General features: G+C 66.5%; 54 protein-coding genes, 1 tRNA gene and 1 pseudogene (1 of these 56 running past the window's edge). 21 read left to right on the top strand and 35 right to left on the bottom strand.

The features are described from left to right. From ACE3T8_RS01470 to rpe, 6 genes are all read right to left on the bottom strand, one after another. Positions 1-347, bottom strand: partial view of an aminodeoxychorismate/anthranilate synthase component II gene (locus ACE3T8_RS01470; RefSeq protein WP_374606211.1) — the 5' portion only. It extends 232 nt beyond the left edge of the window; the window shows 347 of its 579 coding nt (coding positions 1-347); its start codon is at positions 345-347; its stop codon lies beyond the left edge, outside the window. A gap of 1 nt (position 348) precedes the next feature. Next, positions 349-1,161, bottom strand: a complete 813-nt coding sequence (locus ACE3T8_RS01465) for an AbiJ-NTD4 domain-containing protein (RefSeq protein WP_374606209.1) — start codon at positions 1,159-1,161, stop codon at positions 349-351. After that, on the bottom strand, positions 1,161-2,651 hold the full coding sequence (gene trpE / locus ACE3T8_RS01460; protein WP_374606207.1) for an anthranilate synthase component I: 1,491 nt from the start codon (positions 2,649-2,651) through the stop codon (positions 1,161-1,163). The genes ACE3T8_RS01465 and trpE overlap by 1 nt, the downstream gene beginning before the upstream one ends. Positions 2,652-2,753: 102 nt before the next feature. Beyond that, the gene (gene yegS / locus ACE3T8_RS01455; protein ID WP_374606205.1) at positions 2,754-3,710 is read right to left on the bottom strand and encodes a lipid kinase YegS; all 957 of its coding nucleotides are present in this window, start codon (positions 3,708-3,710) and stop codon (positions 2,754-2,756) included. A 172-nt stretch (positions 3,711-3,882) separates the two neighbouring features. Beyond that, a complete protein-coding gene (locus tag ACE3T8_RS01450; protein WP_374606459.1) occupies positions 3,883-5,031 on the bottom strand; it encodes a lactonase family protein in 1,149 nt (382 codons plus the stop codon). A gap of 35 nt (positions 5,032-5,066) precedes the next feature. Beyond that, the gene (gene rpe, locus ACE3T8_RS01445; protein WP_374606203.1) at positions 5,067-5,750 is read right to left on the bottom strand and encodes a ribulose-phosphate 3-epimerase; all 684 of its coding nucleotides are present in this window, start codon (positions 5,748-5,750) and stop codon (positions 5,067-5,069) included. A 153-nt stretch (positions 5,751-5,903) separates the two neighbouring features. Here rpe and ACE3T8_RS01440 point away from each other — a divergent pair, with 153 nt between their 5' ends. After that, on the top strand, positions 5,904-6,743 hold the full coding sequence (locus tag ACE3T8_RS01440) for an outer membrane protein (protein ID WP_374606201.1): 840 nt from the start codon (positions 5,904-5,906) through the stop codon (positions 6,741-6,743). Between the two features lie 55 nt (positions 6,744-6,798). Here the strand turns inward: ACE3T8_RS01440 and ACE3T8_RS01435 are convergent, their stop codons facing one another. Continuing rightward, on the bottom strand, positions 6,799-7,128 hold the full coding sequence (locus tag ACE3T8_RS01435) for a DnaJ family molecular chaperone (RefSeq protein WP_374606200.1): 330 nt from the start codon (positions 7,126-7,128) through the stop codon (positions 6,799-6,801). A 135-nt stretch (positions 7,129-7,263) separates the two neighbouring features. Here ACE3T8_RS01435 and ACE3T8_RS01430 point away from each other — a divergent pair, with 135 nt between their 5' ends. From ACE3T8_RS01430 to ACE3T8_RS01420, 3 genes are all read left to right on the top strand, one after another. After that, the gene (locus ACE3T8_RS01430) at positions 7,264-8,160 is read left to right on the top strand and encodes a phosphoribosylaminoimidazolesuccinocarboxamide synthase (RefSeq protein WP_374606199.1); all 897 of its coding nucleotides are present in this window, start codon (positions 7,264-7,266) and stop codon (positions 8,158-8,160) included. Positions 8,161-8,301: 141 nt separating this feature from the next. Beyond that, positions 8,302-8,802, top strand: coding sequence for a DUF962 domain-containing protein (locus ACE3T8_RS01425; RefSeq protein WP_374606198.1), 501 nt, complete (start codon positions 8,302-8,304; stop codon positions 8,800-8,802). 18 nt (positions 8,803-8,820) lie between these two features. Next, on the top strand, positions 8,821-9,723 hold the full coding sequence (locus tag ACE3T8_RS01420) for a DMT family transporter (RefSeq protein ID WP_374606196.1): 903 nt from the start codon (positions 8,821-8,823) through the stop codon (positions 9,721-9,723). Positions 9,724-9,835: 112 nt separating this feature from the next. Here the strand turns inward: ACE3T8_RS01420 and ACE3T8_RS01415 are convergent, their stop codons facing one another. The 6 genes from ACE3T8_RS01415 to hppD all read right to left on the bottom strand — a co-directional run bounded on the left by ACE3T8_RS01415 (position 9,836) and on the right by hppD (position 15,575). After that, positions 9,836-10,708, bottom strand: a complete 873-nt coding sequence (locus tag ACE3T8_RS01415; protein WP_374606195.1) for an SDR family oxidoreductase — start codon at positions 10,706-10,708, stop codon at positions 9,836-9,838. Further along, positions 10,705-11,925, bottom strand: coding sequence for a Na+/H+ antiporter NhaA (gene nhaA / locus ACE3T8_RS01410; RefSeq protein ID WP_374606193.1), 1,221 nt, complete (start codon positions 11,923-11,925; stop codon positions 10,705-10,707). Before nhaA ends, ACE3T8_RS01415 begins: the two co-directional genes overlap by 4 nt. Positions 11,926-11,978: 53 nt before the next feature. Beyond that, entirely contained in the window at positions 11,979-12,632 is a 654-nt protein-coding gene (locus ACE3T8_RS01405) for a hypothetical protein (RefSeq protein ID WP_374606192.1), read from the bottom strand. 77 nt (positions 12,633-12,709) lie between these two features. Further along, positions 12,710-14,014, bottom strand: a complete 1,305-nt coding sequence (hmgA, locus tag ACE3T8_RS01400; protein ID WP_374606190.1) for a homogentisate 1,2-dioxygenase — start codon at positions 14,012-14,014, stop codon at positions 12,710-12,712. Next, on the bottom strand, positions 14,011-14,418 hold the full coding sequence (locus tag ACE3T8_RS01395; protein WP_374606188.1) for an endonuclease domain-containing protein: 408 nt from the start codon (positions 14,416-14,418) through the stop codon (positions 14,011-14,013). The genes hmgA and ACE3T8_RS01395 overlap by 4 nt, the downstream gene beginning before the upstream one ends. 59 nt (positions 14,419-14,477) lie before the next feature. Further along, positions 14,478-15,575 carry a 4-hydroxyphenylpyruvate dioxygenase gene (hppD, locus tag ACE3T8_RS01390; protein WP_374606186.1) on the bottom strand — a complete coding sequence of 366 codons (1,098 nt, stop codon included), beginning with the start codon at positions 15,573-15,575 and terminating at the stop codon, positions 14,478-14,480. 71 nt (positions 15,576-15,646) lie between these two features. Here hppD and ACE3T8_RS01385 point away from each other — a divergent pair, with 71 nt between their 5' ends. Next, positions 15,647-16,174 (top strand): MarR family winged helix-turn-helix transcriptional regulator, encoded by a 528-nt coding sequence (locus ACE3T8_RS01385; protein WP_374606185.1) that lies wholly within the window; start codon positions 15,647-15,649, stop codon positions 16,172-16,174. Between the two features lie 69 nt (positions 16,175-16,243). Here ACE3T8_RS01385 and ACE3T8_RS01380 read toward each other — a convergent pair whose 3' ends face one another. Together ACE3T8_RS01380 and ACE3T8_RS01375 are read right to left on the bottom strand one after the other, a co-directional pair. Then, positions 16,244-17,758: a peptide MFS transporter gene (locus ACE3T8_RS01380; RefSeq protein WP_374606183.1), complete on the bottom strand. Its 1,515-nt coding sequence runs from the start codon at positions 17,756-17,758 to the stop codon at positions 16,244-16,246. Positions 17,759-17,896: 138 nt separating this feature from the next. Then, positions 17,897-18,787 (bottom strand): tryptophan 2,3-dioxygenase, encoded by an 891-nt coding sequence (locus tag ACE3T8_RS01375; RefSeq protein ID WP_374606182.1) that lies wholly within the window; start codon positions 18,785-18,787, stop codon positions 17,897-17,899. A 110-nt stretch (positions 18,788-18,897) separates the two neighbouring features. Here ACE3T8_RS01375 and ACE3T8_RS01370 point away from each other — a divergent pair, with 110 nt between their 5' ends. The 5 genes from ACE3T8_RS01370 (at position 18,898) to ACE3T8_RS01350 (ending at position 26,501) form a co-directional block, all read left to right on the top strand. Further along, the gene (locus ACE3T8_RS01370; RefSeq protein ID WP_374606180.1) at positions 18,898-22,347 is read left to right on the top strand and encodes a lamin tail domain-containing protein; all 3,450 of its coding nucleotides are present in this window, start codon (positions 18,898-18,900) and stop codon (positions 22,345-22,347) included. A gap of 146 nt (positions 22,348-22,493) precedes the next feature. Then, entirely contained in the window at positions 22,494-23,567 is a 1,074-nt protein-coding gene (gene pdhA, locus ACE3T8_RS01365; protein WP_374606457.1) for a pyruvate dehydrogenase (acetyl-transferring) E1 component subunit alpha, read from the top strand. Further along, positions 23,564-24,550: an alpha-ketoacid dehydrogenase subunit beta gene (locus ACE3T8_RS01360; RefSeq protein WP_374606178.1), complete on the top strand. Its 987-nt coding sequence runs from the start codon at positions 23,564-23,566 to the stop codon at positions 24,548-24,550. The genes pdhA and ACE3T8_RS01360 overlap by 4 nt, the downstream gene beginning before the upstream one ends. A 112-nt stretch (positions 24,551-24,662) precedes the next feature. Next, positions 24,663-26,021, top strand: coding sequence for a dihydrolipoamide acetyltransferase family protein (locus ACE3T8_RS01355; RefSeq protein WP_374606177.1), 1,359 nt, complete (start codon positions 24,663-24,665; stop codon positions 26,019-26,021). A gap of 93 nt (positions 26,022-26,114) precedes the next feature. Further along, on the top strand, positions 26,115-26,501 hold the full coding sequence (locus tag ACE3T8_RS01350) for a VOC family protein (protein ID WP_374606175.1): 387 nt from the start codon (positions 26,115-26,117) through the stop codon (positions 26,499-26,501). Positions 26,502-26,616: 115 nt separating this feature from the next. Here the strand turns inward: ACE3T8_RS01350 and ACE3T8_RS01345 are convergent, their stop codons facing one another. Further along, positions 26,617-26,931: a hypothetical protein gene (locus tag ACE3T8_RS01345; protein WP_374606174.1), complete on the bottom strand. Its 315-nt coding sequence runs from the start codon at positions 26,929-26,931 to the stop codon at positions 26,617-26,619. Then, a pseudogene (locus ACE3T8_RS01340) lies at positions 26,928-28,271 on the bottom strand (tryptophan--tRNA ligase); the annotation flags it as partial. The pseudogene ACE3T8_RS01340 and the gene ACE3T8_RS01345, both read right to left, overlap by 4 nt. 149 nt (positions 28,272-28,420) lie before the next feature. Here ACE3T8_RS01340 and ACE3T8_RS01335 point away from each other — a divergent pair. Next, positions 28,421-29,224, top strand: coding sequence for a hypothetical protein (locus ACE3T8_RS01335; protein WP_374606172.1), 804 nt, complete (start codon positions 28,421-28,423; stop codon positions 29,222-29,224). An 84-nt stretch (positions 29,225-29,308) separates the two neighbouring features. On the opposite strand, the gene ACE3T8_RS01330 is transcribed toward ACE3T8_RS01335, so the two are convergent. From ACE3T8_RS01330 to ACE3T8_RS01290, 9 genes are all read right to left on the bottom strand, one after another. After that, the gene (locus tag ACE3T8_RS01330) at positions 29,309-29,413 is read right to left on the bottom strand and encodes an entericidin A/B family lipoprotein (RefSeq protein ID WP_374606456.1); all 105 of its coding nucleotides are present in this window, start codon (positions 29,411-29,413) and stop codon (positions 29,309-29,311) included. A gap of 189 nt (positions 29,414-29,602) precedes the next feature. After that, entirely contained in the window at positions 29,603-29,755 is a 153-nt protein-coding gene (locus ACE3T8_RS01325) for an entericidin A/B family lipoprotein (RefSeq protein WP_187553846.1), read from the bottom strand. 147 nt (positions 29,756-29,902) lie between these two features. Next, positions 29,903-30,826: an arginase gene (gene rocF / locus ACE3T8_RS01320; protein ID WP_374606170.1), complete on the bottom strand. Its 924-nt coding sequence runs from the start codon at positions 30,824-30,826 to the stop codon at positions 29,903-29,905. A 64-nt stretch (positions 30,827-30,890) separates the two neighbouring features. After that, positions 30,891-30,966: transfer RNA gene (locus ACE3T8_RS01315), tRNA-Thr, on the bottom strand. Between the two features lie 45 nt (positions 30,967-31,011). Beyond that, positions 31,012-31,713 (bottom strand): hypothetical protein, encoded by a 702-nt coding sequence (locus tag ACE3T8_RS01310; RefSeq protein ID WP_374606169.1) that lies wholly within the window; start codon positions 31,711-31,713, stop codon positions 31,012-31,014. A 9-nt stretch (positions 31,714-31,722) separates the two neighbouring features. Continuing rightward, a complete protein-coding gene (locus ACE3T8_RS01305; protein ID WP_374606167.1) occupies positions 31,723-32,442 on the bottom strand; it encodes a type III pantothenate kinase in 720 nt (239 codons plus the stop codon). Next, positions 32,439-33,434 carry a bifunctional biotin--[acetyl-CoA-carboxylase] ligase/biotin operon repressor BirA gene (gene birA, locus ACE3T8_RS01300; RefSeq protein WP_374606165.1) on the bottom strand — a complete coding sequence of 332 codons (996 nt, stop codon included), beginning with the start codon at positions 33,432-33,434 and terminating at the stop codon, positions 32,439-32,441. The genes ACE3T8_RS01305 and birA overlap by 4 nt, the downstream gene beginning before the upstream one ends. Before the next feature lie 3 nt (positions 33,435-33,437). Then, positions 33,438-34,088 (bottom strand): glycerol-3-phosphate 1-O-acyltransferase PlsY, encoded by a 651-nt coding sequence (plsY, locus tag ACE3T8_RS01295; protein WP_374606163.1) that lies wholly within the window; start codon positions 34,086-34,088, stop codon positions 33,438-33,440. A gap of 28 nt (positions 34,089-34,116) precedes the next feature. After that, positions 34,117-35,934, bottom strand: coding sequence for a DegV family protein (locus ACE3T8_RS01290; protein ID WP_374606161.1), 1,818 nt, complete (start codon positions 35,932-35,934; stop codon positions 34,117-34,119). Between the two features lie 136 nt (positions 35,935-36,070). Here ACE3T8_RS01290 and ACE3T8_RS01285 point away from each other — a divergent pair, with 136 nt between their 5' ends. Further along, positions 36,071-36,355: a hypothetical protein gene (locus ACE3T8_RS01285; protein ID WP_374606160.1), complete on the top strand. Its 285-nt coding sequence runs from the start codon at positions 36,071-36,073 to the stop codon at positions 36,353-36,355. Between the two features lie 29 nt (positions 36,356-36,384). Continuing rightward, positions 36,385-37,134, top strand: coding sequence for a zinc-dependent peptidase (locus ACE3T8_RS01280; RefSeq protein WP_374606159.1), 750 nt, complete (start codon positions 36,385-36,387; stop codon positions 37,132-37,134). A gap of 207 nt (positions 37,135-37,341) precedes the next feature. Here the strand turns inward: ACE3T8_RS01280 and ACE3T8_RS01275 are convergent, their stop codons facing one another. From ACE3T8_RS01275 to dusA, 5 genes are all read right to left on the bottom strand, one after another. After that, positions 37,342-38,745, bottom strand: coding sequence for a sensor histidine kinase (locus tag ACE3T8_RS01275; protein WP_374606454.1), 1,404 nt, complete (start codon positions 38,743-38,745; stop codon positions 37,342-37,344). A 76-nt stretch (positions 38,746-38,821) separates the two neighbouring features. After that, positions 38,822-39,505, bottom strand: a complete 684-nt coding sequence (locus ACE3T8_RS01270) for a response regulator transcription factor (RefSeq protein WP_374606157.1) — start codon at positions 39,503-39,505, stop codon at positions 38,822-38,824. 67 nt (positions 39,506-39,572) lie between these two features. Continuing rightward, positions 39,573-39,986, bottom strand: a complete 414-nt coding sequence (locus ACE3T8_RS01265) for a PepSY domain-containing protein (protein ID WP_374606155.1) — start codon at positions 39,984-39,986, stop codon at positions 39,573-39,575. Positions 39,987-40,120: 134 nt separating this feature from the next. Further along, positions 40,121-41,044, bottom strand: coding sequence for an arginine deiminase-related protein (locus tag ACE3T8_RS01260; protein ID WP_374606154.1), 924 nt, complete (start codon positions 41,042-41,044; stop codon positions 40,121-40,123). Continuing rightward, positions 41,044-42,066, bottom strand: coding sequence for a tRNA dihydrouridine(20/20a) synthase DusA (gene dusA / locus ACE3T8_RS01255; protein ID WP_374606152.1), 1,023 nt, complete (start codon positions 42,064-42,066; stop codon positions 41,044-41,046). Before dusA ends, ACE3T8_RS01260 begins: the two co-directional genes overlap by 1 nt. Before the next feature lie 92 nt (positions 42,067-42,158). On the opposite strand from dusA, the gene acnD reads away from it, so the two are divergent. From acnD to prpF, 8 genes are all read left to right on the top strand, one after another. Continuing rightward, positions 42,159-44,783, top strand: coding sequence for a Fe/S-dependent 2-methylisocitrate dehydratase AcnD (gene acnD, locus ACE3T8_RS01250; RefSeq protein ID WP_374606150.1), 2,625 nt, complete (start codon positions 42,159-42,161; stop codon positions 44,781-44,783). A gap of 170 nt (positions 44,784-44,953) precedes the next feature. Then, a complete protein-coding gene (locus ACE3T8_RS01245; protein WP_374606149.1) occupies positions 44,954-45,643 on the top strand; it encodes a nucleotidyltransferase domain-containing protein in 690 nt (229 codons plus the stop codon). Continuing rightward, positions 45,640-46,353, top strand: a complete 714-nt coding sequence (locus ACE3T8_RS01240) for a hypothetical protein (RefSeq protein WP_374606148.1) — start codon at positions 45,640-45,642, stop codon at positions 46,351-46,353. The genes ACE3T8_RS01245 and ACE3T8_RS01240 overlap by 4 nt, the downstream gene beginning before the upstream one ends. After that, complete coding sequence (locus ACE3T8_RS01235) at positions 46,350-47,891, top strand: Eco57I restriction-modification methylase domain-containing protein (RefSeq protein WP_374606147.1); 1,542 nt, start codon at positions 46,350-46,352, stop codon at positions 47,889-47,891. The genes ACE3T8_RS01240 and ACE3T8_RS01235 overlap by 4 nt, the downstream gene beginning before the upstream one ends. Next, a complete protein-coding gene (locus ACE3T8_RS01230; protein WP_374606146.1) occupies positions 47,888-50,395 on the top strand; it encodes a DEAD/DEAH box helicase family protein in 2,508 nt (835 codons plus the stop codon). Before ACE3T8_RS01235 ends, ACE3T8_RS01230 begins: the two co-directional genes overlap by 4 nt. Then, entirely contained in the window at positions 50,392-50,550 is a 159-nt protein-coding gene (locus ACE3T8_RS01225; protein WP_374606145.1) for a hypothetical protein, read from the top strand. The genes ACE3T8_RS01230 and ACE3T8_RS01225 overlap by 4 nt, the downstream gene beginning before the upstream one ends. A 3-nt stretch (positions 50,551-50,553) precedes the next feature. Continuing rightward, positions 50,554-51,426 carry an Abi family protein gene (locus ACE3T8_RS01220; RefSeq protein WP_374606143.1) on the top strand — a complete coding sequence of 291 codons (873 nt, stop codon included), beginning with the start codon at positions 50,554-50,556 and terminating at the stop codon, positions 51,424-51,426. Positions 51,427-51,485: 59 nt separating this feature from the next. Beyond that, a complete protein-coding gene (gene prpF, locus ACE3T8_RS01215; RefSeq protein ID WP_374606141.1) occupies positions 51,486-52,682 on the top strand; it encodes a 2-methylaconitate cis-trans isomerase PrpF in 1,197 nt (398 codons plus the stop codon). Here the strand turns inward: prpF and ACE3T8_RS01210 are convergent. Genes ACE3T8_RS01210 through ACE3T8_RS01195 form a run of 4 tightly spaced genes read right to left on the bottom strand, consistent with a single transcriptional unit; the run spans position 52,679 to position 55,102 of the window. Continuing rightward, positions 52,679-53,581, bottom strand: coding sequence for an SDR family NAD(P)-dependent oxidoreductase (locus ACE3T8_RS01210; RefSeq protein ID WP_374606139.1), 903 nt, complete (start codon positions 53,579-53,581; stop codon positions 52,679-52,681). The genes prpF and ACE3T8_RS01210 overlap by 4 nt on opposite strands. Continuing rightward, a complete protein-coding gene (locus ACE3T8_RS01205; RefSeq protein ID WP_374606138.1) occupies positions 53,578-53,988 on the bottom strand; it encodes a GFA family protein in 411 nt (136 codons plus the stop codon). Before ACE3T8_RS01205 ends, ACE3T8_RS01210 begins: the two co-directional genes overlap by 4 nt. Before the next feature lie 34 nt (positions 53,989-54,022). Then, positions 54,023-54,460 (bottom strand): copper resistance protein NlpE N-terminal domain-containing protein, encoded by a 438-nt coding sequence (locus ACE3T8_RS01200; protein ID WP_374606137.1) that lies wholly within the window; start codon positions 54,458-54,460, stop codon positions 54,023-54,025. A gap of 33 nt (positions 54,461-54,493) precedes the next feature. Next, the gene (locus tag ACE3T8_RS01195) at positions 54,494-55,102 is read right to left on the bottom strand and encodes an HAD family hydrolase (protein ID WP_374606135.1); all 609 of its coding nucleotides are present in this window, start codon (positions 55,100-55,102) and stop codon (positions 54,494-54,496) included. Positions 55,103-55,280: the final 178 nt, after the last annotated feature.

Below are 55,280 nucleotides of genomic sequence, written 5' to 3'. Positions count from 1 at the left end.
GCGAAGACGCCCTTGCCCTGATGCCGGATCGGCGAGGTCTTGCCGTGCATGATCCGCCCGGCGCGGATCACGTCGCCGCCGTAGACCTGGCCCATGCTCTGGTGGCCCAGGCAGACGCCGAGGATCGGCGTGGTCGCGCCCAGGCGCTCGATCACCGCCATCGACACACCCGCCTCGTTCGGCGTGCACGGCCCCGGCGAAATGACGATGCGTTGCGGCGCGAGTTGTTCGATCTGGTCCACCGTCAGCGCGTCGTTGCGCTCCACCCGCACCTCGGCGCCAAGCGCCTGCAAGTACTGCACGAGGTTGTAGGTGAAGCTGTCGTAGTTGTCGATCATAAGGAGCATGTCAAGCCGCCTGCACTTTCAAAAGATTTATAAAAGCGCTGCACACAATCAAGAAATACCGCGCATCAGCTTGACTGAGATTGTGCTCACTCATTAACGCGTGACGGATACCGTCCGCGTCACTGGTGTATCCATACATTTTGGAGAAGGCTTCTTTCAGCGCTGGATGCAGCTTTCCATTTCGCTCGAGAATTTTTAACGCGTCACCCAACGTTGCCTTGGAGTCACCGGTCACTACGTTCGCCATCGCCTCGACACCGGAAATGGACTCCTTGATCGAATTTCGATAGTCCGGATTTTTTCTGTCCGTCAACAAGGAAAGAGCCGTCCGCAGATGCTCTTTTACCGGCGCATGTGCATCCTCAATTGCCAAGGCAACCTCTCGCACCTCGCCTGGATCGGAAATCGGCGATAGATGCCCGTCAATCAATCGATATCCAGAGTTTTCTCTGGCTAGAGTTGTTTCAATCGAGCGACGTATCTCACGATCATTCGGATAACAACGAAGCACGAACTCGACGAAATCGTAAACGTCGTTCCATACACACTCAAAGAAGTGCTTTCGAATCTGGTCCCATACCCTGGTGTAACTCATCCCGAAACCAGTGTTGGTTATCGGCCTGCTGTCTACGGGCAACTTGAAGTGATAACGCCAGAGAACCTCCGTGAAGTCCGAATCGTTAAACCGATCCTTCACGAACAAGTCTCTGTCTAATGCATTCCAGAGACCAGTCCTCAAATCGTCATTCATGCTTTCCAGCTGAACGAGATCACTAACCGGTTTAATTCCCATTCTTTGGCTAAATGTCGGCATCACAACCCCCTCGCCGCTTCCGCCACCGCGCGGAACAGCGCGCGACCCTTGTTCATCGTTTCGTCCCACTCGGCCTGCGGATCGGAATCGAAGACGATGCCGGCACCCGCCTGCACATGCAGCCTGCCGTCCTGGATCACCGCGGTGCGGATGGCGATGGCGGTGTCGGCATCGCCATGCCAGCCGATGTAGCCGACCGCGCCGGAGTAGATGTTGCGCTTGACCGGCTCCAGCTCGCGGATGATCTGCAACGCGCGGATCTTCGGCGCGCCGCTGACGGTGCCCGCGGGGAACGTGGCGCGCAGTACGTCCATGTAGGACAGGCCCTTCTTCAGGCGGCCGGTGACTTCGCTGACGATGTGCATGACGTGGCTGTAGCGCTCGATCACGAACTGTTCGCCCACTTCTACGGTGCCCGGTTCGGACACGCGGCCGGCATCGTTGCGACCGAGGTCGATCAGCATCAGGTGCTCGGCGCGTTCCTTCGGATCAGCCAGCAGTTCGGCTTCCAGCGCGGTGTCTTCCTCGTGCGTCCTGCCGCGCGGGCGGGTGCCGGCGATCGGGCGCACGGTGACGTCGCCGCCCTGCAAACGCACCAGAATCTCCGGCGATGAGCCCACGACCTGGGTCGCGCCGGTGTCGAGGAAATACATGTACGGGGAAGGATTCATCGCCCGCAGCGCGCGGTACACGTCGACCGGGCGCGCGCGGAACGGCACGCTCAGGCGCTGGCTGAGCACGACCTGGAACGCATCGCCGGACGCGATGTACTCCTTGCTGCGATGCACGGCTTCGAGGAAGCCTTCGCGGGTGAAGCCGCTGACGAAATCGGCCTCGTCCAGCGCGCTGCCGTGCAGGGTTTCCGGATACGGCGCGCCGCCGTGGCGCAGGCGGTGGCTGAGCGCGTCGAGCCGGCGGTTCGCGCGCGCCCAGGCCTGCGGTTCGCGCGGGTCGGCATGCACGATCAGGTACAGCCGGCCCTTGAGGTTGTCGAACACCGCCAGCTCGTCGCTGAGCATCAGCAGGATGTCCGGCGTACCGAGTTCGTCGGGCTTGGTGTTGCCACGCAGCTTCGGCTCGATGTACTCGATGCACTCGAAGCCGAACCAGCCGACCAGCCCACCGGTGAACCCGGGCAGGCCATCGAGCTTCGGCACCTTGTGCGCGGCCCGCAGCCGTTCGACTTCGGCCAGCGGATCGGCGACCTCGCGTGTTTCCACGACATCGCCATGCTCGCGGACTTCCAGCGTGTGGCCGCGGAATTCGTACACGCGCCGCGCCGGCAACCCGATGATCGAGTAGCGGCCGAAGCGCTCGCCGCCTTCGACCGATTCGAACAGGTAGGTATGCGGGCCGTCGGCCAGCTTCAGGTAGACGGACAGCGGGGTGTCGAGGTCGGAAAGGACCTCGCGCACCACGGGCACGAGGGTGAACCCGTCAGCGGCCGTCTGTTGGAAGGCGTGTTCGGCGAACTGGGCAGAGGTGATCAAGCGGGGCGTCCTTCAGGGGCATGCGGGCAGGCAGACAGAATGTCTGGGCGGCGGAAACTCGCCACCATCGCCAACCATGCTCGAAAGACGGGGTCGCCCGGTTCATGGCGCAACTTTAGCCGCATTCCCGCGCAGCGGGCAATCGGCCGGCAGGTGCATGCGCAAACGCTTTGGCATGCACTCGATCCGGAAGGTCATGGCCTCGACCGGCTCGCCGTCGAGGTTGAGGGTCAACGGCTGCGCGGACTCGATCTCGACCCACGCCAGGGCGCGGCGCAGTGCCACGCGATCCAGTGCGGCCTCCTTGCCCTCCGCCATCGCGGTGCCGAATGTGGCCAGCAGCTCGCCTTCCAGCGGCGGCACGATGGTCAGGTCGAGCAGGCCGTCATCGACCAAAGCATCGGGGCAAAGCGCCTGCCCGCCGCCGGCCTGGCGACCATTGCCGATGCCCAGCGCAATGAAGTCGCCTTCCCAGCGGAAGTCGGGGCCCAGTACCCGCGCCTGCAGCGGCTCGATGCGACCCAGCCTGGACAAACCGGTCACCACGTAGGCCAGGCCACCCAACCATTTCTTCAGGCCTTCGTGGGTCTCGGTGGTGACCTGGGTGCCGAAACCGCCACTGGCCAGGTTCGCCGCCCAGTGGGTCTCGCCATTGGCATCGAGCTTCAGCAGGTCGATCGGTGTCGCAGGCGCCTGCAGGAGCAGGCGCAGTGCGGCCTCCGGCGCGTCGGGGATGCCGGCCGCCCGGGCGAAGTCGTTGGCGGTGCCCAGCGGCAACAGGCCGAGGGTGGGCAGCGCGTCGGCGGATTCATCGCGATGCGCCAGCGTGGTCGCGACTTCGCTCAACGTGCCATCACCACCGCCGGCGACGATAGTGTCGATGCCGTCGGCGATCGCCTCGGCCACCTCGCGCTCGGCATCGCCACCTTCCCAGGTGACCCGCACGTCGAGTCGCACACCGGCCTTGCGCAGGGCACCGACGGCCTCGCGCACGGCATCGTCGCCAGCGGATTTGCCGTTGAGGATCAATCGCCAGCGGGGTGTGGTGGAGGTCGTCATCCGCACAGGCTAGCCGCAACGCGTTAAGACCGCGCGGATGTCACACGGGCGTCACGATGGATCCGGAACATGGGAGTCCATCGCAGGGATGACGGACGGGCAGGACGCCCCACTCTTCCAGACCGGTGCCGCTCCCCTCCCCATGGCGGCATCGGTTTTTTTTGTCCGCCGCTCAGTGCGGGCGCAGGAACTGCAGGTACGACGGCCTCGGCAAGGCCAGGGTCTGCACGGTCTCGCCCAGCAGGCCGCTGTCGGGATCGCGTCGCAGCACGGCGATCGCGTTGGCGCCCTGGATCGCCAGCAACAGGAAGCGCCCGTCCGGCGAGATCGCGAATTCGCGGGTGCTGGCGGCTTCGGTCGGACGACGTTGCAGCAGCGACAACGCGCCGTCGTCGCCCACCGAAAACACGACGATGTGATGGTCGTCTCCGCGATTCACCGCGTACAGGAAGCGGCCATCCGCGGAGAGATGGATCGCGCCCGCGCCATGCGCACCGGTGAAACCGACGGGCGCGAGATCGACGATGCGACGCAGGCGCGCCGCACCGTCATCGAAGTCGAGCTCCACGACCTGGCCGGTCATTTCCAGGGTGACATAGGCATGCCGGCCATCGGCGGAAAACGCCACGTGGCGCGGCCCGCTGCCGGCCGGGAATTGCACGTGCGCGGGCTTCGCCGCATGCAGCGGGCGCTCGGCGTCCTGACCGGGTGCATAGCGATAAACGTAGACGCGATCGCCACCCAGGTCCGCCACCAGCACATGACGGCCATCCGGTGACACCGTGGCCGCATGCACATGGCTGGACGCCTGTCGTGCCGGATCCGCGTTGCTCGCCTGGTAGCTCTGCACTTGCGTGGCATTGCCCAGCTTGCCCTGCGCATCCACCGGCAACACCGTGAGCAGGCCGCCCGGCTGCGCATCGCCCGAATAGTTGGCGACGAACAGATGCCGCGCATCCGCCGAGAGCGACGCATGGGTCGGATGGTCCGACAGGCTCGTGACGCGCTCCTGTTCCTCCAGCACGTGCGTGGACGACAGCGAGAAGCGGGTAACCCGGCCCACCGGATCCGCGTTGCCCGGGCCGTTCTCGTTCACCGCATACACGTTGCGCTGGTCGGGTGCGACGACCAGCCAGGACGGGTTGTGGACCCGCAGCGCCTGCTTCGGCTGCGCCGCGATGCGACCCGTTCCGGCATCGAACGCGTACAGGTACAGGCCCGCCGAATCGCCGTCGGTGTACGAACCCACCAGCAGGTCAAGCGATTGCGATTGCGCACGCGGCATGCCGGGCAGGCCGATAGCGCAGGCCAGCGCGAACATCGACAACAGGCGCGATGGACGTCCCGGCCGCCCGCTCAACGCACGGCCGCCACGGCATCGCGCATGCGTGCGATGCTGTCCGCGTAGGCCTCGCGTGTGCGCGGCTCGCGGAAGATCGCGCTGCCGGCGACGAAGGCATCGGCGCCCGCCGCGGCGATCGCACCGATGTTGTCCGCCTTCACCCCGCCATCGATCTCCAACCGGATCGGCTTGCCGGTGGCGTCGATCATCGCCCGCACCTTGCGCAGCTTGTCCAGCGTGGACGGGATGAACGCCTGCCCGCCGAAGCCCGGATTCACCGACATCAGCAGCACCAGGTCGAGTTCGTCCAGCACGTAGTCCAGCACTTCGGTCGGCGTGCCCGGATTCAACACCAACCCGGCCTGGCAGCCCTGCGCCTTGATCAGCTGGATCGTGCGATGCACGTGCCGGCTGGCTTCCGGATGGAAGCTGATGATCGATGCGCCGGCCTTGGCGAAGTCGGGGACGATCCGATCCACCGGCTCGACCATCAGGTGCACGTCGATCGGTGCGGTCACGCCATGCGCACGCAATGCCTCGCAGACCAGCGGGCCGATGGTGAGGTTGGGCACGTAATGGTTGTCCATCACGTCGAAGTGCACCCAGTCCGCGCCGGCGGCGAGCACGTTGTCGACCTCCTCGCCCAGCTTGGCGAAATTGGCCGAGAGGATGGACGGCGCGATGACGGCAGGTTGCATGGGAGTCCCTGATCGAGCGATGGCGCGATTCTAGCGTGTGAACCGAATCGCCCCATTCATTCAGGAAGCCGCGGTCCCGCTGCATCCGTGTCGCATGCCGGTGCGTACCCATGGAACCCCGTGAGCAATCACGTCTTCGAAGGAACGACCCGCATGATCAGGAAGACCCTGCTGTCCCTCGCCCTGCTGGCCATGGCCAGCCCCGCCCTTGCCCAGTCCGATGACGCGGGCGACAAGTGGTCAGGCTTCTACGTCGCTGCGAGCATCGGCAACACCGATCCGCGCGGCGGCGATGACGGCACCCTGCTGTTCGACACCAACCTCGATGGCAGCTATGGCGACACCGTGCGCACCGGTGCAGGCGCCGATGCGTTCTCGCCTGGCTTCTGCGGCGGCGTGGCCACTGGCCGCACGCCCGGCGAAGGCTGTTTCGATGATCGCGGCGGCACCACCCTGGGCGCGCGGATGGGCTACGACTGGCAGATGGGCCATTGGGTATTCGGTGCGCTCGCCGAATACAACAGGCACGACGTGCGCGACGGCGTCAGCGGCTTCAGCACCACGCCTGCCTCGTACGCGATGATCCGCGAGCTGGACAGCACCATCGCGCTGCGCGCCCGCGCCGGCATTTCCTTCGGGCAGTCCAACGACTGGCTGGCCTACGCCACCGCGGGCGCGGTGCGCGCCAAGCTCAACAATCGGTTCGAGACCACCAATACCGCCAACGCCTTCGACCTGACCGATTCAGGTGATGCCGACGGCGTGCAGTTCGGCCTGGGCGTGGAGCGCAAGATCGCCGGCAATGTCTCGTTGGGATTGGAATACCTGCGCACGCGGCTCGACGACGAAGACACGATCGTGCGGGTCAGCCGTGGCACCGCACCGGCGACCAACCCGTTCCTGCTGGTCAACGCCAACGGCACCGACATGCGTCGCAACGACGATCGCCTGGACCTGGACACCTTGCAGCTGACCTTGAACTACCGCTTCTGATCCTGCACACCTGATCCCGTGGGGATCCTTGGCCTGGCTTGCCGGTGACGGCAGGTCAGGTCTTCTTTCGCAGGGTCTTGATGCGATCGTAGGCGGTGTTGATCTCGCGGGCTTTCTCTTCCGCCTGCCGTTGCAGTTCCGGGGCAGCGCCGGCAAGGCGGTCCGGGTGGTATTGCGAGATCAGCCGGCGGTAGGCGCGTTCGACGTCGGCATCGCTGGCGTCGCTGGAGACCTCCAGCACGCCGTAGGGGTTGTCGCGCGGGGACTTGAACCAGTCGGCATCGAAGGCATGCCCGACCAGCAAGCCCAGCAGCCCGCCGGCCGGATGCCGGAATAGCAGCCAGCCCGCGATCAGCCCGAAGAATTTGCCGTACCAGCGTTTCATGCGGGCATCTTACAAGGCGGGTGCGAACGCGCGCCCGGCATGGGGGCTGCCACTGGGGGCAGCCCCTACGGCGACCATGGGGCGGCCACGGGGCAGCCGCTACACTGTGCGCCCCACGATGCCCACCGCCCGCGAATGGCCACCACCCTGCTGCAGTCCGAGTTGCCTGGCCTGACCCTGCGCCACCGCGGCAAGGTCCGCGACGTCTTCGACCTGGGCAACGACACCCTGCTGATGGTGGCGACCGACCGCCTCAGCGCCTTCGACGTGGTCCTGCCGGACCCGATCCCGGGCAAGGGCGAGATGCTCTGCCAGATCAGCAATTTCTGGTTCGAAAAGACCCGCCACATCATCGCCAACCACCTGACCGGGATCGATGTGGCCTCGGTGCTGCCGGCCGGCGTGGAGGCCGCGCTGTACGCGAAGCGCGCGGTGGTGACGAAGAAGCTGACCCCGGTGCCGGTGGAATGCATCGCCCGCGGTTACGTGATCGGCAGCGGCTGGAAGGATTACCAGCGAAGCGGCTCGATCAGCGGCATCGACCTGTCGCCGGGGCTGCAGCAGGCGCAGCAACTCGATACGCCGATCTTCACCCCGTCGACCAAGGCCGCGGTCGGCGACCACGACGAGAACATCGACTTCGCCACCGCCGTGGACCTGGTCGGGCGCGAGCGCGCCGAACAGGTGCGCGATGCCACGCTGGCGCTGTACGCATTCGCGCGTGACTTCGCCGCCACGCGCGGGATCATCCTGGCCGATACCAAGTTCGAGTTCGGTACCGATGCCGACGGCAAGCTCTACGTGATGGACGAGGTACTGACCCCGGACTCCAGCCGCTACTGGCCCGCCGATGCGTACCAGGTCGGTACCAGCCCGCCGAGCTACGACAAGCAGTTCGTGCGCGATTACCTGGAGACGCTGAACTGGGACAAGACCCCACCCGGCCCGCGCCTGCCAGCCGACGTCATCGCCAAAACCCGCGCCAAGTACGCCGAGGCGCTGGACCGGCTTGCCGGGATTTCGGTCGACTGAAGGATTCCTTGTGTCATCCCGGCGAAAGCCGGGATCCGGCTCTGGCTTGGCATCTCTCAAGAGCTGGATCCCGGCTTTCGCCGGGATGACGAGCGTCAGCTGGAGTATCCTCGACCGGCGCAACGCAATACGGGAAACCGCATGGACGCAACCGTGCACCACGCAGCCGGCAATCGCCCCATCGATCACTGGTTCGCGCACTACTCCAGCGATCACGTGAACGTGATGAACCAGCGCATCCACGTGTTCGCGGTGCCGCTGATCCTGTGGAGCGTGATCGGCCTGGTGTGGTGCATCCCGGTGCCGGGCACGCTGTTCAATGCAGGCCTGTGGGCCGCGCTGGCGATGTTCGCGGCGTGGATGTTCTATTACCGCGCCTCGCGGGCGATCGGCTTCGGCATGCTGGCGGTGTTCGTGTCGATGGCCTGGCTGACCCGCTGGCTGCACGGCACGCTGGGCACGCCGGGCCTGTTCAAGCTCGCACTGGGCGTGTTCGTGGTCGCGTGGATCGCGCAGTTCATCGGCCACAGCAAGTTGTACGAGGGCAAGAAGCCGAGTTTCTTCACCGACCTCAAGTACCTGCTGATCGGTCCCGCCTGGGTGCTGGCGAAGCTGTATCGCAAGCTCGGCATCGCGTGGTGAGTCCGGCGTGACCGCACGATGACCGCGACGGGGTTGCGCAGGCGCGACCTCGGCCTGGTCCTGCTGATCTGCCTGTTCTGGGCGACCAATTTCCTCACCTCCGCGCATGCCCTGCGCGAGGTACCGCCGTTCCTGTTCACCGCGATGCGGATGGGCCTGCTGGCCGCGCTGCTGGTCGCCTTCATGCGGGTGCCGCCACGCGCGCAATGGACGCGGCTGTTCGCGGTGGCGATGCTCAACGGCGTGCTGCACTTCGGCACCAGCTTCCTGGCGCTGAAGCTGGCGGGCGACCTGTCATCGCCGGCGATCGTCACCCAGGTGTACGTGCCGATGTCGGTGCTGCTGGCGTGGTGGCTGCTGGGCGAGCGCTTCGGTTGGCGCACCGGCGTGGGCGTGGCGATCAGCTTCGCCGGCGTGCTGGTGCTGGGCTTCGATCCGATGGTGCTGGCGCAGCCCGCGGCGCTCTTCGTGATGATGGGCTCGTCGCTGATGGTCGCGATCGGCACCGTGCTGATGCGCGGGCTGAAGGACGTACGCATGGTCGACCAGCAGGGCTGGACCGCGGTGCTCAGCCTGCTGCCGTTGTTGGCGATCAGCGCGGTGTTCGAACCGGGCAGCTTCGCTGCGTTGCGCGATGCCAGTGCGATCGCCTGGGTCGCCGCGATCTATGCCGCGGTGTTCTCGTCGTTGCTCGGACACGGGGTGTTCTACTGGCTGGTGCAGCGGCATCCGGTGGCGACGGTCACGCCCTACCTGCTGCTCACGCCGGTGCTGGCGGTGCTGCTCGGCATCCTGTTCTGGGGCGACCGCCCGGGTCCTGCGCTCTGGATCGGCGGGGCGATGGTGCTGGGCGGCGTCCTGGTGGTCGCCTTGCGTGCCGGCGTGCGCCAGCGCGCGTTGCCGCCGGCCGAGGAGTTGTAATGCTGTCATCCCTGCGAAGGCAGGGATCCAGCGACTTCAAGACATTGAGAGCAAAAGACGCTGGACTCCTGCCTTCGCAGGAATGACGAGCAATAGCCAGACTGTTCAGACCTCACTGATTGCGCTCGGGCGCGTCGAACATCCGTGTTTCCGGCCGGAACGCGCGCGGCGCGTAACCGAAGTCGCGCCGCGCCGGCGCGGCATCAAAGGCGAGGTCCTCGCGCATGCGGGCGACCGCGGCGGGCGTGAGCTCACGGGCCACGCCACGTGCCTGCGCGGCCGCGACCGCGGCGCGGAACAGCGGCATCGGCAATTCCAGCAGCGGCAGCGGCGGATCCAGGCAGGCCAGCACCCGCCGCACCATGTCGCGGTAGGCCAGGGTCTCGCCGCCGGGCAGGTCGTAGCTGCGGCCTTGGGCGACCGGCGAAACATTCGCGGCGAAGGCGGCATCGGCCAGGTCCTGCACGTGCACGGGCTGGCGCAGGCCGTCGGCGCGGCGCGGCAGCACGAAGCGGCCCCATCGCCGGGCCATGCCGGCGATGCGGGTCAGGGTCGCGTCGCGGCCGGCACCGTAGACCAGGGTCGGGCGCAGCATCGTCGCGCCTGCGCCGCGCTGCTCGCTGGCCTCGAACACCGCCGCTTCCGCGCCGAGCAGGCGACGGGCGATGTCGCGTTCGTGTTCGTCATCGGAGGCGTGCTTGCTGGTGGCGCTGGTCGAGCCGAATGCGACCACCCGCGGCGACACGACGTTGGCCGTGGCGTACCAGCGCGCGAACAGGTCCAACGGACCGCAGCTGAAAATCGCATCCACGTCGCGCGGCAACACCGGCACGTGGGCGAAATCGCCCTGCAGCCAATGCCGGCCCGGCGTATCCGAGCGCGCCTGTCGCGACACCGCACGCACCCGCCAGCCGGCATCGCCCAGCCGATCCAGCAGCGGCAGGCCGATCTGCCCGCTGGCACCGAACACCAGCGCGGTTTTCACGCGTTCGCGCGCTTCGGCAGCACCATGCGCAACCAGACAAGGCCCAGCACTGCGGCAACGACCGATGCGATGAGCACGCCGATCACGCTCTCGGTGTAGTGCAGCGGCGAGCGGGCGAACGCCAGCGAACCGATGAACAGACTCATGGTGAAGCCGATGCCGCACAGCATGCCCAGCCCGATCATCGCGCGCAGGTCCATGCCATCGGGGAATTTGGCCAGTCCGGTCGCGCGCATGACCAGCGCGATGCCGACGATGCCGACCGGTTTGCCCAGCACCAGTCCCAGCGCGATGCCGGCCGGCAACGGCTGCAGCAGGTCGTCCAGCTCCAGCCCGCCGAGGGCGAGCCCGGCATTGGCGAAGGCGAACACCGGCAGGATCGCGTAAGCCACCCACGGATGCAGGGCGTGTTCGAGATGTTCCAGCGGCGAATGTTCGGTCGCGTCGTCGATCGCGTTGGTCTTGTCGTAGTGCGGGATCATCAGCCCGGTAACCACGCCGGCCAGGGTGGCGTGCACGCCCGACTTCAGCACGCAGACCCAAAGCACCGCGCCCAGCAACAGGTACGGCGTGAGCGCGGTCACGCCGCGGCGGTTGAGCAGGACCATGCCGGCGATAGCGACCGCGGCCCAACCCAACGCCACCCACGACATCCCGTGCGAATAGAACACCGCGATGATGACGATCGCGATGAGGTCGTCCACCACCGCGATGGTCGACAGCAGCAGCTTCATGCCCAATGGCACGCGCGATCCGAGCAATGCCAGCACGCCCAGGGCGAACGCGATGTCGGTGGCGGTCGGGATCGCCCAGCCGCGCATCGACTCGGCATCGCCGCTGTTGAGGCTCCAGAACAACAATGCAGGCACCAGCACACCCGCAGCCGCGCACACCATCGGCAGGACCAGCTGTTCCTTGCTGGACAACTGGCCGGACAGCGCCTCGCGCTTGATCTCCAGCGCCACCAGCAGGAAGAACACCGCCATCAGGCCATCGTTGATCCACAGCAGCAGCGGCTTGGCGATCTCCAGCGCGCCGAACACCACCGCCACCGGCAGATCGCGAAAACCCTGGTAGGCACCCGCCAGCGGCGAGTTGGCCAGCAGCAGTGCCAGCACCGCCGCGATGATCAGCAGGATGCCGCCGGAAGCCTCAAGCCGGAAGAAATTGGCCAGCGCGTGGCGGGCGCGATGCAGGATCGGGGCAGGCGTATTCATGCCTCCAGTTTAGCGAAGCCTTCGCTGTCCGCCCGAATCCCGTCGGCATCTCCTCAGCTGCAACCCTCGACATAGTCCACCTGCGGCGGCACGCCGATGCGCCATTCGCTGACCTTGGCATCATCGCCCTTGCCGTCGGTCTCGAACAGCAGCACGCCATTGCCGCCCGCCGCGTCCTTGATCCGCAAGTACTGCCCGTCGGTGTACTTGTGCGGTTCTTCCTCGATGCCCGCATACAACGCGACGATCTGCGCCTTGCTCATGCCGACCTTGCCGCCGCCTGGCGCAACTACATCGTCGCGACGCACGTCGATGCGCACGAACTTGTCGCCCTCGATCATGAAGGCGGTGCGATAACCCTCGGTGCCGATGGGCTGCGGGATCAGGTAGTAGCAGCCGCCCGCCTGGTCGGGTTTCGCATCCCCGAGGTCGCCGCCCCAGGCCATGCGCACCTCTTCCTGCGTCGCACCGAAGTTGGCCGGACCAAAGCCCTTGAAGGTGATCGTGCCGTCGGCCGGCTTGTCCACGCGCAACGAACCACCGGCGTTCCCCTCCACGGGCGCAGGCGTTTCAGCGACGGGTGGTGGTGCCGTGGCATCAGCGACAGGTGCCGCATCGAGCGGTGCGGTCGGGCTCGCATCGGGTGTACCGCGCTCGCCGCAGCCGGCAAGGGCGACCAGCAAGGCAATCGAAAGCAGTTTCCGCATCGGGTGGGCTCCTCGTTCGTGAGCCCGCAGTCTGACGCGTTGCGGTTAACGCGTCGCGAATTTCGCAGCCGCTACGTTCACTCGTGCGGCGCGACGAAGCGCTTGCGCAAGCCGGACCAGCAGGCCTGGTAATCGCGCTGGCGATGCGCGGCATCCAGCGCCTGCCGCGTCGGGCGGATGACGTGGCGCGACTCGAACATGAAGGCCATGGTGCCGTCGATGTAGTCAGGTTTCGACGTATCCACGGCGCTGGCCTTGTCGAAGGTCGCGGCATCCGGTCCATGCCCGGTCATGCAGTTGTGCAGCGAGCAACCGCCGGGCGCGAACCCGTCCGCCTTGGCGTCGTACGCGCCATGCACCAGGCCCATGAACTCGCTGGCGATGTTGCGGTGGAACCACGGCGGGCGGAACGTGTCGCGGGCCACCAGCACGCGCGGCGGGAAGATCACGAAATCCATGTTGCCCACGCCGGGCGAATCGCTGGGCGAAGTCAGCACCAGGAAGATCGACGGGTCCGGGTGGTCGTAACTGATCGAGCCGATGGTGTTGAAGGTGCGCAGGTCGTACTTGTACGGCGCATGATTGCCATGCCACCCGACGACATCGAGCGGCGAATGGCCGATGTCGGCGCGCCACAGGTGGCCTTCGAACTTCGCGATGAGTTCGAAGTCTCCCTGGACATCCTCGAACGCCGCATTCGGGGTGAGGAAATCGCGCGGATTGGCAAGGCCATTGCTGCCGATCGGGCCGAGGTCGGGGATGCGCATGAACGCGCCGAAGTTCTCGCAGATGTAACCCCTCGCCTCGCCATCCGGCAATGCCACCCGGAAGCGGATGCCGCGCGGGATCACCGCGACCTCCTGCGGCTCGACATCGAGCACGCCGAGTTCGGTTTCGATGTGCAACCGGCCGTGTTGCGGGACGATCAGCAACTCGCCGTCGGCGTCGTAGAAGAAGCGTCCCTGCATGCCGCGGTTGGCCGCATACATGTGGATGCCGATGCCGGCACCTGCGGATGGACCGCCATTCCCGGCCATGGTGACCAGACCGTCGATGAAGTCGGTCGGATGCTCGCATGCAGGCAACGGATTCCAGCGCAACTGGTCCGGCGTGACCGGGCCGGTGTCGAAGTCGTTGTGGAAGCCGGCGTGACCGAGCAACGCGAACGGTCCGTGCATCGCCGCCGGGCGGATCCGGTACAACCAGCTGCGCCGGTTCTGGTGGCGCGGCGCGGTGAATGCGGTGCCGCTGATCTGCTCCGCATACAACCCGTGCGCGACCACCTGCGGCGAGTTGCGCCCCTGCGGCAACGTGCCGGCGATCGCCTCGCTGGCGAACTCGTTGCCGAAGCCGTTCTGGTAGCCGTTGCTTTCGATCGTCATGCGTTTGGCCGTGTCTTAAGCCCCTCTCCCGTCGGGAGAGGGGTTGGGGTGAGGGTTCGCGCGGCGATGCTGTTACGGATCGCATCCACCACGCCTTCGATATTCAACAAGACATCGTTGTCCCAGAATTGAATGACTTCCAATCCCTGACTTTGCAGATACCGCGTCCGGACAAGATCGGCTTCTTCGCTGTGCTGCGATCCATCGAGATCGACAGCAAGCCTGACGGCATCGCAATAAAAATCCACGCTATACGGCGGCATCGGATGTTGTCGGCGGAACTTCATTCCTTCCAACTGGCAGCCCCGCAGAACTTGCCAGAGCTTGTGTTCCGCATCTGTCATCTGCCGACGCAGACTGCGGGATTGACCAAGCGTTTTTGTAGGCAAGGGTGGCTTGTGCATTTCTCGTATCCCCGACCCTCACCCCAACCCCTCTCCCGAGGGGATAGGGGCTCATCAGATCACAGCACGCCGCGCTTCATCTGGTCGCGCTCGATGCTCTCGAACAGCGCCTGGAAGTTGCCTTCGCCGAATCCTTCGTTGCCCTTGCGCTGGATGATCTCGAAGAAGATCGGGCCGAGCGCGTTGAGGGTGAAGATCTGCAGCAGCTTGCGCTGCTTGGTCTCGGGGTCGGCGTCGATCAGGATCTTGTTCGCGCGCAGGCGCTCGACGTCTTCGCCATGCGCCGGGATGCGCTGGTCGATCACGTCGAAATACGTGTCCGGCGTGTCCAGGAACTCGATGCCGGTGTCGCGCATCTTCTCGACGGTCGCGTAGATGTCGTCGGTGAAGCAGGCGATGTGCTGGATGCCTTCACCGCCGTACACGTCCAGGTACTCGTTGATCTGCGACTTCGGATCGGACGATTCGTTGAGCGGGATGCGGACCATGCCGTCCGGCGCGGTCATCGCCTTCGACAGCAGGCCGGTCTTGGCGCCCTTAATGTCGAAGTAGCGGATCTCGCGGAAGTTGAACAGGCGCTCGTAGTAGTCCGCCCACTTGGCCATGTTGCCGTGGTAGAGGTTGTGGGTCAGGTGATCGATGAAGGTCAGCCCGAAGCCGGTCGGCAACAGGTCCACGCCGGGCAGGTATTCGTAGTCCGGGTCATGGATGGTGCCCTTCTCGTCGTAACGGTCGACGATGTAGAGCATGCAGCCGCCGATGCCCTTGATCACCGGCGCGGCGACCGCCTTGGTCAGTTCGTCGGCGGCCTCGAAGGATTCGGCGCCGTTCTTCAGTGCCTGCACGCGCGCCCACTCGGCCAGCTTGTTGACCCGGATCGCGAAGCCGCAGGCGCTGGGGCCATGCTCGGCGGCGAAGCGGGCCGCGAAGGAATCGGGGTCTTCGTTGATCAGGAAGGTGCAGTCGCCCTGGCGGTAGGTGCTGATCGCGCGGGTCTTGTGCCGCGCCACCTGGGTGAAGCCCATGCGCCTGAAATAGTCATGCAGGTGCTGCGCCTGGCCCGCCGGCGCGGCGAATTCGACGAATTCGAAGCCGTCGATGCCCATCGGGTTGTCGAACGTGGTCGGCTGCATGCCAAGATTGGGCTGTGCGCTCATGGCGGTTCCTCGGCTGTGAGACGGGCATTCTATAGTTTCAGATGCAACCATCTCAAGACGCGGCGCAGCACATGACCGATCCCAGCCAGGCACCAGACGCACAGCCCTCCAGCGCCCAGCCGAAGCACCGGCAGCTGAAGCTCGAGAACTTCCTGCCGTACCGGCTCAGCGTGCTGTCCAACCGCACCAGCAACGCGATCGCCCGCGAGTATTCGGAGCGCTTCGACATGACCATCCCGGAATGGCGGGTGATGGCGGTGCTGGGCCGCTTCTCCGGCCTGTCCGCCAACCAGGTCGCGCAGCGCACGGCGATGGACAAGGTCGCGGTGAGCCGCGCGGTGGCGAAGCTGATGGAGGCCGGGCGGATCGCCCGCGAGTTCGACGACGACGACCGCCGGCGTTCGATGCTGCGCCTGTCCGACGCCGGCTATGCGGTGTACGACCAGATCGTGCCGCTGGCGCTCGGCTTCGAGCAGCACCTGCTCGGCGATATCCCGGCGGACGAGCGCGCACTGCTGTTCCGCCTGCTGGATCGCCTGGACGAACTGGAATTGCGCGCCGAGCACTACACCGGCGGCGGCGAGCCCCAAGCCGACTGACGGCCGTCGCCGATGCAACGAAATACGGCAGCCAAGGCTGCCGTTTTCGTTTCGCATATTGGAACGCGCTTACTTCACGCCGTGCATCAGGCGCTGGATCAGCGGCGCGATCAGGAACAGCAGCACGCCGAAGCCCAGCAGGATCCAGAAGCCCATCGTGTAACCGGACTGCGCCGAGGCCACGGTCATGCCTTCGCTGCCGCTGACGTGGCTGGCGAAGATGCCGGACAGGTTGTTGCCGATGCCGGTCGAAAGGAACCAGCCGCCCATCGCGAAGCCGACCAGCTTGGTCGGCGCCAGCTTGGTGGTCATGGACAGGCCGATCGGCGACAGGCACAGCTCGCCGACCGACTGGATCACGTAGACCATGAACAGCGTCCAGAACGGGATCTTCATGGTCTCCGCATCGACCAGGCTGGACAGCGCGAACCACAGCAGGGCGAAGGCCAGCGCATTGAAGATCAGGCCCAGGCCGAACTTGCGCGGGATCGACGGGTTGTTCTTGCCCATCTTGACCCACAGCCAGGCCAGCACCGGCGCCAGGGTGATGATCGCGATCGAGTTCACCGACTGGAACCAGGCGTTCGGCCAGATGAAGCCGCCGGCGGCACCCAGGTCACGATCCACGATCTTGTCGGACAGGAAGCTGAAGGAACTGCCGGCCTGTTCGAAGAAGCACCAGAACAGCACGTTGAAGGTGAAGATGATCAGCATCGCGATGGTCTTGTCGCGCGACACCGAACCTTCGCGGATGCCCTCGACCAGCAGCATGATGCCGAGGATCACGAACATCGCGCTGAGGATCCACTGCAGCGCGCTGGCACCCATCGACAACAGGAAGTAGATGCCCGGGATCGCCACCAGCGCGCCGATCACGGTCATCACCACGCGACCGCCACCCTCGGCGCCTGCGGGCGGCGCACCGACGCCCTTCAGCTGGGCACGACCGAACCAGAACCACACCAGCGACACCAGCATGCCGACGCCGGAGGCGATGAACACCACCTTGTAGGCCGGCATGTCCACCGAGCCGCCCAACAGGCTCTGCGCCAGGAACTGGGTGAGGATCGGCGCCAGCATCGCGCCCAGGTTGATGCCCATGTAGAACAGGGTGAAGCCGGAGTCGCGGCGCTCGTCGCCCTGCACGTACAGCTTGCCGACCATCGTCGAGATGTTGGGCTTGAACAGGCCGTTGCCGGCGATGATCGTGGCCAGCCCGAGCTTGAACAGGTTTTCGTCCGGCATCGCGATCAGGAACAGGCCGGCGGCCATGATCACCGCACCGACCAGGATCGAGCGCTGGTAACCGATGATCTTGTCGGCGACGTAGCCGCCGAAGATCGCCGCCGCATAGACCAGGGCCAGGTAGGCGCCATACGTCTGGTTGGCGGAGGCCTCGCCGGTCGCGGCGCCGCCATGGAACTGGGCGACGATGTACAGCACCAAGGCCCAGCGGATGCCGTAGAACGCGAAGCGTTCCCAGAACTCGGTCATGAAGAGCATCCACAACGGACGCGGATGCCCCATCAATTGGCTGTAGTCCGGTGGATTCACCGGCGTGGTCGTGGTTGCGGCTCCGCTCATGCGGTCTCCCCCTGAAGTCGTTGTTTTGATTGTGGCGGCGCGGTCCGCGGCGGGCGCGGAACCGGGCGAGGATGGCCGAGGAGCGCGTGAAACGTCAAACCTCGCCCATTCAGGACGAGGCCTGCCGCAGCGACGGGGTCAACGCGTGGGCAGGTCCGGTGCGCCGTAGTCGCGAGTCGGGCCGATCGCGGTGCGGACCTCGAATAATTCCGGGAAGAAGGTCAGCTCCAGCGCCTTGCGCAGGAAGGCCACGCCGCTGGAACCGCCGGTGCCGGGCTTGAAGCCGATGATCCGCATCACCGTGCGCATGTGCCGGAACCGCCACAGCTGGAACTGGGTCTCCAGGTCGACCAGGTCCTCGCACAGGGCGTACTCGCGCCAGTAGCGGCCGGTGTCCTCGTAGATGCGCTCGAACACCGGCACCAGGGCCGGGTCCATCACGTGCGGCTGGGTGAAATCGCGCTCCTGGCGTTGCCAAGGGATGTCGTGGCCCCAGCGGCCCAGGTAACGCAGGAGCTCGTCGTACAGGCTGGGGGCGACCAGCGCGTCCTGCAGCGCGGCATGGCCGTCGACGTCGTGGGCGAACACCTTCAGCATCGCCGCGTTCTTGTTGCCCAGCAGGAACTCGACCATCCGGTACTGCAGCGACTGGAACCCCGACGACGGGCCCAGGATGTCGCGGAACTCCATGTACTCGGACGGCGTCAGCGTCTCCAGCACCGACCACTGCGCGGTCAGCTGGTCGAGCACCCGCTTGCAGCGCGCGATCACCTTGCCGAACTGCCAGACCCGGTCGTTGCGCAGGTGGTCGGTGGCCGCGCTGAGCTCGTGGATCAGCAGCTTCAGCCACAACTCGCTGGTCTGGTGCTGGACGATGAACAGCATTTCGTCGTGGTGCGGCGGCTGCGACAACGGCTGCTGCGCGGACAGCAGCTGGTCCAGGCGCAGGTAGCCGCCGTAGGTCAGCCGACCTTCCAGGTCGGTGTGGATGCCGGCTTCCAGCGGGCGTTCGTTGCGGTCGATGCTCATGGCGCGGATTCTCGCATGGGGGCGTCCGGTGCCATGCGCCTGTCACGGAAATGCAGCAAAAATCGCCGGACGGGCCGGGGTGGCCCGCCTAATCCGGGGATTCGAAGCTGATGAAATTGACACTTTCGCGCCTGAGCGTGGCGCTGTTGCTTGCCGGTGTTGCAGGCGGGGCGAATGCCCAGGTGGTCGTGAGCCAGGTGTACGGCGGCGGCGGCAACACCGGTGCGCCCTACAACCGCGACTATGTCGAACTGTTCAACCGCGGCAGCGCCAGCGTCTCGCTCAACGGCATGACCGTGCAGTACGCCAGCGCAACCGGCACCGGCAATTTCTCGGTGGGTGCCACCCTCCCGAACGTCACCCTCGCCCCGGGCCAGTACTTCCTCGTCGGCATGGCCAGTGGCGCCAATGGCGCCGCATTGCCCACGGTCGACGCCAGCGGCACCAGCGCGATGTCCGGCACGGCAGGCAAGGTGATCCTGGCCAACTCGACCACCGCGCTGGCCTGCAACGGCGGCTCCACGGCGTGCTCCTCCGCGCAGACGTCGCTGATCCTCGACCTGGTCGGCTTCGGCACCGCGAACTTCTTCGAGGGCACGGCCGCCGCGCCCACCCTGAGCAACACCACCGCCGCCCTGCGTGGTGGCAACGGTTGCACCGATACCAACCAGAACGGCACCGATTTCACCGCAGTGGCACCGGCACCGCGCAACAGCGCGACCGCGCTCGCCGCATGCAGCGGCCCGAGCCTGCCGACGATCAGCATCAACGATGTCTCGCAAGCCGAAGGCAACGCCGGCACCACCATCTTCACCTTCACGGTCAGCCTGAGCGCGCCAGCCGGCGAGGGCGGCGTCACCTTCGACATCGCCACTGCCGATGGCACCGCCTCCACCGCCGGCGGCGATTACGTCGCGCGCAGCCTGACCGGCCAGACCATCCCCGCCGGCAGCAGCACCTACAGTTTCGCCGTCACCGTGAACGGCGACAGCGCCGTCGAAGGCAACGAGGGCTTCCTGGTCAACCTGACCAATGTCGTCGGCGCCACCGTGAGCGATGCCAGCGGCCTGGGCACCATCCTCAACGACGATGCCAACGCCGCGCCGATCCACGACATCCAGGGCAACGGTTCGCAGTCGCCGCTGGATGGCACCGCCGTGCTCACCAGCGGCATCGTCACCGCCAAGCGCAGCAACGGCTTCTTCCTGCAGACGCCGGACGCGGCTGTCGATGCCGATCCGATGACCTCCCAGGCCATCTTCGTGTTCACCGGCGGCGCGCCGGGCGTGAACGTCGGCGACAGCGTGCAGGTCACCGGCACCGTGGACGAGTTCTCCGGTTCCGGCGGCGTGTTCAACATGCCCAGCACCCAGTTGCAGCCGTCCAACATCGCCTTCGTCAGCGCGGGCAATGCGTTGCCGGCCGCCGTGGAGATCACCGCGGCCATGCTGGGCGCCGGCAGCCTGCCCGACGTGCTCGAGCACCTGGAAGGCATGCGGGTCACCGTCGCCAGCGGCAAGATCGTGGCGCAGTCTCCGGGCGACACCAATGAAGACGCGGTCACCAGCAACGACCTCAACGGCGAGTTCGAGATCGTGGTCGCCGGCGTGCAGCGCCCGCTGCGCGAAGCCGGCATCAGCATCTTCGATCCCTACCCGGCGGCACCGACGATCCCCCTGTTCGACGCCAACCAGGAACGCCTGAAGGTGTATCCGCTGGTCGTCCCGCCAGGCGGCACGCCGCGCGTGGATGCGGGCGGCACGGTCAGCAACCTGTCCGGCGTGCTCACCTACTTCGGCAGCAACTTCGCCGAGAGCGCGTGGGAGCTGCTGTACGACGCCGCCTCGCCGCCGACCATCGTCTCCGGCACCGCCCAGGCGGTGTCCGATCCCACCGAAGACGACGTGACCATCGCCGGCTTCAACATGCTGCGCCTGTTCGACGATGTCGCCAACGGCACCGGCCCGACCATCAGCACCGCCAACTTCGACAAGCGCGTGACCAAGGCCGCCGCGGTCATCTGCGACTGGCTGAAGACCCCGGACATCCTCGGCGCGGTCGAAGTGGAGAACCTCAACGCGCTGAACACGCTGGCCGCCAAGCTCAACAGCACCTGCGCCAGCACGCCGAACTACGTCGCCTACCTGCAGGAAGGCAACGACGTGGGCGGTATCGACGTCGGCTTCCTGGTCAATACGCGTGCCGCGGGTGCGGCCTCCCGGGTCCAGGTCATCGAGATCGAACAGCACGGCAAGACCACCACCTGGACAGAACCGGGTGGCGGCACGTCGCTGCTCAACGACCGTCCGCCGCTGCGCGTGAAGGCGCTGGTGACCCTGGACGACGGCCGCAGTTACCCGATCACCGCGATCGTGGTCCACCAGCGTTCGCTCAACGGCAACGACGCCACCGGCAGCAGCGGCGATCGCGTCCGCGCCAAGCGCGCCAAGCAGGCGGAATTCGTGGCCCAGCTGGTGGACGACCTGCAGACCGCGAACCCGGACGAGAAGATCGTGCTGGTCGGCGACTTCAACGCCTTCGACGTCAACGACGGTTATGTGGACGCGATGGGCATCACCACCGGCAACCCCGCACCGGCCAGCGAGGTGGTGTTCTGGGCCGACAGCCCGCTGAGCGCGACCAATGGCGGCACCCCGCTGATCATGGGCAATGAACTGATCGCGGACCCCGAGCAGCGCTATTCGTACATCTTCGGCAACATCACCCAGAGCCTTGACCACGCGGTGGTCAACGAGGCGCTGGCGATGGATCCGGGCGTGTCCGCGCTGATCGTCGACCATGCCCGCGTCAACGCCGACTTCCGCCACGGGCACTTCGCCAACTTCAACCCGCCCTACACCACGGCCAACCCGCCGCTGCGCACCTCCGACCATGACCCGGTCCGAGTGCTGGTCCGGCTTGCCGCCGACACCGCGCCGCCGGCGATCAGCTACACGCTGGATCCGGCGGCGCCGAACGGCAGCAACGGCTGGTACACCGGCAACGTGCTGGTCGACTGGACGGTGATCGATCCGGAAACCACCATCACCAGCAGCACCGGTTGCAACGACACCACCCTGTCCAGCGACACCATCGGGGCGACGTTCACCTGCACCGCCACCAGCGCCGGCGGCACCAGCAGCGTGACCACCACCACGATCAAGCGCGACGCCACGGCACCGACGCTGGCCCCGACCACGCCCTCGCCGCTGCTGCGCGGCCGGAGCTACGTCGCCAGCCCGAACGCCAGCGACGCGACCTCCGGCGTGGCCTCGGCCAGCTGCGGTTCGCTGGACACCAGCACCACCGGCAACAAGTCGACCAGTTGCACCGCGACCGACAACGCCGGCAACGCGAGGACGGTGACGCTGAACTACACCGTGATCACCACCTGCGCGAACGACGGCTACACGGGCACCAAGTTGAGCTGGTGCATGGATATCTGCGAGCGTGGCTATACCGGCGCGACCCTGCAGACTTATATCCACCGCTGGACCAACCGCTACCGTGACCTGCCGTACTGCCTGGTGAACCCGCAGCCGCAGCCGACCCTGCTGTAACGACGTGCGGTGATCGACCGGAAAGGCGGCCCTCGGGCCGCCTTTCTGTTTCCGGCATCGCGACGCAGCGTCTTGCCGCACTGCGCAACGACCGGTTAACCGGCGAACCGTATCATTCGCAACCAATGCATCACTGGATGGCGCGGATGACCGTGGCGGCGCGTTTCGAGATCGAATACCTGCAATACCTCAAGCCCGACGGCGCCCTCGTCGGCGACCTGCCGCCCGCCGTTGCGAACGCCGAAGCGCTGCTGCCGCTGTTCAAGCGGATGCTGTTCGTGCGCACCTTCGACAGCAAGGCGATCGCCCTGCAGCGCACCGGCAAGCTGGGCACCTACGCCGCCTGCCTGGGCCACGAAGCGACCCACGTCGGCATCGGCGCCTCGATGCAGCCGGAAGACGTGTTCGCACCGAGCTACCGCGAATACGGCGCGCAGTTCGAGCGCGGGGTGAAGCCACGCGACGTGCTGATGTACTGGGGCGGCGACGAACGCGGCAACGACTTCGAGATCCCGCGCAACGATTACCCGTGGTGCGTGCCGATCTCGACCCAGTGCCTGATGGCGTCCGGTGCGGCGCTGTCGTTCAAGCTGCGCGGCGAACATCGCGTCGCCGTGGCGACCTGCGGCGATGGCGGTTCCTCCAAGACCGACTTCTACGCCGCGGTGAATTCCGCCGGCGCGTTCACCCTGCCGCTGGTGCTGTGCGTGATCAACAACGGCTGGGCGATCAGCGTGCCGCGCAAGGCCCAGACCGGCGCGGATACGCTGGCGCAAAAAGGCCTGGCCGGCGGCCTGCATTGCCTGCAGGTGGACGGCAACGACCTGGTGGCGGTGCTGGAAGCGATGCGCCGCGCGCACGAACGCGCGCGCAGCGGCCAGGGCGGCAGCGTCATCGAATTCATGACCTATCGCCTGCACGACCACACCACCGCAGACGACGCCCGTCGCTACCGCGGCGAGGACGAAGTGAAGGCCGCCTGGGAGAAGGAACCGTTCCTGCGCCTGCGCAAATTCCTGACCGACCAGAACCTGTGGGACGACGCGCAGGAAAAGGCCTGGATCGAGGAATGCGGCAAGCGGGTCGATGTCGAGATCAACGCCTACCTGGAAACCCCGGTGCAACCGGTCGAGGCGATGTTCGACTATCTCTACGGCGACATGCCCGCGGACGTGCTGGCGCAGCGCGAACAGGCGATCGCGGCGGAGAAGCGCGCATGAGCGACCAGCCGATTGCACTGATCGAGGCGATCACCCAGGCCCTCGCCTACGAACTGCGCAACGACAGTTCCGTCGTGGTGCTGGGCGAGGACGTCGGCGTCAACGGCGGCGTGTTCCGGGCCACCGCCGGACTGTCGGCGACCTTCGGCACCGAACGCATCCTCGATACGCCCCTGGACGAAACCACCATCGCCGGCCTGACCGTCGGCATGGCCTCGCAGGGCATGAAGCCGGTGGCCGAGGCGCAATTCGACGGCTTCATGTACCCGATGGTCGACTTCATCGTCTGCCACGCCGCGCGCATGCGCTACCGCACGCGTGGCCGCCTCACCTGCCCGATGGTGCTGCGGGTGCCTTGGGGCGGCGGCATCCGTGCGCCGGAGCACCACAGCGAAGCGAACGAATCGATCTTCACGAACGTGCCGGGCCTGCGCGTCGTCATGCCATCATCGCCGCAGCGTGCGTATGGCCTGCTGCTGGCCGCGATCCGCGACCCGGATCCGGTGATCTACATGGAGCCCAAGCGCATCTACCGGCAGTACAAGGAACTGGTGCCGGATGATGGCGAGGCATTGCCGCTGGACGTGTGCTTCGTGCTGCGCGACGGCAGCGACATCACCCTGGTGACCTGGGGCGCACAGGTCAAGGAAACCCTTGAAGCCGCGGAGAAGCTCGCTGCGGAAGGCATCAGCGCCGAGGTCATCGACGTCGCCACCCTGAAGCCGCTGGACTTCGCGACCATCGCCGAATCGATCGCCAAGACCGGCCGCTGCGTCATCGTCCACGAAGCGGCCAAGACCGCAGGCTTCGGCGCCGAGATCGCCGCGCGCTGCGCCGAGGAATGCATGTTCGACCTGGTCGCCCCGGTCGAGCGCGTCACCGGCTACGACACCCACATCCCGTTGTTCCGGCTGGAAATGAAGTACCTGCCGAGCACCGACAAGGTCATCGCCGCAGCAAAGCGCGCGATGGCGCATTCCTGAGTCTCGTCATCCCTGCGCAGGCAGGGATCCAGTGTCTTTCACGGTTCAATTCATCAAAGTCGCTGGATTCCTGCCTACGCAGGAATGACGGCAAAAGCGGAACGAGAACAACATGACCAAGAAATTCCTGCTCCCCGACCTGGGCGAAGGCCTGCCGGACGCGACCATCGTCGAGTGGTACGTCAAGGTCGGCGATGTCATCAAGCTCGATGACAACCTGGTGTCGATGGAAACCGCCAAGGCCGTGGTCGACGTGCCATCGCCGGTCAGCGGCAAGGTGCTGCAACTGGCTGGTGCGGCGGGCGACATCGTCGTCACCGGCACGATGCTCGCCGAGTTCGAAGTGGATGCGTCGATGCCGCAGCGCGCGGAAGGCCAGGACACCGGCCACCATCACGGTCCGACCCACGACGAACCGAAGTCGACGCCGGCACCCGAACCCGCCGCCAAGGCGGATGCCGGCACCGTGGTCGGCGCGATGCAGGTCGGCGATGCGGTGGTGGCGCAAGCCGCGATCGCCGCGGGTGGCGTCAAGGCGATGCCGGCGGTGCGTGCGACGGCGCGCAAGCTCGGTGTCGACATCGCCCGCGTCGCGGCGACCGGTGCCGATGGCACGGTGACCATGGACGACGTCAAGCGCGCGGCGGCGGACGGGTCGCTCTTGCTCCCCTCTCCCGACGGGAGAGGGGCTGGGGGTGAGGGTTCGTCTCGCCCCGAACCCTCATCCGCCCTTCGGGCACCTTCTCCCGCAGGGAGAAGGGAAGAGCAACAGCGCAGCACCCTCTCGCAGGCCGGCAAGCCGATGCGCACGCAGCCACCGGGCGCGGCACCGACCGGGCAGCCGGAACAACTCAAGGGCGTGCGCCGCAACATGGCCCGCGTGATGGCCGATGCGCATGCGCAGGTCGTGCCCACCACGCTCGTCGACGATGCCGACCTGCATGCGTGGAGTGGCCGCCAGGACATCACTGCACGCCTCGTGCGTGCAATCGTGGTCGCCTGCAAGACGGTGCCGGCGCTCAACGCGTGGTTCGATGGCGCCAACCTGACCCGCACCCTGCATCCGCACGTCGACCTCGGCATCGCGGTGGACACCGACGACGGCCTGTTCGTGCCCGCGTTGCGCAATGCCGACATGCTCGACGGCAACGGCGTGCGCGCCGCGATCAAGCGCCTGCGCGCGCAGGTCGAAGACCGTTCGATCCCGTCCTCGGAACTCTCCGGCTACACGATCAGCCTGTCCAATTTCGGCATGTTCGCCGGCCGCTATGCGACGCCCGTCGTGGTGCCGCCCTGCGTGGCGATCATCGGCGCCGGCAAGCTCTCGCACGACGTGGTCGCGGTGATGGGCGGCATCGAGGTGCACCGGCGCATGCCGATCTCGCTGACCTTCGACCATCGTGCCTGCACCGGTGGCGAAGCGGCGCGCTTCCTTGCGGCGTTGCTCGACGATCTGGCACAACCGGCATGATTCGTAGCCCGGGTAAGGCCGAAGGCCGCGCCCGGGTTCGCATCGTCACTTCCCGGGTGCGCTGCGCTTACCCGGGCTACGGAGGATTCGCGCATGGCCCATCGCAGCCGGCTCTCGGGGTTCATCATCGACTGCAAGACCGATGACCTCGACGCTGCGACCGACTTCTGGTCGCAGGCGCTGGGTTGCTCGATCGCCGACCGCGATGCCGGCGATGGCGAGGCGGAGTACCAGATGCTCGGCGATACGCCGGGCGACCTGCACATCGAAGTGCAGAAGGTGACGCATCCCTCGCGCGTGCACCTGGACATCGAGACCGACGATGTCGATGCCGAGGCCGACCGCCTCGAAGCGATCGGCGCGAAGAAGATCGCGTTCGTGAAGCGTTGGTGGGTGATGGAGGCGCCGACCGGGCAGCGCTTCTGCATCGTGCGGACGAAATTCCCGGCGCGCGGCGTCGCCTGGAACGACTGGGACTGACACCATGACCCATGTAGCCCGGGTAAGCGCAGCGCACCCGGGGTTACCACGCCTTTCCGACGACACGATCCCGGATGCGGCCTGCGGCGTTATCCGGGCTACTTGCAGGGACTGATCAGCCCGCCGCCAGCATCCGGCGGCGCAGGTAAAACGCGCCGGTGAGAACCGCCAGGAACACGCCGTAACCGACCGACGTCGCCAGGATCTGCGGCCACAGGTGGCCGTAGCTGCGATCGGCGAAACCGAAGCTCCAGTACAGGCTGGCCACGCAGCCGGCGAAGGCCAGCAGCAGCGCGATGGCGTCGAAGCGCAGGCGCGCGGCGTTGCGTGGCTGCCGCGGGTACAGCCAGTACAGCGCGGCCAGGATCAGGAACCACGGCGTGAACAGGATCAGCGCCAAGGCAGGGATGCCGGCGACGTCATTGCTCATGCCTGGCCCTCGCCTTCCAGTTGCGCGGCGACGAACGCCGCCAGCGCAGTGTTCACTTCCTCGTCGCTCACGCCGTTGCCCAGCGCGAAGTCGCTTGCGCCGTCGCCGATCTCTCCGAGCTTGATCGACGCGATGCGCTGGCCTGCATCCCGCGGCGAGGCGAAGCCGGTGCTCTGCAGCAGCACGCGCTCCCCCTGTACCAGCTTGAAGTAGAACTTGCCGTCGACGTCACGGTATTGCTTGAACGTGGGAACGATTGAGGCTTTCTTGCCCCAAGAAATCCCCACAGAACTACTAATCTCCCCTTTCCTGTTCCAGACAGAGGTCGTCTCGACCTGCGAGAGGTCACGCAGGCCTACGGCCTCGCGCAGGCGCTGCAGGGTCGGCGTGGCGTGCTGCGTGCGCAGGCGCGCGGCGCCATCGCGCAGGATCGCCTCGATCTCGCCGGGCTTCGCCATCAACGCTTCGTACTTCTCGCGTAGCGGCGTGACTTCCGCATCGATGCGTTCGAACAGCTGCTGCTTGGCATCGCCCCAGCCGATGCCGTCGGCGAAGGCTTGCGCGAAGGCGGCGGTGTCCTCCGGCGAGGCGAACGCCTGGTAAAGCTGGAACAGCACGGAGCCCTCGGCGTCCTTGGGCTCGCCGGGCGCGCGCGAGTCGGTGAGGATGCCGGCGACCAGCTTCTTCAGTTCGCCGCGCGGGGCGAACATCGGGATCGTGTTGTCGTAGCTCTTGCTCATCTTGCGGCCGTCCAGGCCGGGCAAGGTCGCAACAAAGTCGTCGACCGCCGCTTCCGGCAGCACGAAGAAGTCCTGGCCGTAGATGTGGTTGAAGCGCTGGCCGAAGTCGCGCGCCATCTCGATGTGCTGCACCTGGTCGCGGCCGACCGGCACCTTGTGCGCATTGAAGATCAGGATGTCCGCGGCCATCAGCACCGGGTACATGAAGAGGCCCGCGCTCACGCCGGCATCGTCGTCCTCGCCCTCGGCGCGGTTGCGGTCCACGGCCGCCTTGTAGGCGTGCGCGCGGTTGAGGATGCCCTTGCCGGCGACGCAGGTGAGCAGCCAGGTCAGCTCGGGGATTTCCGGGATATCGGACTGGCGGTAGAACCAGACCTTGTCGGGGTCGAGCCCGCAGGCCAGCCAGGCGGCGGCGATTTCCAGGGTGGAGCGCTGCGTGCGCGCCGGATCCTGCGCCTTGATCAGGCTGTGGTAGTCGGCGAGGAAATAGAAGCTCTCCACGCCCGGCGCGCGCGACGCTTTGATCGCCGGGCGGATCGCGCCGACGTAGTTGCCGAGATGCGGGGTGCCGGAGGTGGTGATGCCGGTGAGGACGCGGGTGTGGCTCATGCGTGGCGCGGGCTCGAAATGCGGATGCCGAAGGCGGAGATCCGGGGCCGCACAGTGTACCCGTGGCCCCGGCAACCCCGTTCCGGAAGGCCGCGCGTTGGCATGTGGGCAGCGCACTTCCGCGCTAGGAGACCGTCGCCATGTTCCGTCGCCTGCTGCTTGCCCTTGCCCTCACTTCCACCGTTGCCTGCTCGATGCCGTTGTCGGCGCGCGACCTCGTGCTGCTGGACGTGGTCGACCGCGACAGCGGGCAGACCCTGCCCGAATACCGACACCGCGGCCAGGACTGGATCGCCGGCGTGCCCGGCCATCGCTACTCGGTACGGCTGACCAACACCACAGGCGAGCGCGTGCTGGTGGTGCTCTCGGTCGATGGGGTCAATGCGGTCACCGGCCAGACCGCCTCGCCGTCGCAGGGCGGTTACGTGCTGGAGCCGTGGGAAAGTGCCGAGATCGCCGGCTGGCGCAAGTCGCTGGACGACATCGCCCAATTCGTGTTCACCGACCTGCCGGACAGTTATGCGGCGCGCACCGGACGTCCCGCGAACGTGGGCGTGGTCGGCGTGGCGGTGTTCCGCGAACGCCAGCTGCGACCGGTGTACGCACCACCGCCGGCAGCGCCGATCGCCGGGGGCATGGCCCGCAATGAAGCCCGCAAGGCCGCAGCCCCCGCCGCCAGCGCCGACCGCGCGATGGCATCGGAAGCCGAGGCGATGCCGCAACGCCTGGGCACCGGCCATGGCCAGCGCGAGTGGGCACCGGTCGGGCAGACCGAGTTCGTGCGTGCGACCCGCAGCCCGCAGCAAGTCAGCCAGCTGCGCTACGACGATGCCGACGCGCTGGTCGCGCTGGGCATCCTGCCACGCTACCGGGCGCCGTATGCGGGCACCACGCCGCGCGCGTTCCCGGGTGGCTTCGTGCAGGACCCCCCGTACCGGTATTGAACCCACCGCCGCGAGAACGACGAAGGCCGGCTTGCGCCGGCCTTCTGCTTCTAAGCAAACGCGTTGCACACAATCGCGCGCCGGTCACTTCTTCGCGGCGTCCTCGACCTTCTCGCCGACCTTCTGCACGTCCTTGCCCGCGCCCGCGATGGTGTTGCAGCCCGCCAGCACGACCATGCACAGCAGCATCGCCGCACCCAACCTGCCCATCTTGATCATGACCGCCTCCGCTTCAGGGTTGTGAACGCGGCGAGCTTAGCCAGTCGACTCCATCGGATGCAACAAACCCCATCATGCAAGAAGCGGACCGGGTTGCCCCGGCCCGCCACGCATCCTTGCGGTCTTCCCTCCTTCGTCAGTGCGAAGGAAGTGCGCGACTCAGCACTTGCCGTCCTTGCAGTCCTGCGCCTTGTCCTCGACCTTCTCGCCGACCTTCTGCACATCCTTGCCGGCGCCGGCCATGGTGTTGCAGGCGGTCAGGGTGGACATCGAAAACATCGCGAGCAGCAGCAGTGCGAACAAACGCTTCATGTGATTCTCCTCATGGGTTGGCCGATTTCCTGGCAGGCCCGCCATCGCCGGCCCACGGACGTGATGAAACCGCATCCGGTAGTGAAGCCGGCGTGCACTCGCGTCCGATTCGCCAAACCGCGGATGAACCGCGGCAGGTCCCCTCCATCAATCGCGCATCAGCGTCGATTTGCCGAACAGGCTTTCCACCAGGTCGACGGCGAGTCGCGCGGTGGCGTTGCGCTTGTCCAGCGCGGGATTGACCTCGACCAGGTCGAGCGAGCCCATGCAGCCGGTGTCGGCCACCATCTCCATGATCAGCTGCGCCTCGCGGTAGTTCACCCCGCCGGGCACGCGGGTGCCGGTGCCGGGCGCGATCGCCGGATCGAGCATGTCGACGTCGAAGCTGACGTGCAGGTGGGTGTCGGCATCCACGCCTTCCAGCGCTTCCTCGATCGCACGGCGCATGCCGACTTCGTCGATGTAGCGCATGTCGTAGATGTCCAGGCCGTGCTGCTGGACCAGGCGCTTCTCGCCCGGGTCGACCGAGCGGATGCCGATCTGGCGGATCTGGTCGGGGGTGATCGCGGGGGTGAAGCCGGCCATGCCGGTCAACACATCGGGGCCAAGGCCGCACAGGCAGGCCACCGGCATGCCGTGGATGTTGCCGGACGGGGTGATCTCGCGGGTGTTGAAGTCGGCGTGCGCATCCAGCCACAAAACCCGCAGCTTCTTGCCGGTCGTGCGGCAATGCGCGGCCACCGCGGCGATCGCGCCGATGCCCAGGCAGTGGTCGCCGCCTAGCATGATCGGCATGCGCCCGGCCTGCAGTTCGCGCGTGCTCATGTCGAACACAGCGCGGTTCCATGCGACGACTTCGTCGAGGTGGCGATAGCCATCGACCGGTGCGCTGGTCGGGTTGCGCGGGCCCTGCACGTCGCCGATGTCGCGGGCGTCGATGCCGCGCGCGGCGATCGCCTCCACCAGGCCGGCCACGCGCAGGGCTTCGGGACCCATCGAGGCGCCACGGCGGGAGGCGCCGATGTCGGTGGGCACGCCGAACACGGAAACGGGGGGATAGCTGGCGCTCATCGGGATTCCCTCGGGTTTGCGTTGCGGCGGGGACACGCAGCGCCGGCATGGCTCGGGCGGAGGCTGGTGCCGCTTATCCGAATCGAACGGATGACCTACCGCTTACAAGGCGGTTGCTCTACCTGCTGAGCTAAAGCGGCGCTGGGCCAATTCTAGCCCGCCCTCACGGCCGGCCAACACCCGGCTCAGCGCAGGGTGGTGCAGTCGATGCCGCGCGATGGCGCGATCGCGGCCAGCGATGCAGGGGTGACCGCAGTCGGCAGGCGCGCATCCAGCCAGGCCTGCGACGGTGTATCGCCGAGCGGCGTGGCCTGCGCGGCAAAGCCCTTGCCGCGCAATTCGGCTTCGCGCCGGCGCGCCGCGTCTTCGCCGCCGAAGCGGCCCAGGGCGATGCTGTTGGCATCCGCGCCCTCGTTCATCACGTACAGGTCGCTGATGCCGGCGGCCTTGATCCGCTCGGCCATCGCCACCGCCTCCTCGCGCGAGGCCATCGGCGGCATCGCCACCTTCCAGCCGCGCGCCGAGCGCGCCGGGCTGTCGCGGGTGACCGCGGCCACGCCTGCCGCGGACAGCGCATTGCGGGCCGCATCGCGCGCCGGGCCATCCGCGAACGGACCGAAGCGCAGGCAGACCGCCGCGGTCGTGCTGGCAGGTTCGGGGGTTGCGATCGGCACCGGCGACATGGTCGGTGCGGCTGCAGCCGGCTGCGATGGCGCAGGCGCCGGCACGGCCGCGACCAGCGATTCATCGACCAGGCGCAGGCCAGGCGCACCGGCGGCCGTCGCGTGCGCTGCCCCGCCATCCGCCAGCGCAGGACGCAGCACCCACCAGGCGGCCGCGCCCAGGTTGAGCATGAACAGGATCACGAGGGTCGCGCGCAGCAGCATCGGCGCAGTTTATGCGATGCGCAGCGCGTGCCAGCGCGCCAGACCGTGCAAGACCGCATCCGGCTGCCAACGATGCGCGGGCAGCCGGTCGCGCAAGGCAGCCGCGCCCCCGCCATGCAGGCACAGCATCGGAACCACGCCCAACAGCGACCGTGCCGCCTCCAGGCTGCGTTCGACCAGCGCCAGCGCCGCCCCCTCGCAGCCGGAGGCGAGCGCATGGTCGGTGTCGTCGGCGAACTCGGCGTAGACACCGCCATCGATCGGCAACTGCACCGCACGTGCGTGCAGGGCCTCGCGCATGGTCCGCGGCGAAGGCGCGATGCGGCCGCCGCGATGCAGCCCGTCGCCATCGAGCAGGTCGAGGGTCAACGCGGTGCCCACGCCCACGACCAGCGCCGGTCCCTCGCCGCACTGCCCCAGCATCGAAAGGAAACGATCCACGCCAAGATGCGCAGGATTGTCGTAAGCGATGCGCAACGGCCCGAGCACGCGCTCGGTGCGCACGCGATGCAGTCGGGTGAAGCGCGCGCACAGCGCATCGAACAACGCCGCGCGGCGCGCATCCGATGCCACGCTGGCGATGCAGGCCACGCCGCCGGACGGCAAGGCATCCAGCCACTCCGTGCCATCGTCGTGGGTGATCGCCACGGTCTCGCCGATGCCGCCATCCGCATGCAGCGGCGCGCACTTCAGGCGGGTGTTGCCGAGATCGAACAACCAGGTGCTCATGCGCGCACGCTCACGTCACCGGCATGCACGCGGCGTTCCGATCCACTCGCATCGCGCACGCGCAGCGCGCCATCATCGCCGATGCCGAACGCGGTCGCGTGCCATGCGCCGGTGGCTTCGTGGATGGCGACCTCGCGGCCGGCCAGCGCATCGAAACCCGCGTAGCGCGACAGGAACGGCGACAGGCCGTGCGCATCGAATTGGTCCAGCGCGGGCAACAGCTGTGCAAGCAACGCCGCGACGACGGCGCTACGCGACGGCGCGTGATCCAGGAGGCCGGCCAGTTCGACCCAAGGCTGGTCGATGGCGCCGCCTTCCCGTGCCGGCATCCGCACGTTCAGCCCGACCCCGACCACCGCGCGCGCTGCGCCCGCGACTTCACCACCGCCCTCGACCAGCAAGCCGCCGAGCTTGCGCAGGCCATCGCCATCGACCACCACCAGGTCGTTCGGCCACTTCAGGCGCACGCGGTCGAAACCCAGCCCATGCAAGGCTTCGCAGGCGGCCACGCCGGCGACCAGGCTCAAGCCGCCCAATCGTGCCAAACCGCCATCGAAACGCCGCGCCAACGACAGATACACATGCGCCGCCAACGGTGAGGCCCACGCGCGCCCGCGTCGGCCGCGACCGCCGGTCTGGCGCTCCGCGAGCAACACCGCGCAGCCGCTCGCCGGCATGTCTCGCCGGAGCAATTCGCTGTTGGTGGAGTCCAGCGACCAGGCGATTTCGAGGCCGGCCAGTCCGCCTTGCATCGAAGCCGGCAATCCCGCACGGATCGCGTCCGCGTCCAGCAAGTCGAGCGGTTGTTCGAGCCGGTAGCCACGTCCGGGCGATGCCTCGATGCCGACGCCGGCCTCGCGCAGCGCATCGATGCGCTTCCACACCGCCGCGCGGGTCAGGCCGGCCTCGCGCGCCAGCGTGTCGCCGCTCACCGGACCATTCGCCAGCCGCTGCAACAAGCTACGCTCCTGCTGCGCATCCGCCGTCCGCATCGTTCAGTACCGGCTGCGGCCGTACAGGCGATAGAGCAGGCGCGCGCGCTCGAAGCGCGATTCATTGCCATGCCACAGCCGCACCAGGTTGGCGCGATGCGTCCAGGCGAGGAACAGGCCGATGCCGATCGCGAACACCATGCGCTCCGGGCCGGCGTCGAACAACCAGGCTGCCAGCGGCAGGCACAGCGCGGCCACCACCGTGGAGAGCCCGACGTAACCGGTGGTCACCAGCACCAGGATCCACGCCACCAGCAGCACCGGCACGATCCACGGCCACAGCACCAGCAACCCGCCGACACCCGTCGCCGCGCCCTTGCCGCCGCGAAAGCCGTGCCACAGCGGCCAGACATGCCCGACCACCGCCAACGCGGCGGCGACGTAACCATGCGCAGTCACGCTCAAGCCGGTGCCCACCGGCGCATAGCGCAGTGCCAGCCACGTGGCCAGCGCGCCCTTGGCAATGTCGATGACGGCCACGCCCAAGGCGAATTTCCAGCCCAGCGTGCGCAGGGCATTGGTGCCGCCGGCGTTGCCGCTGCCGTGCTCGCGGATGTCGATGTTGCGGAAACGGCCCAGCAGCAGGCTGCCGGAGACAGAACCGAGCAGGTAGGCGAGCAGGAGCAGGAACAAGGTCAGGACGAGTGGCGGCATGGCGACGATGATAATCGCCCGGCCATCGTCATCCCGGCGATGGCTGCAGTCCCACCACCAGCGTGCCCGGCCCGGCATGCGCACCGACCGCCGGCCCCACTTCGACCAGGTGCGACTCGGTCACCGGCAGGCGCGCGCGCAAGGCCGCGAGCAGGCGTTCGCCATCGGCCAGCGCATCGCTGTGGCCCACGATCAATCGCCAGCCCGGTGCCGCAGGCGTGCGCTTGGCGACGTAGCGGGCGAACGCCTCGGGCGCGCCCTGCCTCGCGAACAACCCGCCCGCCACTTTCAACGTGCCTTGTGGCGACACCGCGGCGATCGGGGTCAGCCCGCTCCAGCGCACCACCGGCTCGGCCCAGCGCGGGATGCGGCCGCCGCGCACCGCATGCGAGATGTCGCGCGCCATCGCCCAGGTCCTGGTCAGCGGGCGCAGGCGCTGCAACTCGGCGTCGATGGCGTCTGCATCCGCGCCGGCCATCGCCATCTCGCCCGCACGCCACGCCAGCAGTGCCTGGCCCGCGCAGACATGCCCGGTATCGATGCAGCGCGGCGGCTTGTCGCGCCCGCGCGCGGCGGTCTCGCCGGACTGCAGGGTGCCGGACAATGCCCGCGAGACGCCCACGTAGACCGCCCCGGGCTGGTAGGCCAGCACATGATCGAACACGCGGCGGAAGTCCCCGGGCGGCGGCTGGCTGGTCTGCGGCAGCCGCGCGCTGGTGGCCATGCGCCGGTAGAACTCGCCGGCGGTCAGGCCGAGCCGATCGAGGTAGTCGCGCCCGTCCAGGCTCACCCGCACCGGCACCACGTGTATACCGAAGCGTTCCGCGATCGCCACCGGCAGGTCGGCGGCGCTGTCGGTGACCACCGCGAGCATCGCCGGCGACTCCGCGCTTCGCTGCTGCAGGACCATGTCGTCGGCTTTCATCGCATCGACGTGGCCGAACGCCGAGCAGGCATCAAACAGGGTCTGCGGCGAGCCGGCATGGCCGTGCACGCGCACCCGCGTGCTGCTGCCGGCGACCACCAGCGAGTCGATCCCGGCCGCCGCCAGCGTGGCCTGCAGCGCCGCGCGGTCGATGGCCTCGCCGGTGACCAGGCATTCGGTGCAGTAGCGATGCGCCGAATCCACGTCCTCGTGCACGTGCGCCGGCATCGGCCCACCGTCGTTGGCGGCGACCGTCGCGCTGCCATGCAGGCGCACCGCGCGCGGGCCGCCGTCCACGTATTCGGCGATGCCCTCCAGCCAGTCGACGAACCCGCGCGCCCCGGCATCGACCACCCCGGCCTTCTGCAGCACCGCCATCTGTTTCGGGGTATCGGCCAGGGCCGTGCGTGCCCGCTGCAGCGCGCGGGCGAAGCCGCCCTTGGGATCGGCCACCTGCTGCTGCGCGGCTTCGTCCAGCGCATCGGCGAACGCCGAGATCACGCTGAGGATGGTGCCCTCGACCGGCTGCGCCAGCGCCGCGCGCGCGCTGTCAGCGCCACGCCGTACCGCCCGGGCCAGGCTGGCGGCATCCAGCACCGGTGCGTTGCGTGCCTGTTCGGCCAGGCCGACCAGGAACTGCGCCATGATCGCTCCGGAATTGCCGCGCGCGCCGTCGATGGCGTCGTTGCCGATCCCGACCAGCAATTCGCCGATGTGGCGGCTGCGCCGGCTCAGCGCGCCCTGCAGCACGCTGCCCAGGGTGGAGGCGAGGTTGCTGCCGGTGTCGCCGTCCGGCACCGGGAACACATTGATGCGGTTGAGTTCGTCGCGGGCCGCGATCACCCGGCGCGCGCCGACGATCAGCGCCCGGCGCAGGGCGGGCGCGGTGACGGCAGGCGGATCGGCGGTGGCCACGGACATGCCCGCAGTCTGCGGTCGATGGGCGCGCAATGCCTGCTGCTTTGCAGCATCGCAACCTTTCGTGCCCGGCGCGCATCCACGCTATAGTGGGAGGTGGGGACATGCTTCCGCACCCCCTTCCTTTCCGGTGACCGCCATGCGCCTGCACCCGCTGCGTCCGATGCTGCTCTGCCTTGCCCTGCTGGCCGCCAGCGGCCATGCCATGGCTAGCGAATCACGGCAATCGGCCAACGACGAGGCCTGCCCCGACACCGCCACCAGCACGACCGAACGCACGGACGACGCCGAGGTCGACGAGCCCATCGCACCGGTCCGCCAGACCCCGAAGGCCAAGCCCGCCGTGGCTTCGCCGCGCGCCACCGGCGGTACCCGCACCAACCCGCCGCGCTTCCACAGCTTCCTGCCGGGCATGTTCCGCTAAGGACCGCCCGCGTTGCCCGATCCGTCCGCGTGATCTGGCCATTCTCGCGTCGCAAGGCGCCGCTCCCTGCTCTCGATGACACGCTCTGGCGGCAAGCGGCCGCCGGTTTGCCGTGGTTACGCCGCCTCGAGTCCGACCGTGAGCACCGCCTGCGCCTGCTGGCCTCCGAATTCCTCCGCGACAAGGTGATCACCCCGCTGCAGGGCCTGCGCCTCAACGAGGTCCAGCGCCTGCGCCTGGCGATGCTGTGCTGCTTGCCGCTGCTCGAATTCGGACGCGAGGGCCTGCACGGCTGGTCGCAATTGCTGGTCTATCCGCAGGCCTTCCGCGTGCAGCGCAACCACATGGACGCGCAGGGCGTGCTGCACGAATGGGATGACGAACTCATCGGCGAAGCGTGGGAACGCGGTCCGGTCGTGCTGTCCTGGGCCGACGTGCGCACCGACATCGCCGCCCCAAGCGACGGTTTCTGCGTGGTCGCGCACGAGATCGCGCACAAGCTCGATGCGCTGGATGGCGCGATGGACGGCACCCCGCCGTTGCCGCGCGACTGGCAGAAACAATGGGCATCGGATTTCCAGCGCGCTTACGAGGCACTGTGCGCCGATGTCGATGACGGCCGCGACACCGCGATCGACCCGTACGCCGCGGAATCGCCGGAGGAGTTCTTCGCGGTCTGCACCGAACACCATTTCAGTGACGCCGCGACGCTGCGCAAGGCAATGCCGGAAGTGGCGGCGCATTTACAGAGGTTCTACGGAACACCCTTGCTGGCCTAGCGAAATCGCATGAACGAGGCCTGTGGCGTGGGGGCAAGGCTTCGAGCGGGCCAAGGGTGAGCACGTTTGGTTTGCGTCGCATGCGACGCGAACGTGCGAACGCCCGGCACTCAGTGCCGCGCCCGCGCCCGCGGTACCAGTCCTGGATGACTGGATCGAGCGGCGAAGTCTTGCCCCCAAGCCGCAGGCCTCGCGCGCAGTAGACCGTCACAACCCCGGCGGCAACACCACCTCGAATTTCGCGCCGCCGAGTTCCTGCGAACGGCCGACGTGCAACTCGCCGCGATAGGCCTTGATGATGTCCTGCACGATCGCCAGCCCAATGCCGTGGCCCTGCACGCGCTCGTCGCCACGCACGCCGCGCTGGAGCACGTGGGCGATGCGATCGTCGGCGATACCGGGGCCGTCATCCTCGACGGTGATCGACAGGCCCGGGCGGCGGCCCGGTACCGGCGTGCCTTCAGCCACCGTCAGCAGCACTCTCGAACCCGCCCACTTGAACGCATTCTCCAGCAGGTTGCCGAGCAGTTCCTGCAGGTCGCCGGTCTCGCCGTGGAAACGCGCCGCGGCGGCGATATCGAACTCGCACAGCACGCGCTTGGCGGCGTAGACCTTCTCCAGGCCGGTCACGATCTGCTCGGCCTGCGGTTCGATCTCGATCGGCGCGGCGAACAGCTGGTGGCCGGAGCGCGCGGCGCGTGCCAGCTGGTACCCGACAAGGTCGTTCATCCGCCTCAGCTGGGTTTCGACCTCATCGCGCAGTTCGGCCTCGCCGGCACCGCTGTCCAGGCGCGTGCGCAGCACTGCGAGGGGTGTCTTCAGGCTATGCGCCAGATCCGCCAACGTGTTGCGCTGGCGATCCAGGTTCTCGCGCTCGCCGTCGATGAAGGCATTGATGCTGTCGGTCAGCGGTTCCAGCTCGCGCGGATGGGCCTCGCTCATGCCGGCCGCCTGGCCATGCTGGACGCGCTTGAGTTCGGCGATGACATCGCGCAACGGCCGCAGGCTCCAGCGCAGCACGAGCATCTGCAGCAACAACAGGACCACGCCGGCACCACCCAGGTAACGCCACAGCGCCGAGCGGAACGCAGCCACCTGTCGGCCGAGCGCCGTGGTGTCCTCGAGGATGTAGACCGTGTACGGGAATTCGCGGCGCGAATCCTCGCTGCCGGTCCACAACAGGCCATAGCCATAGCGGTACACCTGGCCGGCACCACCGTCGATGCGGGTCAGCGGCAACGGCCCCTCGAAGACCTGCTGGCCGGCATCGAGCATCGCGCCATCCGGCAACTGCGGGCCCTGCCCGGAATCGGACTCCCATTGCCCCGAGGGCAACACGATCTGCGCATACAGTCCGCTGCCCGGTCGGCGGAAGCGCGGATCGGGCGGATCGTATGGCGGAATCACGCTGCCATCGCGGGCAAAGTCGCTGTTGGCGTACGCCAGTGCGTAGCTGTGCAACCGCTCGCGCATGCCGCTCTGGGCGGTGCTCTGGAAGGCGCGATCCAGCGCATAACCGGCCAATGCGAGGAAGGCGATCAAGCCCAGGCTGGCCGCCCACAGCTGCCTCGACTGCAGCGATCGCGGCTGGGCGATGCGCAGCCGACGCAGGCGCGCCGCCCGGCTGGTGCCCGCGCCCTCAACCGCCGGCTCGGGCGTGATCACCCTGTCGGATCCCGCGGGAAACTCAGTCGCCGCTGCGCGCGATGGCGAAGCGGTAGCCGCGGCCGCGCACGGTCTCGATCGGCTTGAGCGCGCCGTCCGGGTCCAGCTTCTTGCGCAGGCGGCCGATGAAGACCTCCAGCACGTTGGAGTCGCGGTCGAAATCCTGCTGGTAGATGTGCTCGGTGAGGTCCGCCTTCGAGACCAGCTCGCCGGCATGCATCATCAGGTACTCGAGCACCTTGTATTCGTAGCTGGTCAGGTCGACGTTGCCGCCGTTGACGCTCACGGTCTGTGCCGCCAGGTCCAGCATCACCGGGCCGCATTCCAGGGTCGGCTTGCTCCAGCCGGCAGCACGGCGCACCAGCGCATTGATGCGGGCCAGCAATTCCTCGACATGGAACGGCTTGACCAGGTAGTCGTCGGCACCCTGCTTGAGGCCGTCGACCTTGTCCTGCCAGCTGGAACGCGCGGTCAGGATCAGTACCGGGAACTTCTTGCCTTCCTCGCGCAGGGCCTTGATCAACTCCATGCCCGACATCTTCGGCAGGCCGAGGTCGATGATGCCGACGTCGAACGGCACCTCGCGACCCATGTACAGGCCTTCCTCGCCATCTTGCGCCGCATCCACGGCATAGCCTTCGCGCTTCAGGCGCGCGGCCAGGGTCTCGCGCAGCGGGGCTTCGTCTTCGACGAGCAGGATTCGCATGGGAACTCCTCGGGAATGGGGATCGGGTGGCCCGAAATTTAAGGCTGAACAGGTTCAGCGTGCGCGATCAGTCGTCATCGTCGCGTGCAGGCGGCCGGCGCGGCGCCTGTCCACGCTCGTTGTTGCCACCGCCATTGTTGCCACCACTGCGAGGCGGCGGGGTGGCTCCGCTGTCGCGACGCTGCGGGTCCTGCATGAACACGCGAACGCGCCCTTGGTCGTCGACCACCTTGACCCGGTGCATGTCGCGACCGTCGTACTGCACGCGCTCCGCGGACAGCACTTCACCGCGGGTGTCGCGCTCGACCCGGCGCACCGCATCCGACAGGCTGCCACGGCGGTTGTCGCCGCCGTTGTCCTGGGCATTGCCACGCTCGCGGGGCGCCGGCGGAGGCTGCTGCGCCCATGCGGAAACCGCCGGCAATCCTGCAAGGACGGCCACGCACAACAGGTTCGACAGGGGCTTGGAGGCTCTGGACATGGTCGGTGGCGACATCGAGGGAGCGGGAACGGCTGCCATTCTGGAACCTGGCGGTGAATCCGCCCTGAAGTTTCCTGAACAGGATACCCCGCCATTCAGGCACATGTGCACGGCGTGATGCCGTGACCGTCCGCTCAATACACCTCGCCGATGCAGCAGCGAAGCGATCCACCCGCGGCCTCGATGGCCTCCAGGGCAACGGTTTCGACGATGAACCCGGACGACAGCAACTGTCGCCGATGCGCATCGGACAGTGCCGCACCCGCATCCGCGCTCATCCACACGGTACCCGCGGACAGCGCGATGCAATTGCCAACGAAGGCTTGGTGCTCGGCGTCATCGCAGACCACGGCATGCGGCGCGTACAGGCCGGCGATGGCCGTCGGCACCGCCGGATCGGCGAAGCCGCGCGGGCACACCACCACTGCGCGACCTGCCAGCACCGCCAGCACGACATTGGTGTGGTACTCGCCGGGCGCGAGGTCGAACAGCAGGGTCGCGCGCAGGCCGAAGGCCTCATGCATCAGGCGAGCACCGACCTCATCGCAACGCTCCGACAATCCGCAGAAGCCCAGGCCGCGGGCGCGGTCGATGACCAGGGCGCCGGTCAGTTCGCAGGGATGCTCCTGTGCGGACAGATCGATTTCCTGGCGATCCAGCACATCGGCGAAGAAGCCGCGGATATCGGAACGGGCGGCTTCTCGCTGGCGCACCGGATGGCGCATGCGGCCGATGACGGTGCGACCGGCTGCGGTGCCGAAGACGTTGTTGGGGAACAGCGCGTCGGGCGTGGCCGGATCGCCGGCGAAGCAGACCGTCGGCAGCACGGCGGAGATCGCGCGTTGCAGGTCGCGATGCTGCATCGAGGCGCGTTGCGCATCGAAGGCGGCGGCATCGGCCATGTAGACATTGTCCTGCGCGGATTGCTCGGCCAGGGCAAAGCCGTCCGGCGCGACCAGGAATGCGGCGCGCGCCGTGGCCGGGCCGAAATCCGGCGCCGCACCGCGGGCGAAGGCGAGGAAGGCGTGAATGTCACGGGTGATCATGCTGTCTTGCATCAGGCCGCCTGCTCCCTGCGTTCGGTGAGTGCCAGCGCCTGCTCGACCAGCGACCAGTCGGCGCCCGGCTTGTGTGCGCCTTCGCTGAGCACCTGGCGGAATGCGCGTCCGCCCGGCTGGCCGGCGAACAGGCCGAGGACGTGGCGGACGATGTGCTTCAGTAACACGCCGCGGTCCAGTCGTGCCTCGACATAGGGCCGATACGCGCGCAGCAGTTCGCTGCGCGACCGCAGTTCCGTTCGTGGCGAGCCTGTCGAACCACCGAACCAGGCAACGTCGAGTTCATGCAACAGGAACGGCGTGTGGTAGGCCGCGCGACCGAGCATCGCGCCATCGACATGATCGAGATGCGCGGTCGCCTCGGCCGCGTCGGCGATGCCGCCATTCACGACGACCTGCAACGCGGAGCGCTCGACCTTCAACCGATACGCCCAGTCGTAGCGCAGCGGCGGCACTTCGCGGTTTTCCTTCGGGCTCAAGCCCTGCAGCCACGCGTTGCGCGCGTGCACCACGAAGGTCGTGCAGCCTGCCTCCGCGATCGTGTCGATGAAGGCGAGGAAGCGCGCCCACTCGTGGTCGTCGTCCACGCCGAGCCGGCATTTCACCGTCACCGGAACGCCGGGCACGGCGGCGATCATCGCCGCCACACTGTCGGCGACCAGCGCCGGCTCGCGCATCAGGCAGGCGCCGAAACGGCCGGCCTGCACGCGGTCGGACGGGCAGCCGCAATTAAGGTTGATCTCGTCGAAACCCGCATCCACGCCGATGCGTGCGGCCTGCGCCAGCAGGGCCGGCTCACTGCCGCCCAGTTGCAGGGCCACCGGATGCTCGGACGGATCCATCGCCAGCAAGCGCGCGCGGTCGCCGTGGATCACCGCGTTGGCGTGGACCATTTCCGAGTACAGGCGCGCGTGCGGGGCGAGCACGCGATGGAAGGCGCGGCAGTGCGCATCCGTCCAGTCCATCATCGGGGCAACGGACAGGCGCAACTGGTCGGCGGGGATGGCGGGCGCGGCGGTCATGCGGGCGCCATTGTACGGACGACCTTCGTCCAACTGCGTGCGAGCGGGCGATGGGCGACAATGACGGCCTGACGCGAACACAGCCAAGGCCCATGAACGTCGATTTCCGCAAGCCCCTGCCCGGCACCCCGCTCGACTGGTTCGACGCCCGCGCCGCCGTCGAAGCGCTCCGTCCAGGCGCGTACGCCACGCTGTCCTACACCGCCCGCGTGCATGCGGAGAACATCGTCCGCAAGGCAGACGTACTCGTTAACGGCAGGGCAATGCGCGATGCCTACCTGCTGCAATTGATCGATCGCCGCCGCGACCTCGACTTCCCGTGGTTCCCGGCGCGCGTGGTCTGCCACGACATCCTCGGCCAGACCGCGCTGGTCGACTTGGCCGGCTTGCGCGATGCGATCGCCGAACAGGGTGGCGATCCGGCGCAGGTGAACCCGGTGGTGCCGGTGCAGCTGATCGTCGATCACTCGCTGGCGGTGGAATGCGGCGGCTACGACCCGCAGGCCTTCGCGAAGAATCGGGCGATCGAGGATCGCCGCAACGCCGACCGTTTCCACTTCATCGACTGGACCAAGCAGGCGTTCCAGAACGTGGACGTGATCCCACCGGGCAACGGGATCATGCACCAGATCAACCTGGAGAAAATGTCGCCGGTGATCTACACGCAGGACGGCGTGGCATTCCCGGACAGTTGCGTCGGCACCGATTCGCACACGCCGCACGTCGATGCGCTGGGCGTGATCGCGATCGGCGTGGGCGGACTGGAAGCGGAGAACGTAATGCTGGGCCGCGCGTCGTGGATGCGCACGCCGGAGATCGTCGCGGTGGAACTGGCCGGCAAGCCGCAACCCGGCATCACCGCCACCGACGTGGTGCTGGCCCTCACCGAATTCCTGCGCAAGCAGAAAGTGGTTGGGGCCTACCTGGAATTCCGTGGCGAAGGCGCCGCCGCATTGACCATCGGCGACCGCGCCACGATCAGCAACATGGCGCCGGAATACGGTGCGACCGCGGCGATGTTCTTCATCGACGGCAATACCCTGGACTACCTGCGCCTGACCGGCCGCGAGGAACAGCAAGTGCAACTGGTCGAGCTGTACGCGAAGGCTGCGGGCCTGTGGGCGGACGACCTGGCCGATGCGCAGTACGAACGCACCCTGCACTTCGACCTGTCCAGCGTGGTGCGCAACATGGCCGGGCCGTCCAACCCGCACAAGCGCCTGCCCACCAGCGACCTCGCCGAACGCGGGATCGCCGGCAACCTCGATGCCGCGCTGAAGCAGGAAGCGCAGGGCCTGATGCCGGATGGCGCGGTGATCATCGCCGCGATCACCAGCTGCACCAATACCAGCAATCCGCGCAACGTGATCGCCGCCGCGCTGCTGGCGCGCAACGCGAACGCGCGCGGCTTGGCTCGCAAGCCGTGGGTGAAGACCTCGCTGGCGCCCGGTTCGAAGGCCGTGCAGTTGTACCTGGAGGAAGCCGGCCTGCTCGGCGAGCTGGAGCAGCTCGGCTTCGGCATCGTCGCCTTCGCCTGCACCACCTGCAACGGCATGAGCGGTGCGCTGGATCCCGCGATCCAGCAGGAGATCATCGAGCGCGACCTGTATGCCACCGCGGTGCTGAGCGGCAACCGCAATTTCGACGGGCGCATCCATCCGTACGCAAAGCAGGCGTTCCTGGCCTCGCCGCCGCTGGTGGTCGCCTATGCCATCGCCGGCACGGTGCGCTTCGACATCGAACAGGACGTGCTCGGCCTGGACCACGACGGCAAGCCGGTGACGCTGAAGGACATCTGGCCCAGCGATGCGGAGATCGACGCGGTGGTAAAGGCCAGCGTCAAGCCGGAACAATTCCGCAAGGTCTACGGGCCGATGTTCAACGTGCGCGTCGAGCGCGGTGCGCCGGTCAGCCCGCTGTACGACTGGCGACCGAAGAGCACCTACATCCGTCGCCCGCCGTACTGGGAAGGCGCCTTGGCCGGCGAACGCACGCTGCGCGGCATGCGTCCGCTGGCGGTGCTGCCGGACAACATCACCACCGATCATCTTTCGCCAAGCAACGCGATCCTGCTCGACAGCGCTGCCGGCGAATACCTGGCGCGCATGGATGTGCCGGAAGAGGATTTCAATTCCTACGCCACCCATCGCGGCGACCACCTGACCGCGCAGCGCGCGACCTTCGCCAACCCGAAGCTGGTCAACGAGATGGCCGTGGTCGATGGCATGGTGCAGCAAGGCTCGCTGGCCCGCGTCGAGCCGGAGGGCCAGGTGATGCGCATGTGGGAAGCGATCGAAACCTACATGGAGCGCAAGCAGCCGCTGGTGATCATCGCCGGTGCCGATTACGGCCAGGGCAGCTCGCGCGACTGGGCGGCGAAGGGCGTGCGGCTGGCGGGCGTGGAAGCGATCGTCGCCGAGGGCTTCGAACGGATCCACCGCACCAACCTGGTCGGCATGGGCGTGCTGCCGCTGGAATTCCAGAACGGCGACACCCGCAGGACCTACGCGATCGACGGCAGCGAAACCTTCGACGTGATCGGCGAACGCAGGCCGGGCGCAACGCTCACGCTGGTACTCCATCGCACGAACGGCGAGCGCATCGACGTGCCCGTCACCTGCCGGCTGGATTCCGATGAGGACGTGGAGGTCTACGAAGCCGGCGGCGTGCTGCAGCGCTTCGCCCAGGATTTCCTGGCGGCGAACAAGGCGGCGTGACCCGTGGCTTCCCATCTCCCCTTGTGGGGTGAGAGGGGAATTCGAGCGGCGTGGCCGCGAGCCCGCGAACGCCAGTCGGCATGCAAGCCGACTGGCCGGTGCGCGGTGGCGCGCAGCGCCGGGAGAGGGGTTGCTTGCCAATGCCCAATGAAGGCACTAATGTGCCCGTAATGGGCACGAAAGCCACCAGCCGAATCAGCGAAGCCGCGGCGTTGTACGCCCGCGCCAACCTGTCCGACGCCCTCTTCACCGCCACCCAGCAACGCGTGCTGGGCTGTCTGTTCGGCCAGCCCGGCCGCAGCTACAGCGTGCGCGAACTGATCCAGGCCACCGGCGCCGGCAGCGGCGGCGTGCAGCGGGAAGTGGCGCGGCTAGCCGGCAGTGGGCTGTTGCGCATGGAGCAGGTGGGCAACCAGAAGCGCTACAGCGCCAACCAGGACTCCCCCATCCACGACGAACTTGCCGCCATCGTCCGCAAGACCTTCGGTCTGGCGGTTCCCTTGCGCGAAGCACTTGCACCGCTGGTGGACGACATCGGCGCGGCGTTCGTTTACGGCTCGGTGGCGAAAGGCCAGGACACCAGCAACAGCGATATCGACCTGCTGCTGGTCTCCGACACGCTGAGCTACGGGGACGTCATGGCGGCACTGGATCCGCTGATAGAGCGGCTGGGGCGCGCGATCAATCCCACGCTTTACACGCATGCTGAACTGCGCAAACGCATAGAAGCCGGCAACAGCTTCGTCACCCGGGTGCTGGCACAGCCGCGTCTGTGGTTGATCGGAGGCGAGCGTGATTTGGTTGCAGCACGCGAGACAGCGGCGGCAACAATGGATGAAGACCGCAGGGACGACCCATGAGCCGCGTTGGCTTGAAATCACCTAATACGCTCGACTTGCGCGGCCAGATCAAGACGCGCCAGCGTGTGCGGGATCTTGCTGAGGTCTTTACACATGAGCGTGAGGTCAACGCCATGCTGGATCTGGTACCGGACATGTTTCCGTCCGGGTCGATCAGATTGGTGGATGCGAAATTTCTTGAACCTGCATGTGGCTCGGGCAACTTCCTGGAAGAAATCCTTCGCCGCAAACTGGCGGGCATCCGCTTGGGCAAGGTGAAATCCGTACCCCGCTACGAGCACTGGCTGTTGCGTGCGCTGGCATCGATCTACGGCGTGGACATCAGCGAAGACAACGTGCTTGAGTCCCGCGTCCGCGTACTCGAAGTGCTTCGTTCGCACTACAACAACGACGCCAATACCATCGCTCCAACAGCAGGCTTTGGTTCGGCAGCCAGCGCCATTGTGAACACCAATATTCTGCATGCCGATTTCCTGGCCGACGCCTCCCGGACTGAGGTGGTGGACTACCAACCCATGCGCGGCGGATATTTCAGGCGGGAGTGGTCGATGCTGGACGATTCCGCAGTAGCGCAACGCACGCCGGACCTCTTCCACGCGGAACCTGCACCCAAGCGTGACGAGGTGCCGGTGCACTACACCGAACTTTTCGCCAACCCCCTGCCAACACTTGCAGAAAACGCGATGACGACACATGGAGCAAGCCGATGAGTGCCGAGATTGCACGAAAGCAGCATGTGCCGGACATCCTGGATTGCTTGGCGCAATTGTCGAACGACGAGGTGCCGACGCCACCGAAGCTTGCGCGCGCCATGCTGGACCTATTACCGGCTGATGTGTGGTCAAACCCGGACTACAAATGGTTGGATCCCTGCTGCAAGTCCGGCGCCATCCTGCGTGAAGTGGCAGCACGCCTGATTGTGGGACTTGAAGCGTGGGAGCCGGATTTCCAAAAACGGCGTGAACACATCTTCCGCAACATGCTGTACGGCACGTCCGTTACCGAACTGACTGCTCAAGTCACGCGGCGCAGCGTGTACTGCTCACACGATGCGGCGGGCAAGCGTAGCGTGGTCAGGTTCGAGAACCCCGCAGGGAACATTCCATTCGTGCCGGCCATGCACGACTTCGGCGTGGATGGCAGCGAACACAAATGCAAGGTGTGCGGTGCACCCGCGGACCTGGAACGCGGCAGCACACGCGAAAACTACGCGTATGCCTTCATCCACGGCGCATACCCGACCAAGGAGTTGTCTGGCATGAAATTCGATGTGATTGTCGGGAACCCGCCGTATCAGGTCAGCGATGGTGGGCATAACGCGAGCGCGACTCCGGTATATCACCGGTTTGTTGAGGCCGCGATCAGCCTGAAGCCACGCTATGTACTGATGATCACACCGTCACGCTGGTTCGCGGGTGGCAAGGGCCTCGACAAGTTCCGCGAGCGCATGCTGACCGGCGGCAAAGTGCGGAAGCTCATCGACTACCCGAAGCTCTACGAAGCCTTCCCCGGCGTGAAGATCCGCGGAGGCGTCTCCTACTTCCTGTGGGATCGTGAGCATCAAGGCGCTGCGGTTGTTGCCACCCACTGGAATGGCGAACGCGTGGGTACTGAGGTGGAGCGGAGGCTGGACGAGTTTGATGTGTTCGTCCGCCGCAACGAAGCAGTGCCAATTCTCAAGAAGGTACGCCGGAAGTCAGAGACATCTCTAAGCGAAAGAATCTCCAGTCGGAAGCCGTTCGGATTTCCGACCAACTTCCACGGAGAATTTTCTTCGAAGAAATTAAAGACGCCGATTAAACTTTATGGTTCCCAGAGAATCAGTTGGATCGAACGCGCGGCTGTGACCGTCAACCCGGAATGGCTGGATCAGTGGAAAGTGCTCATGACGGCCGTCCAGGGCACCAGTGCCGCGGTTGAAACCCAGTTCCTGAGCAAGCCACTACTTGCCGCACCGGGAGAGGCATGCACCGAGACCTACTTGGTGGCCGGTCGCTTCGAAGACAAGGAATCGGCCGAGCGCTTCGCTGCGTATCTGCGGACCCGCTTCGTTCGCTTCCTGGTCTCGCTGCGCAAGGCAACGCAACACGCCACGCGTGACGTGTACACCTTTGTTCCGGACCTGCCGATGGATCGCGCCTGGACGGACGAACTCCTTTACAAGCGCTACAAACTCAACGCAGACGAAATCGCCTTCATCGAATCCCAGGTTAAAGCCATGCCTGCAACGGCAGGAACGTCCGCGTGACCCGCCTCATCTACGCCTACACGGTAATCGGCAAAGACGCCGAACCATGGCAGCGCAAGACGGGACGCAAGCTCCTGAACGGCGCTGGCCTGATCAAGGTCGGCGAAACCACCAAGTCCACGGCGCGGGCACGGATCAAGCAGCAACTCGGCACCGCATATCCAAAACTGCAGGGCGTGACGATCCTGCTTGAAGAATCTGCCCTGCGCGCGGACGGCAGCGAGTTCAGCGATCGCGACGTGCATACCGCGCTCGTCGCACAGGGAATACGGCGCCCGGGCGGAGAATGGTTCGAGTGCACGCTGGATGAAGTGAAGGCAGCGATCCATGCCACACGCAGCGGTGCAGGGTTCGATGCTAAACGAACCGAAACCTTCGCGATGCGGCCGGAGCAGCGGAACGCGGTGCAGCAGACGGCAGCGTATTTCAAGAATCGCGCCGGAGACAAAGCCAAGGCACCCAAGTTCCTGTGGAACGCCAAGATGCGATTTGGCAAGACATTCGCTACCTATCAGCTGGCGCGCGCGATGGACTGGAAACGCGTGCTGGTGCTCACCTACAAACCGGCCGTGCAAGCCGCCTGGCACGACGACCTGCTAAACCATGTGGATTTCGCGGGCTGGTGCTTCATCGATCGCGATTCGTCCCTGACGATGCGCGCGAGTGCCGCGAGCAGCAAAGACAAGCAGGTCTGGTTTGCGTCCTTCCAGGATCTGAACGGCCGAACCGCGGATGGGCAGATCAAGGCGCATAACGAAGCCATCCACCAAATCGACTGGGATTGCATCGTTATCGATGAGTATCACTTTGGTGCTTGGCGCGATGCCGCGCGTGACTTGTACGACCCGACCGAAAAATCCCTGGCCGAACGCGAAGAGCCGCAGGACAGCATTGACGATGAAGACCTCGGGTTGAGGTCTGCGCATTACCTGTATCTGTCGGGCACTCCCTTCCGCGCGATCACCAATGGTGAATTCACCGAAGACCAGATCTTCAATTGGACCTATATCGACGAACAGTCGGCCAAAGAGCACTGGGACTCGCTAAATGGACCAAACCCATATCGCGAACTGCCCCGCATGGAACTGTTTGCCTATCGCATGGGTGAACAGGCCGAAGCTTGGGCGGAGGACGGAGAATTCAACGGCTTTTCACTGAATGCCTATTTCAAGGCATCCAAGTCAAGCCCGGATGCAGGCACCGCCGTCTATGAATTCGACGATCCAGCACGCGTATCCGAATTCCTGGAGATGCTGCGCGGCAAGCTGGCCGAACAGATGAAGCTGCAGGTGCTTGCTGGCAGGAAGCCACCGTTTCCCTATGAGTCACCTGACTTCGCGGAGGCGGTGAAACACACTGTGTGGTACATGCCTGATGTGGCCGCATGTCACGCCATGCATGACCTGCTGAAGCAGCACAAGTATTTCGGCGATTTCGAGATTGTGGTCGCAGCAGGCAATGCCGCAGGACAAGGCGCGGATGCGCTGCCTCCGGTGGAACTGGCCATCGAAACGGCCGTGAAGCATCGCAAGATCGGCTCGATCACTCTGTCTTGCGGCAAGTTGCTGACCGGCGTGACCGTGCCCGAGTGGAGCGCCATCTTCATGCTGCGATCGCTGAAATCGCCGGAATCCTATTTCCAGGCCGCCTTCCGCGTGCAGTCGCCATGGGCGCACCGTGATGCCGAGGGTCGTCTCGAAGTCAGGAAGCAGACCTGTTACGTCTTCGAGTTCGACCCAAACCGCGCACTGCAACTGGTAGCCGAGTACGGGATTCGGCTTGGGGCAACGGGGGATGTGAGACCCGCGGATGCGGTCGGCCAGCTGATCAACTACCTACCGATCTTTGCCTTCGAAGGCGGCCAGATGCATGAGCTGGATGCGCAGGCCGTCATGGATTGGGCCACCGCAGGCATTGGCGCGACGGCGCTCGCTGCGCGGTGGAACTCACCATTGCTGGTCGACGTCAACGAGCACACTCTGGAGGCGATGCTTGGCCATCCTGATTTGCTCAAGAGCCTGGAGCAGATCGAAGATTTCCGTGCGCTGGCGCAAAACGCACAGCAGATCGTGACTTCCACCAAGAACTTGAAAAAGGTAAAGCGCGAACAAGGCGGCAATCTGGATTCAGACCAGAAGCGAGAGCAATCGGATACAGCCAAAAAGCGCAAGGAAATTCGCGAAAAACTGCAGAAATTCCTGGCCCGCATCCCGGTCTTCATGTACGTGACGGACTTCCGCGAGGAAGCACTCAAGGACGTGATCGAGTCACTGGACTCGGCGTTGTTCGAGCGGGTGACGGGACTGACCGTCGATGATTTCAAGCTCTTGAGCAAGCTTGGTCTGTTCAACGCACAGAACATGAACGCAGCCATTTACCAGTTCAAGGCATTCGAGGATGCGAGCCTGCACTACGCGGATGAATCCCAACCAGAACCGCGGGAGATGCGATTAGGCCTATGGGACCGGAGCGTTTCGGCGCGAATCGCGGAGGAGCAGCAATGATTCCAACCCTGCGCGTTCTGGACGCCGTCCTGCAGATCTCGACGGGTTGGTTTGCCCGCCTCCCGTTGCTCCGCTATCATTCCCACAACACACCCGCCACGCTGAGCCCTGTTCCGACAGGTGATGCGCATAACTGGCGGGTTTTTATTGCCTGAACGATGCACTACACCAAACCTGCACTCAGTTTCGACCAGCAGCTCGACCTACTCCGGCAGCGTGGCCTGTCCGTGGCAGACAACGCCCGCGCACTGCACTGGTTGCGCCAGATCAGCTACTACCGCCTCAGCGCCTACTGCCTGCCCTTCAAGGAAGGCGAGCGCTTTCGCGCCGGCACGGATTTCAATGACATCGCGGGGCTGTACATCTTCGACCGCAAGTTACGCCTGCTGGTACTGGACGCGATCGAACGCATCGAGGTCTCCATCCGTACCGCGATCACCTACGAGATCGCGCATGCCTACGGACCGTTCGGACATACCGAATCGGCTCACTTCTCCCCGCGTTTCAACCATGCGCGTTTCATGGAAGAACTGGAGCGCGAGGAGCGCCGCGCGCGGGAAACATTCGCCGCGCATTTTCGGGGCAAATACACCTCGGAAACGCATTTGCCGGTATGGATGGCGACCGAGCTTCTTTCGCTCGGAACGGTTTCGATGCTGTACGAAGCCCTGCCCCCCGATCTGAAGCGCCGAATTGCCGCGGCATACAACATCGATACGCAATTCCTTTCCAGTTGGCTGCATGCGCTGACCTACCTGAGGAATGTCTGCGCCCATCACAAACGCCTGTGGAATCGCCAGCTCGCGATCCGGCCGCGGTTTCCATCGCGCAGCCGCTCCTGGCCACATGCAATCCCTGACAACGGCAGGCTCTACGCGATGCTGGCCGTGTTGAGGCACATGCTGCAGGTCGTCTCGCCGCAGTGCGGGTGGCGCGAGCGACTGTTTCAATTGTTCGATCCGCATCCGACCGTTCCATTGTTGGCCATGCAGGTTCCGCCTGACTGGCGTACCAATCTGTTCTGGCGCTAAGCCCACCCTCACCCCAACCCTCTTCCGCCAGCGGGAGAGGGAGCAAAGCGAGCCTCCCCATGAGCTTTAGACACCAACTCCGCATCCCCGCCACCTACATGCGTGGCGGCACGTCCAAGGGCGTGTTCTTCAAGCTCGATGACCTGCCGGAAGACGTGCGCGCGCCGGGCAAGGCGCGCGATGCGCTGCTGCTGCGGGTGATCGGTTCGCCGGATCCGTATGGCAAGCACACCGATGGCATGGGCGGGGCGACATCGAGCACCAGCAAGGTGGTGCTCATCGCCAAGTCGTCGGTGGCGGATCACGATGTCGACTACCTCTACGGCCAGGTACCGGTCGAAGGCGACTTCATCGACTGGTCGGGCAACTGCGGCAACCTGTCGTCGGCGGTGGGACCGTTCGCAATCGCCAACGGATTGGTCGATGCCGCACGCGTACCGCGCGATGGCATCGCGACGGTGCAGATCTGGCAGGCCAACATCCACAAGACCATCGTGGCGCACGTGCCGATGACCGACGGCGAGGTGCAGGAAACCGGCGACTTCGAGCTGGACGGCGTGACCTTCCCCGCCGCCGAAATCGCGCTGGAATTCCTCGATCCCGCGGACGAGGGCGAAGACGGCGGGGCGATGTTCCCGACCGGCAACCTGGTCGATGCGCTCGACGTGCCCGGCGTCGGCACATTCCGCGCCACGCTGATCAATGCCGGCGTGCCGGTGGTGTTCGTCGATGCCGCGGCGCTGGGTTTCGATGGCACCGAACTGCAGCCCGCGATCAATGAAGACAAGTCGATGCTGGCAAAACTCGAAGCGATCCGCGCCGTTGGTGCCGTGCGCATGGGCTTGATCGCCGAGGTGGCGCAGGCGGCGGCGCGTCCGCTGACGCCGAAGATCGCCTTCGTCGCGCCGCCGAGGGACTACGTTTCTTCCAGCGGCAAGCACGTCGCGGCGGCCGGCATCGACCTGCTCGCGCGCGCCATCTCGATGGGCAAGCTGCACCACGCGATGATGGGGACGGCGTCGGTCGCCATCGCCACCGCCGCGGCGGTGCCCGGCACGATCGTCAACGCAGCGACCGGTGGTGGCAGTCGCGATGCGGTGCGCTTCGGCCATCCCTCCGGCACGATGCGAGTGGGCGCCGACGTGGCGCAGGTCGACGGCCAGTGGATCGCGACCAAGGCGGTGATGTCGCGTTCCGCGCGCGTGCTGATGGAAGGCGTGGTGCGGGTGCCGCGGGAACAGGTCGCGAAGGATTAACCCGCGGCGTCGTCGAACGCGAAACCGGCCTTGCGCAACTCGTGGCGGGCCTGGTCGAAGCCGGTGCCCGGCACCATCTCGCCAGTGCGATCGGACAGTTCGCCCCAGCGTTCCAGCAAGGCTTCCGCCGTTGGCGCGCGACCGAGATGGATGCCCTGGGTCATGGTGATCTGCGCGAGTTCATAGCCACCGGCTCCGGCGCAGAGGATCGCGCGGGTCGGTGCGTCATCGGCCACCAATGCGAGCACGGCCGGGCTCACCAGCGCGGGATCCAGCACGTCCAGCTGGTCCTGCGGCAGGATGCCTTCCATCATCCGCGTGTAGGCAGTCGGCGCGAGGCAATTGACCTTGATGCCGTGCTTCGCGCCTTCCAGCGCCAGCGTCTGCATCAGCCCGACCAAGGCCATCTTCGCCGCGCCGTAGTTGGCCTGGCCGAAGTTGCCGTAGAGGCCTGAAGACGACGTGGTCATCACGATGCGCCCGTAGCCCTGCGCGCGCATCGCGTCCCATACCGCCTTCGTGCAATTGGCCGCGCCCATCAGGTGCACGTCGACCACCAGGCGGAAATCGTCCAGCGCCATCTTCGCGAACGACTTGTCGCGCAGGATGCCGGCGTTGTTGACGAGGATGTCGATGCGACCCCAATCGGCGAGGACGGCATCGACCATCGCTTGCACCGCATCGGCATCGGTCACCGAGCATTGCAGCGCGCGCGCCTCGCCACCCGCCGCCACGAGTTCCGCGGCGACCGACTGCGCGGCATCGCCCAGGTCGTTGACGACCACCTTCGCGCCGCGGCTGGCCAACAGCAGCGCATGCTGCCGACCCAGCCCGCCACCCGCACCGGTCACGATGGCCACGCGGCCGGTCAAATCGATCCTGGACACGTGATCGCTCATGAAAGCTCCAGATGCGCGATCGCCGCCATCGCCGCAGTGCGGTTGCGATCGTCGAACGGGATGATGTTCAACGTGGCCAGCGCGACATCGTCCAGGCAGCGCGCGTTGACGCTGAACCCGTGCGGATGGCTGCGCGGCACGTAGAAGCTCTTGATGCCGCAATGTCCACAGAAGCGATGCTTCGCCGCGCCGGTATTGAAGGTGTATTCGACCAGCGCATCCGCGCCGGAAAGCAGACGGAAGCGCGCGGCTGGCACGATCAAATGCAGGAAGCCCGTCATCCTGCAGATCGAGCAATTGCAATCGAGCACGTCGGGCCTGGCAGGCGCGTCCACCTCGAGGCGCACGCGGCCGCAGTGGCAGCCGCCGCGATGGACGATGGGGGAGGAATCGGGGAGATCGGTCATTCGTGCAGTCTAGCGATGCGCGCCGGCCACCGGATCAGCGGTCGCCATCGAAACTGGTCGGCAGCAGCACGTCGTCGGCCAGCGCCGGCAACGACGCGCCGTCGATGCCACGCGCCTGCAGGCTGCCGTCGTCCTGGCGCAGATAGGTGCGCGTCCCGCCTTGCGCCGACTGCAGCCGCAGCAGGTCGCCCTGTGCGATCCAGTCGCCTGCGTCCTCGAAACGCAGGTCGCGCCCGTTGCTGCGGTAGCGCTCGACCAACTGGTAGCGCTGCAGGCCGGCACCGGACTGCAGGCGCAGCCAGGCGTCGATCCCGGCGCAATCCACGCAGGGTCGCTGGCCGCGGAATTCCAGCGTGTTCTCCACCAGCGCCGGCTCGATGGCCGGCGACGCCCGGCCGCCCGCAGGCGCAGGGGCATCGCAACCGGCAAGCAGCGACAGGCACAGCAGCAAGGACAACAACGGACGCGGCATGCGCGGATTGTGCATCAACGCAAGCGGCAATCCTCAGCGCGCGGCGAGCGCATCCAGTTCCTGCACCGCCTGCGCCAGGTCGACGATCCCGGCGATCGTGCGCATGCGCTCGCTGCCATGGCGCAGGGTCGCCTCGGCCTCATGCGCCCAGGTCGTGTGGTAGGGCACGTGCACGCCCCAGCCGCCGAGTTCGATCACCGGCGCGATGTCCGAACGCAGCGAGTTGCCGACCATCAGGAAGCGCTGCGGCGCGATGCCGAATTCCTCGAACAACCGGGCATAGGTCGCCGCGTCCTTCTCGCTGACGATCTCGATGCGGCGGAACAGGTCGGCCAGGCCGCTGTCGCGCACCTTGGCTTCCTGGTGGAACAGGTCGCCCTTGGTGATCAGCACCACCGGATGCCGCGCCGCCACCGCTTCGACCGCCTCGCGCACGCCGTCCAGCACCTCCACCGGATGGCGGAGCAGGTCCTTCGCCAGGCCGACGATACGGTGCACGTCGGCGGCGCTGATCCGCGACTCGGTGATCTCCACCGCGGCCTCGACCATCGACAGCGCCATGCCCTTCACGCCATAGCCGAAGAAGCCGATGTTGCGCTTCTCGACCGCGTACAGGCGATCCGCCACGTCGGCCAGGTCCACGTAGCCGGCGACGATGCGCTCGAACTGCGCCTGCGCGTCGTCGAAATAATCGGTTCTTCTCCCAACTGAGGGAGAGGCGCACGGCCGACCCGGTTAGTTTGCAGTTGTCGAGACAACAAACCGGGGGTCGGCCGTGGCCGACGGAGATTGTATTTCCCAGCTGGGAGGCTGGGGCGGG

This window comes from Thermomonas sp. (assembly GCF_041919455.1).
GTDB lineage: Bacteria > Pseudomonadota > Gammaproteobacteria > Xanthomonadales > Xanthomonadaceae > Thermomonas.
Note: the sequence above shows the minus strand (reverse complement) of the source record. Positions and strands in the feature narration are given on the sequence as shown.

Bases quoted from the DNA above. Each gene is read 5' to 3' on its own strand.
- ACE3T8_RS01325 (WP_187553846.1), bottom strand. From the start codon at position 29,755: ATGAAGCGTTTGTTCGCACTGCTGCTGCTCGCGATGTTTTCGATGTCC.
- nhaA (WP_374606193.1), bottom strand. From the start codon at position 11,925: ATGAATACGCCTGCCCCGATCCTGCATCGCGCCCGCCACGCGCTGGCC.
- ACE3T8_RS01350 (WP_374606175.1), top strand. From the start codon at position 26,115: ATGGCCCATCGCAGCCGGCTCTCGGGGTTCATCATCGACTGCAAGACC.
- ACE3T8_RS01205 (WP_374606138.1), bottom strand. From the start codon at position 53,988: ATGACCGATCTCCCCGATTCCTCCCCCATCGTCCATCGCGGCGGCTGC.
- ACE3T8_RS01270 (WP_374606157.1), bottom strand. From the start codon at position 39,505: ATGCGAATCCTGCTCGTCGAAGACGAAGCCCCGCTGCGCGAGACCCTG.
- ACE3T8_RS01430 (WP_374606199.1), top strand. From the start codon at position 7,264: ATGGCCACCACCCTGCTGCAGTCCGAGTTGCCTGGCCTGACCCTGCGC.
- ACE3T8_RS01200 (WP_374606137.1), bottom strand. From the start codon at position 54,460: ATGCCGCGTCCGTTGTTGTCCTTGCTGCTGTGCCTGTCGCTGCTTGCC.
- ACE3T8_RS01375 (WP_374606182.1), bottom strand. From the start codon at position 18,787: ATGAGCATCGACCGCAACGAACGCCCGCTGGAAGCCGGCATCCACACC.
- ACE3T8_RS01380 (WP_374606183.1), bottom strand. From the start codon at position 17,758: ATGAGCGGAGCCGCAACCACGACCACGCCGGTGAATCCACCGGACTAC.
- rpe (WP_374606203.1), bottom strand. From the start codon at position 5,750: ATGCAACCTGCCGTCATCGCGCCGTCCATCCTCTCGGCCAATTTCGCC.
- plsY (WP_374606163.1), bottom strand. From the start codon at position 34,088: ATGCCGCCACTCGTCCTGACCTTGTTCCTGCTCCTGCTCGCCTACCTG.
- ACE3T8_RS01240 (WP_374606148.1), top strand. From the start codon at position 45,640: ATGAGCCGCGTTGGCTTGAAATCACCTAATACGCTCGACTTGCGCGGC.
- ACE3T8_RS01360 (WP_374606178.1), top strand. From the start codon at position 23,564: ATGAGCGACCAGCCGATTGCACTGATCGAGGCGATCACCCAGGCCCTC.
- ACE3T8_RS01395 (WP_374606188.1), bottom strand. From the start codon at position 14,418: ATGCACAAGCCACCCTTGCCTACAAAAACGCTTGGTCAATCCCGCAGT.
- rocF (WP_374606170.1), bottom strand. From the start codon at position 30,826: ATGAGCGCCAGCTATCCCCCCGTTTCCGTGTTCGGCGTGCCCACCGAC.
- hmgA (WP_374606190.1), bottom strand. From the start codon at position 14,014: ATGACGATCGAAAGCAACGGCTACCAGAACGGCTTCGGCAACGAGTTC.
- dusA (WP_374606152.1), bottom strand. From the start codon at position 42,066: ATGACCGCCGCGCCCGCCATCCCCGCCGACCAGTTGCGCCTGTCCGTT.
- ACE3T8_RS01245 (WP_374606149.1), top strand. From the start codon at position 44,954: ATGGGCACGAAAGCCACCAGCCGAATCAGCGAAGCCGCGGCGTTGTAC.
- ACE3T8_RS01385 (WP_374606185.1), top strand. From the start codon at position 15,647: ATGACCGATCCCAGCCAGGCACCAGACGCACAGCCCTCCAGCGCCCAG.
- ACE3T8_RS01465 (WP_374606209.1), bottom strand. From the start codon at position 1,161: ATGCCGACATTTAGCCAAAGAATGGGAATTAAACCGGTTAGTGATCTC.
- ACE3T8_RS01355 (WP_374606177.1), top strand. From the start codon at position 24,663: ATGACCAAGAAATTCCTGCTCCCCGACCTGGGCGAAGGCCTGCCGGAC.
- yegS (WP_374606205.1), bottom strand. From the start codon at position 3,710: ATGACGACCTCCACCACACCCCGCTGGCGATTGATCCTCAACGGCAAA.
- ACE3T8_RS01305 (WP_374606167.1), bottom strand. From the start codon at position 32,442: ATGAGCACCTGGTTGTTCGATCTCGGCAACACCCGCCTGAAGTGCGCG.
- birA (WP_374606165.1), bottom strand. From the start codon at position 33,434: ATGCGGACGGCGGATGCGCAGCAGGAGCGTAGCTTGTTGCAGCGGCTG.
- ACE3T8_RS01440 (WP_374606201.1), top strand. From the start codon at position 5,904: ATGATCAGGAAGACCCTGCTGTCCCTCGCCCTGCTGGCCATGGCCAGC.
- ACE3T8_RS01405 (WP_374606192.1), bottom strand. From the start codon at position 12,632: ATGCGGAAACTGCTTTCGATTGCCTTGCTGGTCGCCCTTGCCGGCTGC.
- acnD (WP_374606150.1), top strand. From the start codon at position 42,159: ATGAACGTCGATTTCCGCAAGCCCCTGCCCGGCACCCCGCTCGACTGG.
- ACE3T8_RS01260 (WP_374606154.1), bottom strand. From the start codon at position 41,044: ATGCAAGACAGCATGATCACCCGTGACATTCACGCCTTCCTCGCCTTC.
- ACE3T8_RS01285 (WP_374606160.1), top strand. From the start codon at position 36,071: ATGCGCCTGCACCCGCTGCGTCCGATGCTGCTCTGCCTTGCCCTGCTG.
- ACE3T8_RS01210 (WP_374606139.1), bottom strand. From the start codon at position 53,581: ATGAGCGATCACGTGTCCAGGATCGATTTGACCGGCCGCGTGGCCATC.
- prpF (WP_374606141.1), top strand. From the start codon at position 51,486: ATGAGCTTTAGACACCAACTCCGCATCCCCGCCACCTACATGCGTGGC.
- ACE3T8_RS01450 (WP_374606459.1), bottom strand. From the start codon at position 5,031: ATGTTCGCGCTGGCCTGCGCTATCGGCCTGCCCGGCATGCCGCGTGCG.
- ACE3T8_RS01225 (WP_374606145.1), top strand. From the start codon at position 50,392: ATGATTCCAACCCTGCGCGTTCTGGACGCCGTCCTGCAGATCTCGACG.
- ACE3T8_RS01335 (WP_374606172.1), top strand. From the start codon at position 28,421: ATGTTCCGTCGCCTGCTGCTTGCCCTTGCCCTCACTTCCACCGTTGCC.
- ACE3T8_RS01370 (WP_374606180.1), top strand. From the start codon at position 18,898: ATGAAATTGACACTTTCGCGCCTGAGCGTGGCGCTGTTGCTTGCCGGT.
- ACE3T8_RS01235 (WP_374606147.1), top strand. From the start codon at position 46,350: ATGAGTGCCGAGATTGCACGAAAGCAGCATGTGCCGGACATCCTGGAT.
- ACE3T8_RS01435 (WP_374606200.1), bottom strand. From the start codon at position 7,128: ATGAAACGCTGGTACGGCAAATTCTTCGGGCTGATCGCGGGCTGGCTG.
- ACE3T8_RS01420 (WP_374606196.1), top strand. From the start codon at position 8,821: ATGACCGCGACGGGGTTGCGCAGGCGCGACCTCGGCCTGGTCCTGCTG.
- ACE3T8_RS01310 (WP_374606169.1), bottom strand. From the start codon at position 31,713: ATGCTGCTGCGCGCGACCCTCGTGATCCTGTTCATGCTCAACCTGGGC.
- ACE3T8_RS01345 (WP_374606174.1), bottom strand. From the start codon at position 26,931: ATGAGCAATGACGTCGCCGGCATCCCTGCCTTGGCGCTGATCCTGTTC.
- pdhA (WP_374606457.1), top strand. From the start codon at position 22,494: ATGACCGTGGCGGCGCGTTTCGAGATCGAATACCTGCAATACCTCAAG.
- ACE3T8_RS01265 (WP_374606155.1), bottom strand. From the start codon at position 39,986: ATGTCCAGAGCCTCCAAGCCCCTGTCGAACCTGTTGTGCGTGGCCGTC.
- ACE3T8_RS01425 (WP_374606198.1), top strand. From the start codon at position 8,302: ATGGACGCAACCGTGCACCACGCAGCCGGCAATCGCCCCATCGATCAC.
- ACE3T8_RS01330 (WP_374606456.1), bottom strand. From the start codon at position 29,413: ATGCTGCTGTGCATGGTCGTGCTGGCGGGCTGCAACACCATCGCGGGC.
- ACE3T8_RS01290 (WP_374606161.1), bottom strand. From the start codon at position 35,934: ATGTCCGTGGCCACCGCCGATCCGCCTGCCGTCACCGCGCCCGCCCTG.
- hppD (WP_374606186.1), bottom strand. From the start codon at position 15,575: ATGAGCGCACAGCCCAATCTTGGCATGCAGCCGACCACGTTCGACAAC.
- ACE3T8_RS01220 (WP_374606143.1), top strand. From the start codon at position 50,554: ATGCACTACACCAAACCTGCACTCAGTTTCGACCAGCAGCTCGACCTA.